General features: G+C 70.7%; 59 protein-coding genes and 1 pseudogene (1 of these 60 cut by a window edge). 31 read left to right on the forward strand and 29 right to left on the reverse strand.

Going from position 1 to position 53,965, the window contains the following annotated elements:
* Positions 1-85: 85 nt before the first annotated feature.
* From ACFRFH_RS18235 to ACFRFH_RS18255, 5 genes are all read right to left on the reverse strand, one after another.
* Entirely contained in the window at positions 86-2,011 is a 1,926-nt protein-coding gene (locus tag ACFRFH_RS18235) for a cellulase family glycosylhydrolase (protein WP_382464411.1), read from the reverse strand.
* 25 nt (positions 2,012-2,036) lie between these two features.
* A complete protein-coding gene (locus ACFRFH_RS18240) occupies positions 2,037-2,876 on the reverse strand; it encodes a carbohydrate ABC transporter permease (protein WP_370054126.1) in 840 nt (279 codons plus the stop codon).
* The gene (locus ACFRFH_RS18245; protein WP_382464412.1) at positions 2,869-3,840 is read right to left on the reverse strand and encodes a carbohydrate ABC transporter permease; all 972 of its coding nucleotides are present in this window, start codon (positions 3,838-3,840) and stop codon (positions 2,869-2,871) included. Before ACFRFH_RS18245 ends, ACFRFH_RS18240 begins: the two co-directional genes overlap by 8 nt.
* A gap of 67 nt (positions 3,841-3,907) precedes the next feature.
* Positions 3,908-5,212: an ABC transporter substrate-binding protein gene (locus ACFRFH_RS18250; protein WP_382464413.1), complete on the reverse strand. Its 1,305-nt coding sequence runs from the start codon at positions 5,210-5,212 to the stop codon at positions 3,908-3,910.
* A gap of 153 nt (positions 5,213-5,365) precedes the next feature.
* Entirely contained in the window at positions 5,366-6,379 is a 1,014-nt protein-coding gene (locus ACFRFH_RS18255; protein ID WP_382464414.1) for a LacI family DNA-binding transcriptional regulator, read from the reverse strand.
* 218 nt (positions 6,380-6,597) lie between these two features.
* On the opposite strand from ACFRFH_RS18255, the gene ACFRFH_RS18260 reads away from it, so the two are divergent.
* Positions 6,598-8,004, forward strand: coding sequence for an NAD(P)/FAD-dependent oxidoreductase (locus tag ACFRFH_RS18260; RefSeq protein ID WP_382464415.1), 1,407 nt, complete (start codon positions 6,598-6,600; stop codon positions 8,002-8,004).
* A gap of 75 nt (positions 8,005-8,079) precedes the next feature.
* On the opposite strand, the gene ACFRFH_RS18265 is transcribed toward ACFRFH_RS18260, so the two are convergent.
* Positions 8,080-9,690 carry a PucR family transcriptional regulator gene (locus tag ACFRFH_RS18265; RefSeq protein WP_382464416.1) on the reverse strand — a complete coding sequence of 537 codons (1,611 nt, stop codon included), beginning with the start codon at positions 9,688-9,690 and terminating at the stop codon, positions 8,080-8,082.
* Between the two features lie 90 nt (positions 9,691-9,780).
* On the opposite strand from ACFRFH_RS18265, the gene ACFRFH_RS18270 reads away from it, so the two are divergent.
* The 5 genes from ACFRFH_RS18270 to ACFRFH_RS18290 all read left to right on the forward strand — a co-directional run bounded on the left by ACFRFH_RS18270 (position 9,781) and on the right by ACFRFH_RS18290 (position 15,845).
* The gene (locus ACFRFH_RS18270; protein ID WP_382464417.1) at positions 9,781-11,265 is read left to right on the forward strand and encodes a CoA-acylating methylmalonate-semialdehyde dehydrogenase; all 1,485 of its coding nucleotides are present in this window, start codon (positions 9,781-9,783) and stop codon (positions 11,263-11,265) included.
* Between the two features lie 16 nt (positions 11,266-11,281).
* Complete coding sequence (locus tag ACFRFH_RS18275) at positions 11,282-12,694, forward strand: aspartate aminotransferase family protein (RefSeq protein WP_382464418.1); 1,413 nt, start codon at positions 11,282-11,284, stop codon at positions 12,692-12,694.
* A 615-nt stretch (positions 12,695-13,309) separates the two neighbouring features.
* The gene (locus ACFRFH_RS18280) at positions 13,310-14,428 is read left to right on the forward strand and encodes an NYN domain-containing protein (protein WP_382464419.1); all 1,119 of its coding nucleotides are present in this window, start codon (positions 13,310-13,312) and stop codon (positions 14,426-14,428) included.
* The gene (locus tag ACFRFH_RS18285; RefSeq protein ID WP_382464420.1) at positions 14,425-14,859 is read left to right on the forward strand and encodes a hypothetical protein; all 435 of its coding nucleotides are present in this window, start codon (positions 14,425-14,427) and stop codon (positions 14,857-14,859) included. The genes ACFRFH_RS18280 and ACFRFH_RS18285 overlap by 4 nt, the downstream gene beginning before the upstream one ends.
* Before the next feature lie 50 nt (positions 14,860-14,909).
* Positions 14,910-15,845 carry a zinc-binding alcohol dehydrogenase family protein gene (locus ACFRFH_RS18290; RefSeq protein ID WP_382464421.1) on the forward strand — a complete coding sequence of 312 codons (936 nt, stop codon included), beginning with the start codon at positions 14,910-14,912 and terminating at the stop codon, positions 15,843-15,845.
* A gap of 41 nt (positions 15,846-15,886) precedes the next feature.
* Here the strand turns inward: ACFRFH_RS18290 and ACFRFH_RS18295 are convergent, their stop codons facing one another.
* Positions 15,887-17,272 carry a glutamate decarboxylase gene (locus tag ACFRFH_RS18295; protein ID WP_382464422.1) on the reverse strand — a complete coding sequence of 462 codons (1,386 nt, stop codon included), beginning with the start codon at positions 17,270-17,272 and terminating at the stop codon, positions 15,887-15,889.
* A 78-nt stretch (positions 17,273-17,350) separates the two neighbouring features.
* A complete protein-coding gene (locus tag ACFRFH_RS18300; protein ID WP_382464423.1) occupies positions 17,351-17,596 on the reverse strand; it encodes a hypothetical protein in 246 nt (81 codons plus the stop codon).
* A gap of 34 nt (positions 17,597-17,630) precedes the next feature.
* On the opposite strand from ACFRFH_RS18300, the gene ACFRFH_RS18305 reads away from it, so the two are divergent.
* Positions 17,631-18,419 carry a DNA polymerase beta superfamily protein gene (locus tag ACFRFH_RS18305; RefSeq protein WP_382464424.1) on the forward strand — a complete coding sequence of 263 codons (789 nt, stop codon included), beginning with the start codon at positions 17,631-17,633 and terminating at the stop codon, positions 18,417-18,419.
* A gap of 12 nt (positions 18,420-18,431) precedes the next feature.
* On the opposite strand, the gene ACFRFH_RS18310 is transcribed toward ACFRFH_RS18305, so the two are convergent.
* Positions 18,432-18,749 carry a hypothetical protein gene (locus ACFRFH_RS18310; RefSeq protein WP_382464425.1) on the reverse strand — a complete coding sequence of 106 codons (318 nt, stop codon included), beginning with the start codon at positions 18,747-18,749 and terminating at the stop codon, positions 18,432-18,434.
* Between the two features lies 1 nt (position 18,750).
* Positions 18,751-19,116: a hypothetical protein gene (locus ACFRFH_RS18315; protein WP_382464426.1), complete on the reverse strand. Its 366-nt coding sequence runs from the start codon at positions 19,114-19,116 to the stop codon at positions 18,751-18,753.
* 81 nt (positions 19,117-19,197) lie between these two features.
* Between ACFRFH_RS18315 and ACFRFH_RS18320 the strand changes: the two genes are divergently transcribed.
* Genes ACFRFH_RS18320 through ACFRFH_RS18330 form a run of 3 tightly spaced genes read left to right on the forward strand, consistent with a single transcriptional unit; the run spans position 19,198 to position 21,622 of the window.
* A complete protein-coding gene (locus tag ACFRFH_RS18320) occupies positions 19,198-19,443 on the forward strand; it encodes a hypothetical protein (RefSeq protein WP_382464427.1) in 246 nt (81 codons plus the stop codon).
* A 52-nt stretch (positions 19,444-19,495) separates the two neighbouring features.
* Positions 19,496-20,911: an MFS transporter gene (locus ACFRFH_RS18325; protein WP_382464428.1), complete on the forward strand. Its 1,416-nt coding sequence runs from the start codon at positions 19,496-19,498 to the stop codon at positions 20,909-20,911.
* 27 nt (positions 20,912-20,938) lie between these two features.
* Positions 20,939-21,622 carry an MgtC/SapB family protein gene (locus ACFRFH_RS18330; protein ID WP_382464429.1) on the forward strand — a complete coding sequence of 228 codons (684 nt, stop codon included), beginning with the start codon at positions 20,939-20,941 and terminating at the stop codon, positions 21,620-21,622.
* On the opposite strand, the gene ACFRFH_RS18335 is transcribed toward ACFRFH_RS18330, so the two are convergent.
* A complete protein-coding gene (locus ACFRFH_RS18335) occupies positions 21,619-22,284 on the reverse strand; it encodes a helix-turn-helix transcriptional regulator (protein ID WP_382464430.1) in 666 nt (221 codons plus the stop codon). The two genes, ACFRFH_RS18330 and ACFRFH_RS18335, sit on opposite strands and share 4 nt — an antisense overlap.
* 83 nt (positions 22,285-22,367) lie before the next feature.
* Here ACFRFH_RS18335 and folE point away from each other — a divergent pair, with 83 nt between their 5' ends.
* Together folE and tal are read left to right on the forward strand one after the other, a co-directional pair.
* Entirely contained in the window at positions 22,368-22,991 is a 624-nt protein-coding gene (folE, locus tag ACFRFH_RS18340) for a GTP cyclohydrolase I (RefSeq protein ID WP_382464431.1), read from the forward strand.
* A complete protein-coding gene (gene tal, locus ACFRFH_RS18345; protein ID WP_382464432.1) occupies positions 22,991-24,079 on the forward strand; it encodes a transaldolase in 1,089 nt (362 codons plus the stop codon). Before folE ends, tal begins: the two co-directional genes overlap by 1 nt.
* 70 nt (positions 24,080-24,149) lie before the next feature.
* Here the strand turns inward: tal and ACFRFH_RS18350 are convergent, their stop codons facing one another.
* The gene (locus tag ACFRFH_RS18350; protein ID WP_382464433.1) at positions 24,150-24,416 is read right to left on the reverse strand and encodes a hypothetical protein; all 267 of its coding nucleotides are present in this window, start codon (positions 24,414-24,416) and stop codon (positions 24,150-24,152) included.
* 171 nt (positions 24,417-24,587) lie between these two features.
* Here ACFRFH_RS18350 and ACFRFH_RS18355 point away from each other — a divergent pair, with 171 nt between their 5' ends.
* Complete coding sequence (locus ACFRFH_RS18355) at positions 24,588-25,082, forward strand: MarR family winged helix-turn-helix transcriptional regulator (protein WP_382464434.1); 495 nt, start codon at positions 24,588-24,590, stop codon at positions 25,080-25,082.
* Positions 25,083-25,085: 3 nt separating this feature from the next.
* Here the strand turns inward: ACFRFH_RS18355 and ACFRFH_RS18360 are convergent, their stop codons facing one another.
* From ACFRFH_RS18360 to ACFRFH_RS18370, 3 genes are read right to left on the reverse strand one after another with little or no spacing between them, the layout of a single operon-like run.
* Positions 25,086-25,838, reverse strand: a complete 753-nt coding sequence (locus ACFRFH_RS18360) for a phosphotransferase (RefSeq protein WP_382464435.1) — start codon at positions 25,836-25,838, stop codon at positions 25,086-25,088.
* A 30-nt stretch (positions 25,839-25,868) separates the two neighbouring features.
* Positions 25,869-26,654 carry a flavin reductase family protein gene (locus ACFRFH_RS18365; protein WP_382464436.1) on the reverse strand — a complete coding sequence of 262 codons (786 nt, stop codon included), beginning with the start codon at positions 26,652-26,654 and terminating at the stop codon, positions 25,869-25,871.
* Positions 26,641-27,699: an NAD(P)H-dependent flavin oxidoreductase gene (locus ACFRFH_RS18370; RefSeq protein WP_382464437.1), complete on the reverse strand. Its 1,059-nt coding sequence runs from the start codon at positions 27,697-27,699 to the stop codon at positions 26,641-26,643. The genes ACFRFH_RS18365 and ACFRFH_RS18370 overlap by 14 nt, the downstream gene beginning before the upstream one ends.
* A 231-nt stretch (positions 27,700-27,930) precedes the next feature.
* Here ACFRFH_RS18370 and ACFRFH_RS18375 point away from each other — a divergent pair, with 231 nt between their 5' ends.
* From ACFRFH_RS18375 to ACFRFH_RS18395, 5 genes are all read left to right on the forward strand, one after another.
* Complete coding sequence (locus tag ACFRFH_RS18375) at positions 27,931-28,599, forward strand: alpha/beta family hydrolase (protein WP_382464438.1); 669 nt, start codon at positions 27,931-27,933, stop codon at positions 28,597-28,599.
* A gap of 125 nt (positions 28,600-28,724) precedes the next feature.
* Positions 28,725-29,054, forward strand: a complete 330-nt coding sequence (locus tag ACFRFH_RS18380; protein WP_185276928.1) for a PadR family transcriptional regulator — start codon at positions 28,725-28,727, stop codon at positions 29,052-29,054.
* A 1-nt stretch (position 29,055) separates the two neighbouring features.
* On the forward strand, positions 29,056-29,430 hold the full coding sequence (locus ACFRFH_RS18385) for a DUF1048 domain-containing protein (protein WP_382464439.1): 375 nt from the start codon (positions 29,056-29,058) through the stop codon (positions 29,428-29,430).
* Positions 29,427-30,239, forward strand: a complete 813-nt coding sequence (locus tag ACFRFH_RS18390; protein WP_382464440.1) for an ABC transporter ATP-binding protein — start codon at positions 29,427-29,429, stop codon at positions 30,237-30,239. Before ACFRFH_RS18385 ends, ACFRFH_RS18390 begins: the two co-directional genes overlap by 4 nt.
* Positions 30,239-31,015: an ABC transporter permease gene (locus tag ACFRFH_RS18395; protein ID WP_185276925.1), complete on the forward strand. Its 777-nt coding sequence runs from the start codon at positions 30,239-30,241 to the stop codon at positions 31,013-31,015. The genes ACFRFH_RS18390 and ACFRFH_RS18395 overlap by 1 nt, the downstream gene beginning before the upstream one ends.
* 75 nt (positions 31,016-31,090) lie before the next feature.
* Here the strand turns inward: ACFRFH_RS18395 and ACFRFH_RS18400 are convergent, their stop codons facing one another.
* Positions 31,091-31,657: a GNAT family N-acetyltransferase gene (locus tag ACFRFH_RS18400; RefSeq protein WP_382464441.1), complete on the reverse strand. Its 567-nt coding sequence runs from the start codon at positions 31,655-31,657 to the stop codon at positions 31,091-31,093.
* Between the two features lie 226 nt (positions 31,658-31,883).
* Between ACFRFH_RS18400 and ACFRFH_RS18405 the strand changes: the two genes are divergently transcribed.
* A complete protein-coding gene (locus tag ACFRFH_RS18405) occupies positions 31,884-32,426 on the forward strand; it encodes a DapH/DapD/GlmU-related protein (RefSeq protein ID WP_382464442.1) in 543 nt (180 codons plus the stop codon).
* A 429-nt stretch (positions 32,427-32,855) separates the two neighbouring features.
* Complete coding sequence (locus ACFRFH_RS18410; RefSeq protein ID WP_382464443.1) at positions 32,856-33,095, forward strand: hypothetical protein; 240 nt, start codon at positions 32,856-32,858, stop codon at positions 33,093-33,095.
* A 142-nt stretch (positions 33,096-33,237) separates the two neighbouring features.
* Here the strand turns inward: ACFRFH_RS18410 and ACFRFH_RS18415 are convergent, their stop codons facing one another.
* The 4 genes from ACFRFH_RS18415 to ACFRFH_RS18430 form a co-directional block, all read right to left on the reverse strand.
* The gene (locus ACFRFH_RS18415; protein ID WP_382464444.1) at positions 33,238-33,660 is read right to left on the reverse strand and encodes a hypothetical protein; all 423 of its coding nucleotides are present in this window, start codon (positions 33,658-33,660) and stop codon (positions 33,238-33,240) included.
* Positions 33,661-33,704: 44 nt separating this feature from the next.
* The gene (locus ACFRFH_RS18420) at positions 33,705-34,100 is read right to left on the reverse strand and encodes a hypothetical protein (protein ID WP_382464445.1); all 396 of its coding nucleotides are present in this window, start codon (positions 34,098-34,100) and stop codon (positions 33,705-33,707) included.
* Between the two features lie 242 nt (positions 34,101-34,342).
* The gene (locus ACFRFH_RS18425; protein ID WP_382464446.1) at positions 34,343-34,747 is read right to left on the reverse strand and encodes a hypothetical protein; all 405 of its coding nucleotides are present in this window, start codon (positions 34,745-34,747) and stop codon (positions 34,343-34,345) included.
* A gap of 136 nt (positions 34,748-34,883) precedes the next feature.
* Entirely contained in the window at positions 34,884-35,525 is a 642-nt protein-coding gene (locus ACFRFH_RS18430) for a TetR/AcrR family transcriptional regulator (protein ID WP_382464447.1), read from the reverse strand.
* A gap of 54 nt (positions 35,526-35,579) precedes the next feature.
* Here ACFRFH_RS18430 and ACFRFH_RS18435 point away from each other — a divergent pair, with 54 nt between their 5' ends.
* Together ACFRFH_RS18435 and ACFRFH_RS18440 are read left to right on the forward strand one after the other, a co-directional pair.
* Positions 35,580-36,068: a nuclear transport factor 2 family protein gene (locus tag ACFRFH_RS18435; protein WP_382464448.1), complete on the forward strand. Its 489-nt coding sequence runs from the start codon at positions 35,580-35,582 to the stop codon at positions 36,066-36,068.
* Positions 36,065-36,961: an SDR family oxidoreductase gene (locus ACFRFH_RS18440; protein ID WP_382464449.1), complete on the forward strand. Its 897-nt coding sequence runs from the start codon at positions 36,065-36,067 to the stop codon at positions 36,959-36,961. Before ACFRFH_RS18435 ends, ACFRFH_RS18440 begins: the two co-directional genes overlap by 4 nt.
* 115 nt (positions 36,962-37,076) lie before the next feature.
* Here ACFRFH_RS18440 and ACFRFH_RS18445 read toward each other — a convergent pair whose 3' ends face one another.
* The gene (locus tag ACFRFH_RS18445) at positions 37,077-37,679 is read right to left on the reverse strand and encodes an LON peptidase substrate-binding domain-containing protein (protein WP_382464450.1); all 603 of its coding nucleotides are present in this window, start codon (positions 37,677-37,679) and stop codon (positions 37,077-37,079) included.
* 35 nt (positions 37,680-37,714) lie between these two features.
* Between ACFRFH_RS18445 and ACFRFH_RS18450 the strand changes: the two genes are divergently transcribed.
* Together ACFRFH_RS18450 and ACFRFH_RS18455 are read left to right on the forward strand one after the other, a co-directional pair.
* Complete coding sequence (locus ACFRFH_RS18450) at positions 37,715-38,212, forward strand: DUF427 domain-containing protein (RefSeq protein WP_382464451.1); 498 nt, start codon at positions 37,715-37,717, stop codon at positions 38,210-38,212.
* Between the two features lie 62 nt (positions 38,213-38,274).
* Entirely contained in the window at positions 38,275-39,087 is an 813-nt protein-coding gene (locus tag ACFRFH_RS18455; RefSeq protein WP_382464452.1) for a patatin-like phospholipase family protein, read from the forward strand.
* Between the two features lie 17 nt (positions 39,088-39,104).
* On the opposite strand, the gene ACFRFH_RS18460 is transcribed toward ACFRFH_RS18455, so the two are convergent.
* From ACFRFH_RS18460 to ACFRFH_RS18485, 6 genes are all read right to left on the reverse strand, one after another.
* Positions 39,105-40,004: an Abi family protein gene (locus ACFRFH_RS18460; protein ID WP_382464453.1), complete on the reverse strand. Its 900-nt coding sequence runs from the start codon at positions 40,002-40,004 to the stop codon at positions 39,105-39,107.
* Positions 40,005-40,196: 192 nt separating this feature from the next.
* Positions 40,197-40,580 carry a VOC family protein gene (locus ACFRFH_RS18465; RefSeq protein ID WP_382464454.1) on the reverse strand — a complete coding sequence of 128 codons (384 nt, stop codon included), beginning with the start codon at positions 40,578-40,580 and terminating at the stop codon, positions 40,197-40,199.
* 118 nt (positions 40,581-40,698) lie between these two features.
* A complete protein-coding gene (locus ACFRFH_RS18470) occupies positions 40,699-42,426 on the reverse strand; it encodes a DUF6798 domain-containing protein (RefSeq protein WP_382464455.1) in 1,728 nt (575 codons plus the stop codon).
* The gene (locus tag ACFRFH_RS18475; RefSeq protein WP_382464456.1) at positions 42,423-43,184 is read right to left on the reverse strand and encodes a glycosyltransferase family 2 protein; all 762 of its coding nucleotides are present in this window, start codon (positions 43,182-43,184) and stop codon (positions 42,423-42,425) included. Before ACFRFH_RS18475 ends, ACFRFH_RS18470 begins: the two co-directional genes overlap by 4 nt.
* 226 nt (positions 43,185-43,410) lie before the next feature.
* Entirely contained in the window at positions 43,411-44,484 is a 1,074-nt protein-coding gene (gene ychF / locus ACFRFH_RS18480; RefSeq protein WP_382464457.1) for a redox-regulated ATPase YchF, read from the reverse strand.
* A gap of 58 nt (positions 44,485-44,542) precedes the next feature.
* A complete protein-coding gene (locus tag ACFRFH_RS18485; RefSeq protein ID WP_382464458.1) occupies positions 44,543-45,286 on the reverse strand; it encodes a class I SAM-dependent methyltransferase in 744 nt (247 codons plus the stop codon).
* Positions 45,287-45,385: 99 nt separating this feature from the next.
* Between ACFRFH_RS18485 and ACFRFH_RS18490 the strand changes: the two genes are divergently transcribed.
* From ACFRFH_RS18490 to rmuC, 3 genes are all read left to right on the forward strand, one after another.
* Positions 45,386-45,967, forward strand: coding sequence for an exonuclease domain-containing protein (locus tag ACFRFH_RS18490; protein ID WP_382464459.1), 582 nt, complete (start codon positions 45,386-45,388; stop codon positions 45,965-45,967).
* Between the two features lie 142 nt (positions 45,968-46,109).
* Positions 46,110-47,570 carry a sugar porter family MFS transporter gene (locus ACFRFH_RS18495; RefSeq protein ID WP_382464460.1) on the forward strand — a complete coding sequence of 487 codons (1,461 nt, stop codon included), beginning with the start codon at positions 46,110-46,112 and terminating at the stop codon, positions 47,568-47,570.
* A 114-nt stretch (positions 47,571-47,684) separates the two neighbouring features.
* A complete protein-coding gene (gene rmuC, locus ACFRFH_RS18500; RefSeq protein ID WP_382464461.1) occupies positions 47,685-49,139 on the forward strand; it encodes a DNA recombination protein RmuC in 1,455 nt (484 codons plus the stop codon).
* Between the two features lie 143 nt (positions 49,140-49,282).
* Here the strand turns inward: rmuC and glpX are convergent, their stop codons facing one another.
* The gene (glpX, locus tag ACFRFH_RS18505; RefSeq protein ID WP_382458593.1) at positions 49,283-50,284 is read right to left on the reverse strand and encodes a class II fructose-bisphosphatase; all 1,002 of its coding nucleotides are present in this window, start codon (positions 50,282-50,284) and stop codon (positions 49,283-49,285) included.
* A 147-nt stretch (positions 50,285-50,431) separates the two neighbouring features.
* On the opposite strand from glpX, the gene fbaA reads away from it, so the two are divergent.
* Together fbaA and ACFRFH_RS18515 are read left to right on the forward strand one after the other, a co-directional pair.
* Positions 50,432-51,460 (forward strand): class II fructose-bisphosphate aldolase, encoded by a 1,029-nt coding sequence (gene fbaA, locus ACFRFH_RS18510; RefSeq protein ID WP_382464462.1) that lies wholly within the window; start codon positions 50,432-50,434, stop codon positions 51,458-51,460.
* A gap of 30 nt (positions 51,461-51,490) precedes the next feature.
* Positions 51,491-52,273, forward strand: coding sequence for a DUF6264 family protein (locus ACFRFH_RS18515; protein WP_382464463.1), 783 nt, complete (start codon positions 51,491-51,493; stop codon positions 52,271-52,273).
* Here the strand turns inward: ACFRFH_RS18515 and ACFRFH_RS18520 are convergent.
* Positions 52,270-53,130, reverse strand: coding sequence for an SDR family oxidoreductase (locus tag ACFRFH_RS18520; RefSeq protein WP_382464464.1), 861 nt, complete (start codon positions 53,128-53,130; stop codon positions 52,270-52,272). The two genes, ACFRFH_RS18515 and ACFRFH_RS18520, sit on opposite strands and share 4 nt — an antisense overlap.
* Before the next feature lie 92 nt (positions 53,131-53,222).
* On the opposite strand from ACFRFH_RS18520, the pseudogene ACFRFH_RS18525 reads away from it, so the two are divergent.
* Positions 53,223-53,585 (forward strand): annotated as a pseudogene (locus tag ACFRFH_RS18525) (winged helix-turn-helix transcriptional regulator); the annotation flags it as partial.
* Positions 53,586-53,630: 45 nt separating this feature from the next.
* Positions 53,631-53,965: the 5' end (the start) of a PP2C family protein-serine/threonine phosphatase gene (locus tag ACFRFH_RS18530; RefSeq protein ID WP_382464541.1), read on the forward strand. Its footprint extends 436 nt past the window's final position; 335 of the gene's 771 nt are visible here — the first part of the coding sequence; it begins with the start codon at positions 53,631-53,633; the stop codon falls past the right edge of the window.

Here is a 53,965-nt window from a genome sequence, read left to right on the forward strand (position 1 = left end):
CGCCCGCGTAACCTCCGCCGAAGGGCACGTAAACGCCCCTAAAACGCGGTTTTAGGGGCGTTTACGTGCCCTTCGGCGATGAGATTTACTCGAGGACGAGTTCGCGGACGGCGACGCCGTAGGGGGCGAGCGCCAGCTCGCCGCCGGGCTCGCCGGCGAGTGTGCGCAGCTCCCCCGCGACCTCCGGCCGCACCGTGACGGCCGTCGCGTGCTGCGATACGAACACCGCGAAGCGCCGTCCGTCGTCGTGCACGAGCGTGTCGACGAAGACCCGCGGGTCAGCCAGGCGCACGTCGCGCTCCACGTCGGCCACCGCCGCCAGCGCGTCGTACAGCCGCCAGGTCTCCTCGGGGTTGCTGCGCGCCCGCGCGGACGCGAAGTACTCCAGCGGGTACGTCGACAGCACCGCGCGGCCCGCGCCGTGCTCCTTCACCACGATCGCCGGACGGCCGTGGGCGTCCACCGCGACGACGGTCCCGGAGGTCGCCCGCACCGGCAGGAAGGTCCGGCCGTTCTCGTTCCCCGCCGCGGGGAAGGTCAGGACCGTCCCGGCGGGGAGCGACCCGAAGTCCGCGACGAACCGGATGGTCGCCGCCTCGTCGGTCACCGGCTCGGCGAGCCCGTACGCGCTCTGCGCGCGGACACCGAAGAGCGCCTCGGTGTTCGTCCACCACGGCCCGCGCTGCACGCCGCTGTCGCCGTGCGAGTACGACGCGTACACGGTCGCTCCGTCGCGCGCCAGCTCCTCCAGCTGCAACCACGAGGTCGCGCAGAGCTGCTTGACCGACGGCAGCAGGTAGAGGCCGTAGCCGACCGGGAGGCCGCCGTCCTCACGCTCGCGCACAACCGCGACCGGGATGTGCGCCTCGTGCGCCGTCAGGTAGGCCTGCTCGCCGGTCGCGACGATGTGCGCGCGCTCGGTCTCGTTGGTGAACGGGTAGTCGGCCTCCAGGTGCGACGGCACGACGATCGCGGCGTCCACCGGTGTGCGCCTCGCGTTCGGGAGGTCGATCGCGGCGAGGTCGGCGGCGAACCGGGCGAGCTCGCGCAGCGGCGGCTTGGGCGCGCCGTGCCGGTCGGTGATGCCGAAGTGCATCTCGAACGGGTGGTGCGAGTAGGGCCGCTGGTCGGCGAGGTCGTCGTAGTCGGTGTTGTTCCAGGCCATCCAGCCGGTGGCCCCGGCGAGCAGCGTCGTGTAGAGCAGCTGCCGGTAGTAGGAGGCCGCGCCCTCGTCGGAGACGAAGTCGCTGCTGAGGCCGAACTCCTCCATGATCACCGGGAGCCCGACCCCGGAGAGCTCCGCGATGTACGCCGCCTTGAGGTGCTGCCGGGTCTGGTCGGTCTCCATCCGGTAGACGTGCGGGCCGACGAAGTCGGTGAACCGCGCGAGGTCGCGCACCGAGAAGCCGTTGTCGTGCCCGGTCGTCTCGATGCCCCACGCCCCGTCGCCGACCGCGACCGGCTGCGTGCCGCCGCCCGCGCGGACGGCGTTCACCAGCAGGGAGGCCCAGGCGTCCACGATCGGCCGCGGCGCCTCCCCGCCGTAGATCGGCATCTCGTTGGTCAGCAGCCAGCCGGACACGGCCGGGTGCGCGGCGAACCGCGCGGTGAGCTCCCGCACGTACCAGGCCTGCCGGCCGACGAACCAGACGTCGCGGTAGAGGTCGCGCCCCTCCCGCCACACCGGGTCCCAGTTCTCGCCCGACATGTGCCCGACCAGGAAGGTCGGCACGGTCGTCATCCCGGTCTCGGTGTGCGCGTCCAGGAAGTCGGCGAAGTTGGCCAGGCACTGCTCGTCGAGCGTGTCCGGGGTCGGCTGGAAGTCCGGCCAGTAGAAGAACGACCGGGTCATGTTCAGGCCGTGGTCGGCCAGCACGCGCAGCTCCTGGCGGATGACCGCCGGATCGTAGCGCTTCCACATGAGCGGCCCGCCGGTGCGCGACCAGAAGTTCGCTCCGAGCCAGACCACAGGCGTTCCGTCGACGGCGAGGAGGGGCGAAGGGCGGTCCATGATTCCTTTCGAGGGGGTGCGCAGGCTACTTGACGGCGCCGGCGGTGAGGCCGGCGACGAAGCTCCGCTGCAGGATGAGGAACGCGACCACGATCGGGATCGACACGACGAGCGAGGCCGCCATGATCTGGTTCCAGTACACGTTCGTCTGCGTCGAGTAGAGCTGCAGGCCGACCGCGAGCGTCCGGTTCTCGTCCGTCGTCATCACGGAGGCGAACAGAACTTCGCCCCAGCTCGTCATGAACGAGTAGATCGCGACAGCGATCAGGCCGGGCTTGGCCGCGGGCAGCACGACGTGCCAGAGCGCGCCCATCGGGCCGGAGCCGTCGACCATCGCCGCCTCGTCCAGGTCGCGCGGGATGCCGTCGAAGTAGCCGGCGAGCATCCAGATCGCGAACGGCAGCGCGAAGGTCAGGTAGGTGATCACCAGCCCCCAGCGGGTGCCGACGAGCTGGATGCCCACCGCCTGGTTGATGTTCACGAAGATGAGGAACAGCGGCAGCAGGAACAGCACGCCGGGGAACATCTGCGTGGACAGCACGGTCGTGGTGAAGACGCCGCGACCCTTGAACCGGTAGCGCGACACCGCGTAGGCGGCGAACACGGCGATGATCAGGCTGAGGATGGTCGCGGCGCTGGCCACGATGACGCTGTTGATGAAGTACGACGCCAGCGGCACGGTCGACCACATGTCGATGAACGGCTGGAACGTGATGTTCGTCGGCCACCAGGTGAAGGCGCCCTGGACATCCGCCAGCGGCTTCACCGACGAGGTGATCATCACGTAGAGCGGCACCGCCGTGAACAGGGTCAGGAAGACGACGACGACCCAGCGGAAGACTTTGGACGAGACGGTCTCACGCATTGCGATTCCTCCGGTTGAGCACGATCAGGTAGATGCCGGACACGATGAGCAGGAAGATCAGCAGCAGCACGCTCATCGCGGCTCCCGAGCCGAAGTTCCAGGTCAGGAACGACGCGTTGTAGATGTGGAACGAGATCAGGTCGCCCGCCGCGGGTTGGGCGTTGCCGAACAAGACGTAGGGCGTGTTGAAGTCGTTGAACGTCCACAGGAACATCACCAGCAGCAGCACGGCGTTGACCGGCCGCAGCATCGGCAGGGTGATCGACCGCCACTGCCGGAACGGCTTCGCGCCGTCGACCGCGGACGCCTCGTAGACCTCGTCCGGGATGGACTGGAGGCCGGCCATCAGCATCAGGAACGCGAACGGCCAGAGCCGCCAGATCGCCACGATGACGATCGACCAGAACGCGTCGTCGCCGATCAGCCAGAACGGCTTCTGACCGGGCAGGCCGAGGTTGTCGAACAGGAAGTGGTTGACCGCCCCGGTGTCCTTCTGGAGCATGAACTTCCAGGTGATGATGCCGGCGTAGAGCGGCAGCGCGTACGGCACGAGGAAGAGGGTGCGGAAGAATCCGCGCCCGCGGAACCGGCCCTGCATCGCGACGGCCGCGGCCATCCCGAGCGCCCAGGAGAGCCCGACCACGAGGATCGTGAACCCGCAGGTGATCAGGAACGAAGTCAGCAGGCCGGCGCCGATCGACGTGTTGAAGTCGAGCGCGACCTGGTAGTTCTTCAGGCCGACGAACGGCGCCTCGCTCCAGTTGGCGATGAAGAACTTGGTGAGCTGCAGGAAGCTGATCCAGATCCCGGTGAGCATCGGGATGACGTGGATGAGCACCTCGAAGAGGATGGCCGGCGCCAGCAGCACCAGCGGAAGCCACCAGCCCTTGGGGCGCTTGCGGCGGGTCTTTGCCGGAGCCGGCGCCTCGGCGGGGCTGGTCCGGACGGATGTCGTCGTCGACATGGAACTCCTTCGGTGGGTGCGGCGGCCGGGCGCGAGTCGCTTCGCGCCCGGCCGTCGCGGTGGCGGACTAGCCGCCGATCGACTGCTTCACCTGGTCCTGAGCGGTGCTCAGTGCCGACTTGATGTCGGAGTCGGAGACGGTGCCTCCGGTGGCGATCTTGGCGAACATGTCGTTCATGGCCTTGCCGACGGTGTTCTCGAACTGGTCCTCGGCCGGCACCAGCGGCAGCGGCTTGGACATCTCGTTGTAGATCTTCGTGAACGTGGCGGCCTCGTCCGGGTTGTCCGTGAAGACGGCCTTGGCGCCCTTCAGCACCGGCAGGCTCGAGTACGGCTTGCCGAGTGTCGTCTGCGTCGACTCGCTCGTCATGTACTTGACGAACTCGAGGGCGGCGTCCTTGTTCTTGGTGTTCTTGAAGATCGACAGGTTGATGCCGGCGACGTGGCTGGCGACCGGCTTGCCGCCCTCGGGCGACGGGAACGGCACGACGCCGTACTGGTCGGACTTCATCCCGTTGGCGTTGATCGACGAGTCGGCGTTGTTCTGGCTGAGGATCATCGCGACCTTGCCGGTGGCGAAGTCGTTCACCGCCTGCACCCCGTTGTCGTACTGGGCGTTGGAGGTGTTGACCACCTTGTCGGTCTGCATCAGGTCGAGGTAGCGCTTGACGCCGTCGATGTTCGCCTGGGTGGTGAACGTCGGGTTGCCCTTGCTGTCGAACCAGGAGCCGCCGTTCTGCGCCGAGTTGATGAACGCGAAGTGGGCGTTCTCGGTGTAGCTGCCGGCTGCGAGCGAGAAGCCGTGCTGCGTGCCGGTGGTCAGCTTCTTGGCGGCCGTGACCAGCTCCTCCCAATTGGTGGGCGGCTGCACGCCGGCGTCGGCGAACATCTTCTTGTTGTAGTACAGGCCGTAGGCGAGACCGTAGAGCGGGACGCTCGTCACCGTCTTGCCCGCCGCGCCGCCGGTGTCGAGGGCGGTCTTCACGAACTTGTCGCTACCTCCGATCGCCTTCATCTCGCTGTCGCCGAACGGCAGGAACGCGCCGGTCGCCTGCAGTGAGGCGGCCCAGGTGTTCCCGATGTTCAGGACGTCGGGCCCCTGCCCGGAGGTGACGGCGGTCTGGATGCGCGTCTGCAGATCGTTCCAGCCGATCACCTCGAGCTTGACCTTCACCCCGGTCTTCTTGGTGAATTCGTCGAGCACCGGGGTCAGGACCTGCTTGTCGTTGTCGAGGCTGGTGCCCTGGTTGCTCGCCCAGTACGTGATGGTCGACCCGCTGGCCGACGATGTCGAACCACTGCTGCTGCAGCCCGCCGCCACGAGCGAGATCGTGGCCGCAAGCGCTGCGGCGGCGATGACGCGTTTCCTCATTGTGACTCCTTCGTCTCTTGATGGGCGCCCGCCGCTCCCGTCCCCGGGGAGCGCATCTGGCGCCACGGGCGACTATAACTGAACCGGTTCAGTTAATCCAGCGTTGACACCTCAGGTATCGAGGGTATACGGCGCGGTCTCCCCGTGTGCTGGTCACACGGAGGCCGGGACGCTGGTCGAGCGCACGACCAGCTCGGACGCGCGCGCGGTGCGCGTCGCCGTCTCGACGCCGGCGAGCTCGTCCAGCAGCATCCGGGTGGCGCGCCTGCCCTGCTCCTCCGGGAACCGGGCCAGCGCGGTCAGCGGCCGCGAGCCCAGGCGGCAGACCAGGGAGTCGTCCCAGCTCACCACGGCGACATCGTCGCGGCCCGCGCGACTGAGGGCGGCCTGCGCGCCGAGCGCGAGGAGGTCGTTGGAGGTGACCAGCGCGGACAGCCCCGGGTCGCCCGCATGCGCGGCGGCGATCCGCTCGCCGGCCTCCATCGAGTAGTCGGACGGCTCGGAGGTCGCCTGCATCCCGAGCTCGCCCGCGAACCGCGCGATCGCGTCGGCCCGCTCCCGCTCGTGCTCGAACTCGGCAGGGCCCTGCAGGTGCAGGATGCGGCGGTGGCCGAGCGCGTGCAGGTGGTCGACCACGATGCGCGCGTCGCCCCACGCGTCGTAGAGCAGCACCCGCCCCGGCGCGACGCTCTCGTCGTTGCCGTGCAGCACGAACGCCAGGCCGAGCTCGTCGAGGAGGGCCGGCCGCGGGTCGCCGACGGTGATGTCGAAGAGCATGACGCCGTCGACGCGCTGCTCAGCGCTCCAGCGGCGGTAGGCCGCGAGGTCCTGCCCGTTGGAGGTGCCGACCATGCGCAGCAGCAGCGACTGCCCGCTCTCGGCGAGCTCGGCCTCCACCCCGGCCAGCAGGCTCATGTAGTACGGCTCGGTGCCGAGCAGTCCCGGGTCGCGGCGCAGCACGATCCCGATCGCGTCGGACCGGGCCCGGGAGAGGGCGCGGGCGCTGGAGCTGGGATGCCAGCCGAGCTCGTCGGCGAGCTCGAGCACGCGGCGCCGTGTCTCGTCGCTCACGCCGGGCTGGCCGTTGAGCGCGTACGACACCGACGCCTTGGAGAGCCCCAGCCGGTCGGCGAGGCCGCCGATCGTCACCCGGGTCGCTGTCCCCACGTCGTGCTCCTCTCGCGGCCGCTCCGGCCGATCGGGGAAAGAGTACCTCGGACTGAAGCGGTTCAGCCCTCGTGTCGTCTGCGAGGATGCGCACATCCGCGCGCCGGACGGTCTGCCCGGAGTCGGGCCGGATTCGCGACGGACATCCGGTGCGCCACCCGGCAGAATGGGCGGCGACAGCACCTCACCAGCACCTCGACCATCAGGAGGGCATCGCCGTGGCGACCACCGTGTTCGAACGACAGGCACCGCCGGCGGCCGTGGTGAGCCACGCGCTCGCCCCGGCCCGGCAGGCCGTGTTCTGGATCGAGGACGCTCCAGGCGACCAGTACCCGCGGTTCCGCGGCGACGTCGAGTGCGACCTCGCCGTCGTCGGCGGCGGCTACACCGGCCTGTGGACGGCCCTCCTCGCCAAGCGGGAGAACCCGTCCGCGCGCGTCGTGCTGCTGGAGGGCCGCCGGATCGGGTGGGCCGCCTCCGGGCGCAACGGCGGTTTCTGCGAGGCGAGCCTCACGCACGGCGACGAGAACGGCCGCACCCGCTTCGGCCGGGAGTTCGACGAGTTGCAGCGGCTCGGGATGGCCAACCTGGACGAGATCGAGGCGACCGTCGCCGAGCTCGGCCTCGACGCGGAGTTCGAGCGCAACGGCGCGATCGACCTCGCGACCGAACCGCACCAGGTCGAGTGGCTGCGGGAGGCCGACGACGGCGAGCACGCGCGCTTCCTCGACGCGGAGGCCGTGCAGGCGCAGGTGCACTCCCCCACCTACCTCGGCGGCCTGCTCCGCACCCGCGACTCGGCGCTGGTCCACCCCGCCAAGCTCGCCCGCGCGCTTGCCCGGGCCTGCGAGGCCGCCGGGGTCGAGCTGTTCGAGCACTCGCCGGTGGAGGGCATCGGCGAGGGCACGACCCTGTACACGCCGGAGGGCGTCGTGCGATCGAAGCGGACGGCGCTCGCCACGAACGTGTTCCCGAGCCTGCTCAAGCGCAACCGGCTCGCGACCGTTCCGGTCTACGACTACGTGCTGATGACCGAGCCGCTCAGCGCCGACCAGCTCGCCTCGATCGGCTGGTCGGGCCGCCAGGGCCTCGGCGACTCGGCCAACCAGTTCCACTACTACCGGCTCACCCGGGACAACCGCATCCTGTTCGGCGGCTACGACGCCGTCTACCACTACGGCGGCCGGGTCCGCGAGCGGTATGAGGACCGGCCGGCGACCTTCCGGAGGCTGGCCGCGCACTTCTTCACCACCTTCCCGCAACTCGAAGGCCTCACCTTCACGCACCGCTGGGCCGGCGTGATCGACACCTGCAGCCGGTTCTGCGCCTTCTTCGGAACCGCCCGCGGCGGCACGGTCGCCTACGCGACCGGCTACACCGGGCTCGGCGTCGCCGCGACGCACTTCGGCGCGCAGGTGATGCTCGACCTGCTGGCCGGCCGGGAGACCGAGCGGACGAGCCTCGAGCTGGTGCGCAGCAGGCCGCTGCCGTTCCCGCCGGAGCCGGCGGCCTCCCTCGGCATCAATCTGACCCGGTGGTCGCTCGACCGCGCCGACCACCGCGAGGGACGCCGCAACGCGTTCCTCCGCACGCTCGATGCGGTCGGGTTGGGGTTCGACTCGTGAGCCGCGTGGCGAATTCGTGCCGAATGTCGCGAAAGCGGCGGTGATTCGCGACATTCGTGCCGAATGTGAGGCGCCTCAGCGCCGCACGCGCCGCGCGAGCACCGCGGCGTGCAGCGCCCCGATCGTCTCCCCGTCGTCCAGGTCGAGGCCAAGCAGGTCCTCGATGAGCGCGATCCGCTGGTAGAACACCGACCGGGACAGGTGGCTCGCCGCGGCGGCCCGCGTGCGGTTGCCCGGGTGGCTCAGGTAGGCGCGCAGCACCTCGATCAGGTCGCCGTCGTTGGCCAGGTCGTACTCGATCAGGGGCCGCAGCATCCGCTCGGCGTACTCCTGCAGCCGCGGATCGTCGCCGAAGGCCGTGACCAGCCGCAGCAGGGGACGGCTCTCGGCGCGCTGCACGACGGCGTGCCTGCCACGACCGCCGCCCCCGCGGCCGGTCAGCTCCACGGCCTCCTCCACCGACGCCAGCAGGCCCGGGATGCCGTGGGCGTCCGAGCCGACTCCGACGACGGCGGCGTCCCCTCCGGCGAGCGCGTCGGCGACGGCGTCCGCGCCCGGCCGCCCGTGCCGGGACGACACGGCGACCACGAGGAGCCCGGGGGCCGCGGGATGCGGTGCCGCGATGGCCTCCGACCCCGCTGCGCGTGCGGCCTCCAGCGCCCGCGCACCCGAAGAAGCATCCACCCGCCCCGACCGGGTGCGCACGGCGACCCCGGCGAGCACCCGCGCGGCGACCGGGAAGCCGGACGCCTCGAACCGCGCGGCCATGCCGCCGTCGCCGGCGAAACGGCGGCCCAGCAGCGCGCCGAGCAGCGCGTCGTGGCTGCGGCGCGTCCACTCCTGCTCGTCGCGGTCGGCCAGCCGGCTGAGCGCCAGCGCGACGGCCGCCTGCTCCAGCACGCTCGACCGGCCGGCGGGATGCGGCTCGCCCGGCAGCGCGACGAGGTGGCCCCAGCGCATGCCGCGCGCCTCCACGGGTGTCAGCGTCCAGCCGGGCTCGCCCGCGCCGCGATGCGCGGCTCGCGAGCGCTGCTCCCAGCGCTCGAGCTCGGCCTCGCCGTCGCCGACGTTCTCGGCGACGAGCACCTGGTGGCCGGTGTCCTCCAGCACCACGGGGCAGCCGAGCACCCGCGCGGCCTGCGCGACGATGAAGTCGGCGGGGCTGCCGCGCAGGCTCAGGCCGGTGAACAGCTCGCGGATCTCGTCCCTGGCTCGCAGCGCGACGGTCTGGTCGTCGATGATCCGCGCGTGCACCGCCTCGGTGACCGCGACGAAGCGCGCCTCGCGGTGCAGCACCACGAACGGCAGCCCCGCCGCGCGGAACTCCTCGAGCAGCGGCGCCGGCGCCTCCGGCGTGCGGTGGCCCAGCTCCAGCACGAGGCCGGCGATCTCGGCCTCCGCCAGGTCGCGACCGAGCGCCCGCAGCGCGCGGGCGTCGCGCGGCCAGCCGAGGCCGGTCGCCAGCAGCAGCTCGCCCCCGGAGACCAGCCGCGCCACGTCGGCCGTCTCGGCCACATGCACCCAGCGCACCAGCGTGTCGAGCGCGCCGTCGCCCGCCAGGACCTCCGGCAGCGCGTCGGCCATCGGGTCCATCCGCAGCACCTCGCGCACGGTCGGCAGGAGCATCCGCTCCGGTGCCGGACGAACTGTCTCGCTTTGCCCGAACGTCCGACGATCTGGCCTCATCGTTCGCTCCTCCGCTCTGTGATCATGGGGATTGCAAGCCTACTTCCCCGCCGGGCATTCCGTCCGGCGCAGCACCTCCAGGAGGATTCCGTGGCCCTGATCCGCCACTTCGTGAACGGCGAGGAGTCCGGCGACCCGGCCCGCCTCGGCCCCGTCTTCGACCCCGCCACCGGCGTCCGGCAGCACGACGTCGTGCTCGCCAGTGCCGCAGAGACGTCGGCGGCGATCGCCGCGGCCACGGCCGCCCTCCCGGGCTGGCGCGCCACCAGCCTCACCAAGCGCGCCGACGTGATGTTCCGGCTCCGCCACCTACTCACCGAGCGCCGCTCGGAGCTCGCCGCGATCGTGACGAGCGAGCACGGCAAGGTGCGCTCCGATGCCGCGGGCGAGATCGCGCGCGGGCTCGAGAACGTCGAGTTCGCGTCCGGCCTGATCGACAAGCTCAAGGGCGAGTACAGCGAGCAGGTCTCCACCGGCATCGACGTGCACAGCGTCAAGCAGCCGGTCGGCGTGGTCGCGTGCATCACCCCGTTCAACTTCCCGGTCATGGTGCCGCTGTGGATGGTCGCCAGCGCGATCGCCTGCGGCAACACCGTCGTCCTGAAGCCCAGCGAGAAGGACCCGTCGGCATCCGTCTTCCTGGCGAAGCTGTTCGCCGAGGCCGGTCTGCCCGCGGGCGTGCTCAACGTCGTGCACGGCGACAAGGAGGCCGTCGACACCCTGCTCGACTCCCCCGACGTCGCGGCGGTCTCGTTCGTCGGCTCCACTCCGATCGCCCGCTCGATCTACCAGCGCGCCGCCGCCAACGGCAAACGCGTCCAGGCCCTCGGCGGCGCGAAGAACCACATGGTCGTGCTGGAGGACGCCGACATCGAGGCCGCGGCCGACGCCGCCGTCTCGGCCGCCTACGGCTCGGCCGGCGAGCGGTGTATGGCGGTCAGCGTGCTCGTCGCGGTCGGCGAGGCCGGCGACCGGCTCGTCCCCGCCATCCAGCGCCGCCTCGGCGCGCTCGCGATCGGCCCCGGCACCGACCCGGCCAGCGAGATGGGTCCGCTCATCACGCGCGAGCACCGCGACAAGGTCGCCTCCTACGTGGCTGCGGCCGCCGCCGAGGGCGCCACCGTCGTCGTGGACGGCACCGCCCAGGAGTTCGACAACGACGGCTTCTTCGTCGGCGTCAGCCTGGTCGACCACGTCAAGCCGGGTACCGCGGTCTACGACGACGAGATCTTCGGGCCGGTGCTCTCCGTCGTGCGCGTCGACACCTTCGACGAGGCCGTCGCCCTCATCAACGCGAACCAGTACGGCAACGGCGTCGCCCTGTTCACCCGCGACGGCGGCGCCGCCCGGCAGTTCGAGTTCGACGTGGAGGTCGGCATGGTCGGCATCAACGTTCCGATCCCCGTTCCGATCGGCGCGTACTCGTTCGGCGGCTGGAAGAACTCGCTGTTCGGCGACTCGCACATCTACGGTCCGGAGTCGTTCCATTTCTACACGCGCAGCAAGGTCGTCACGACGCGCTGGCCCGACCCGGTGCACTCGAAGATCGAGCTCGCGTTCCCCGGCAACTCCTGATTTCGGAGGTACACGCATGACTGACACGATCGACACCGCACTCCGCACCGGCTTCACCGACCGCCGCGGAGTCGAGCACCCCTTCGGGGACGCCGACGCGGAGACCCAGGTCCGCAGCGACGACCGCAGCCACGTCTTCCACTCCTGGAGCGCCCAGGCGCAGATCGCCCCGCTGCCGATCGCCGCGGGCGAGGGCTCCACGTTCTGGGACTACCAGGGCAACGCGTACCTCGATTTCAGCTCGCAGCTGGTCAACCTCAACCTCGGCCACCAGCACCCCGACCTCGTCGCCGCCATCCAGCAGCAGGCCGGCCGCCTCGCCACCATCCAGCCGTCGATGGCGAACGACGTGCGCGGCGAGCTCGCCCGCCGCATCGCCCGCGTCGCGCCGGGGACGCTGAACCGGGTGTTCTTCACCAACGGCGGCGCGGACGCCAACGAGTACGCCGTCCGCATGGCCCGCCGGGTGACCGGTCGGCGCAAGGTGCTGTCCATGTACCGCTCGTACCACGGCGGCACCGCGACGGCGATCTCGCTGACCGGCGACCCGCGCCGCTGGGCGAACGAGCCGAGCGACCCGTCCGTCGCGCACTTCTTCGGCCCGTATCTCTACCGCTCGGCATTCCACTCCACCACCCCGGAGGAGGAGACGCAGCGCGCGCTGGAGCACCTGGAGAGCGTCATCGTCCTGGAGGGCGCCGCCACCGTCGCCGCGATCATCATCGAGACGATCGTCGGCACGAACGGTGTGCTGATGCCGCCGCCCGGCTACCTCGCCGGCGTCCGCGCACTGTGCGACAAATACGGCATCGTCTACATCGCCGACGAGGTGATGGTCGGCTTCGGCCGGGTCGGCGAGTGGTTCGCTGTCGACGCGTTCGACGTGGTCCCCGACCTGATCACCTTCGCGAAGGGCGTCAACTCCGGCTACGTCCCGCTCGGCGGCGTGGTCATCTCGGACGCGATCGCGGACTTCTTCGACGACGTCTCCTTCCAGGGCGGCCTCACCTACTCGGGCCACCCGCTGGCGTGCGCGGCGGGTGTCGCGACGTTCGACGTGTTCGAGCGCGACGGCATCCTGGAGCGCGTGCGCGACCTCGGCGAGCGCGTCGTGGAGCCCGAGATCACCGCCTGGCTCGACCGCCACCCGTCGCTGGGCGAGGTCCGCGGCCGGGGCCTGTTCTGGGCGCTGGAGCTGGTCCGCGACCGCGAGACGCGCGAGCCTCTGGTGCCGTTCAACGCGTCCGGAGCCGACGCGGCCCCGATGGCCGAGGTCGCCGCGGCGTGCAAGGCCGCAGGCGTCTGGCCCTTCACGCACTTCAACCGCATCCACATCGCCCCACCCCTGGTGATCGCCGAGGACGACCTCCGCCGCGGCCTCGCCGCCATCGACGCCGCCCTCACGGTCGCCGACCGCCACACCCGCTGACGCGCGGCCGCTTCGCTCACGCGGCGAACGGAGGACATCCCGCCCACCACCCCACCCACCGGCAGCTACCGGAGGAGATCGGCCCCGCCCTCACCCCGATCTCCTCCGTTACCGACATGGCGTCCGGGGCCGGACCACCCACCCCACCCCCTCCCTGCGCTAACGGAGGACTCCCACCCCACCCCGCCCCCGATCTCCTCCGTTACCTGCGATCGGGCGGCGTGGCGCGGCCGATCTCCTCCGTTGCCGACATGGCGTATGGGGCGGGACCACCCATCCCCCTCCCCGCAGCCAACGGAGGACTCCCGCCCCACCCCGGCCCCGATCTCCTCCGTTACCTGCGATCGGGCGGCGCGGAGCTGCCGATCTCCTCCGTTGGCAACACGGCGTCCGGGTCCGGACCACCCATCCCCCCTCCCCGCAGCCAACGGAGGACTCCTACCCCGCCCCGACCCCGATCTCCTCCGTTACCTGCGATCGGGCGGCGTGGCGCGGCCGATCTCCTCCGTTGGCGACACTGCGTCGGGGCGGAAGCGGGCGGCGTGGCGCGGCCGATGTCCTCCGTTGCCGACATGGCGACTGGGGCCGGACCGGGCGGCGGGATATCGTGGCAGCATGAGTGAACCTGGGGACGGCCGTGTCGCGGTCTACATCGACTTCGACAACATCGTCATCTCGCGGTACGACCAGGTGCATGGCCGCGGGTCGTTCATGCGCGATCGGCAGAAGTCCGGCACGCAGCCCAAGCCCGCCTTCGTCGCGAAGCTGGCCGAGGCGCGCGTCGACCTCGGGGCGGTCATCGACTTCGCGTCCTCGTTCGGCACCCTCGTGCTCACGCGGGCCTACGCCGACTGGTCCGCCGCCGTGAACGCCGAATACCGCGGCCAGCTCGTCGGCCGCGCCGTCGACCTGGTGCAGCTCTTCCCGGCCGCCGCCTACGCGAAGAACGGCGCCGACATCCGCCTGGCCGTCGACGCGGTGGAGGACCTGTTCCGGCTCCCCGAGCTCACCCACGTTGTGATCGTGGCGGGCGACTCCGACTACATCCCGCTGGCCCAGCGGATCAAGCGCCTCGGCCGGTACGTGATCGGGATCGGCGTCGCCGGCTCGACCGCGCGCTCGCTGGCGGCCGCGTGCGACGAGTTCGTCAGCTACGACGACCTCCCGGGCATCGCCCGCGACGAGGCGGCCGAGACGGACGCCGCTCTTGCGGAGACGGCGGACGAGGAGACCGTCACAGCACCGGAGGCCGCTCCCGCAGCCGCTGCCGCAGGCGGCACATCCCGTTCCCGCGGACGAGGCGCCCGCTCCGCAGCGACCTCCGGCGACGAGGAGGAGGCGGCGGCGGCCGAGGAGCCGGCCGAGCCCGCCAAGCGTCCCACCCGCAAGCGCAAGGCCACGACGCCCGACCCGGAGGTCGACGAGGATGAGACCGCGGAGGACCCCCAGGTCGTCGCCACGCGCCTCCTCGCGAGGGCGATGCAGCTCGGCCACGAGAAGGACGACTCGGAGTGGCTGCACTCGTCGACGGTGAAGGGCCAGATGAAACGCATGGACCCCTCCTTCAGCGAGAAGGCCCTCGGGTACCGGTCGTTCAGCGACTTCATCAAGTCCCGCAACGACCTGGTCGAGCTCGACGACAGCTCCACCGCCCAGGTGCTGCGCCTGGCCCCGGCCCGCTCGCGCCGGGTCCGGCACAGCGGCAGGGCCTCGGACACGGTGTCGGCGCAATGAGCACCGGCGACGCGGACCAGCCTAACGCCGACCGTCCCGGCGTCGTGACCGCTGTCGCCATCCTCTGCTGGCTGGTCGGGACGGTCGAGCTCATCCTCAGCGTGCTGCTGATCGTCCTCGCGGCGATCCGCGGCGTCCTCCCCGCGAGCGAGACGGGGAACATCCTGGTCTCCACGATCGGCTACCTGATCGTCGCGGTCGCCTACCTCGCGGTCGGGTTCGGCGTCTTCCGCGGCGTGGACTTCGCGCGGGTGATCGTGCTCCTCGCGAGCGTCGTGCACCTCGGCGTCGGGCTGTACACGGCGCTCACCACGCAACCGGTCGCGGGCATCCTGTCGATGGGGCTCGCGGTCGCGATCGCCCTCCCGCTGTGGATCGGGCGCGGAGCGACCTGGTTCGGCCACGGCCGGACGGGCGCGCCCGCGGCCTGAGCCGCACCCGCACTGAGCCCCCACCCAGCCTGACCGCGTTGACTGGCGGCATGGCACGAGTGTGGTTGGCAGAACAGTGGGGTTCCCCCGAGACGTGGACGTTCGCCGAGCGGGAGGTCCCGCGTCCGGGACCGGGCGAGGTCACGATCCGGGTGCGCGCCGCGGGCGTCAACCCGGCCGACTACAAGCATGTCGCCGGTCCCCGGCCCGGCCTCGACCTCCCGGTGCCGATCGGCTACGAGGTGGCGGGCGAGCTGGTCGAGCTCGGCCCGGGGACCGAACTGGCCTCGGGCGGCGGCGCGCGAGGTGACGCGGTCGTGGCGTTCCGCATCCAGGGCGGGTATTCGACCGAGGTCACGGTCTCGGCGGCCGATGTCTTCGCCAAGCCGGCGGCGCTGTCCGACGAGGAGGCCGCCAACCTGCTGCTGGCCGGCGCGACGGCGGCGCAGATGCTCGATGTCACGCACGTCGAAGCCGGGGACACGATCCTGGTGCACGGCGCGTCCGGCGCGGTCGGCGTGAGCGTGCTGCAGCAGGCCGCCGAGCTCGGCGCGCACGTCATCGGCACCGCGAGCGAGGCCGGCTTCGCCCGCGTGCGACGGTTCGGCGGCGTTCCCGTCGCCTACGGCCCGGGCCTCGCCGACCGGGTCAGGGACGCCGCGCAGGGTCCGATCGCCGCCGCGCTCGACACGGTCGGCACCGACGAGGCGGTGGCCGTCTCGCTCGAGCTGGTGGAGGACCGCGACCGCATCGTCACCATCGTCGCCGCCGGGCGCGCCGGGACGGAGGGCTTCCACTCGATCTTCGGCGCGCAGCCGGAGAGCGCCGCCTTCCGCGACGCGGTGCGGCCGAGGCTGCTGGCGCTCGCGGCGGAGGGGCGGCTGCAGGTCCCGATCGCGCGCACGTATCCGCTGGCCGAGGCCCCGGAGGCGCTGCGGTTCCTCGCCGAGGGGCATCCGGGAGGGAAGATCGCGCTGCTGCCGTGATCGCGCTGCTGCCATGATCCGCTGCGGGCTCGCCCGCGCGCTCAGTGGTGGAACGCCACCCGGTCCGGCCCCGGCATCGGCGCCTTCAGCTCGTCCAGCTCCTGCACGCTCGTCCGGATCGCGTCCACCAGCCCGCCCGCGAGGTCGCGGCTGAGCCCGTTCCTGACCACCGCGCGCTGCACCGTCACGTCGGTGAGCGCCTCCGGCATCGGGTAGGCGGGCACCAGCCAGCCGCGCGTACGCAGCCGCATCGACAGGTCGTAGAGCGTCCAGGGCGCATCGTGGCCGGCCTTCAGCTGCCACGCCGCGACCGGGATGTCGCTGCCGTCCGTCCAGATGTCGAAGCGCCCGAGCGCCTGCACCTGGTCGGCCAGGTAGCGGGCGACGTCCCGTGACGCGGTCTGCACGCGCTTGTAGCCGTCGAACCCGAGGCGCAGGAACTGGTAGTACTGCAGCAGCACCTGCGCGCCAGGCCGCGAGAAGTTGATCCCGAACGTCGGCATCTCCCCGCCGAGGTAGCTCACTGTGAAAATGAGCTCCTCGGGCAGCAGGTCGGCCTCCCGCCAGACCACCCAGCCGATCCCGGGATAGACGAGCCCGTACTTGTGCCCGGACGTGTTGATGGAGGCGACCCGTTCCAGGCGGAAGTCCCAGACGATGTCGGGCTGGATGAACGGCGCGACCATCGCCCCGGACGCGCCGTCGACGTGGATCGGGATGTCGAGCCCGGTCTTCTTCTGGATCGCGTCGAGCGCGTCGCTGATGGCCTTCACCGGCTCGTACATCCCGGTGTAGGTGACGCCCATGATGGCGACGACGCCGATGGTGTTCTCGTCCACGTACCGGTCGAGCCCGTCACCGTCGAGGGTCTTGTGGTCGAGCGAGATGGGCACGAACCGCGGCTCCACCTCGAAGTAGTTGCAGAACTTCTCCCAGCACACCTGAACGGCCGCGCTCATGACGAGGTTGGGCTTCTCGGTGGACTGCCCGGCCGCGCGCCGCCGCTGCTGCCAGCGCCGCTTGAGCGCGAGGCCGCCCAGCATGCACGCCTCCGACGACCCGATGGTGGAGGTCCCGATCGAGCGCTCGGGATCCGGCGCGGTCCACAGCCCGGCGAGCATCCGCCAGCACCGGGTCTCGATGGCCGCGGTCTGCGGGTACTCGTCCTTGTCGACGATGTTCTTGTCCACCGCCTCCGAGTACAGGCGCCCGGCCTGGTCCTCCATCCAGGTGCCGACGAAGGTCGCGAGGTTCAGCCGCGCGTTCCCGTCGAGCATCGCCTCGTCGTGCACCACCTGGAAGGCGGTGTCCGGCAGCGACTCCCCCTCCGGGAGCGTGAACCGCGCGAACTCGGTGGCCTCCCCGGCCCGCGAGAAGACGGGATTGAGACCGACGGGTTCCTCGGGGGACTCGTAACCGTGACGCATGCGGCGAGCCTATTCCTGGAGGCCGCACACCTCTCCCTGACGCGCGCGGCCGAGCCGCGTGCGTTCACCGCCGGTCGCCTATTCGACCTGCAACTGGGTCCGCGCCGGCGCCGGGCAGATCAGGAACGCGTGACCGTGGTCGCGTTCGATCTCGTGCTCGTCGATGCGGCGGCTGCACAGCGGGCACGTCGCGGCTTCCGTCCTCGGTGCCTCTTGGCCGTAGGGGCCGAGTGGAGGCGGACCGAGGACCGGGAGCAGCTTCGCGTCCAGCCATTCAGCAGCGCGCTCGGCGCGAGAGCCTTGACGGCCCTCCACCTTGTCCATGCTTCGATGGTAAGTCGGCCGATAGCATCGGTGGATGCGTGCCGTCCCCGACACCCTCGACCCCGCCGTCGTCGCCGAGATCGACCTGCGCCTCGAAAGGGTCATCACCGCGCACGGCGTGACCATTCCTCTCGCGATCGAGAGCGGCAGCAGGGCGTGGGGTTTCCCCTCGCCCGACAGCGACTACGACGCGCGGTTCCTGTTCCTGCGGCCGGTGGAGGACTATCTCCGGCTGACCCCGCTGCGGGATGTGGTGGAGACACCGCTGGACGCCGTGTTCGACGTGAACGGCTGGGATGTGCGCAAAGCTCTCGGGCTGCTCGTGCGCGGTAACGCGACCGTGGTCGAGTGGCTGCGGTCCCCCATCGTCTACGGCGGCGACCCGGCGTTCCGCGAGGGGATGCTGGAGCTCGCCGGCCGCATCCTCGACCGCGAGCGCCTGCTCGACCACTACCTCCACATCGGCGCCCGGCACGCGGCGGCGCCGGACGGCAAGCTGAAGCGGTTCTTCTACGCGCTGCGCCCGGCCGCGACGCTGCGCTGGCTGCGCGTCCACCCCGACCGGGCCGTGGCCCCGATGGACCTGCCGACGTTGATCGCCGAGAGCGACCCGGGCGCCGACGTCGCCGAGGCGGTCGCCGAGCTGATCGCGATCAAGGCCGTGACCCGCGAGCTGGGCGGCGGTGAGCCTCCCGCGGTGCTGCGCCGGTTCGTGGCGGACGAGCTCGCGGCCGCTGCGGACCGCGCTGTGGCGTCGCGCTCGGACCTCGTCGCGGCGTCCGCGGAGGCGGACGCCTACTTCCGCGCTCTCGTGCTCCGCTAGCGGAGGCGACGGCTAGACCGGGCCCCCGCCCTCCACCGAGTCCTCCGGCATGATCATCATGCCCCCGGTGCGCTGGCTGGTCTGCAGCAGCGCCTCCATCCAGTGCTCGTTGAGCGCGGGAGGCCGGGAGCCGTTGAACACGAACGCCAGCGGGATCTCGCGGCTGATCCAGAGGCTCATCCGGCCGCCGCCCTGCTCGACCGGGATCTCCCAGTTGAGCAGGAAGCTCTCGTGCCGGCGCAGCTTGGTGACGAGGGCGATCTTCACATGCGAGAGGGTCCTGTCGTCGAACTCGTACTCGCGGCCGACCCCGTAGATCAGTTTGCCCATGTCAGTCGGCCTGCTTCTTCCCGCGCGCCTCGCGGAAGCTGCCCTCGGGGACTTCCTGGCGGATCTCGGCGCGGAGCTCGTCCTCCAGCATCAGGCCGGCGTTGCCGTTGGCCTTCTCGGTGAGGATGCCCAGCCACTCCCGGTTGAGCTCGGGGAGGGTGGGGTGGGTGAAGACGAACTGGATGCTGATCGACGGGTCGAGCCAGATCGAGCGCAGCGTCGGCTCCGTGCCTCCCGTGCGGTCGGCCCAGAGGAGCAGGAAGCCTTCGCGGCGGCGCAGCTTCGTGGCGATCACCGCCTGGAGATGAGCGAGCACCCGGTCGTCGAAGGTGAAGCCGTCGGCCCCGTCGTAGATCAGCGTTCCCATTGGTGTCCTCTCCGGTTCTCACTTTCGCTGTCCGCCCGCGCGCCGTCAAGACGTCACGCCGGTGCGGCGTAACGTCTGCACATGGACGCTCTCACGCGAACCATCAAAGCGGCGCTCCTCTACGAGGACGGCTGCACCCTGGACAGCGTCGTGGTCGTGCCCCTGATCGGCGGCTGTCCGCCGGGCGAGATCCGTGTCGCCACCCTGTTCGCCGGCGCCCTCGCCTACGACGTCTACGAGCTGGACGACGACGAGGAGTACTCCTCCATGCCCGCCTATCCGTATCGTTCGACGATCCCGCTGACCACGGGCGACCTCGCCGACTGACGGGCGGGACGGGGACTCCGGAGGCTGCCGGCGCGCCGCGTAGGGTGGACGGGTGACCGACGCGCCGCCCGACAACGCCCGCACGGGCTGGGCGGTGGCCTCACTCAGCCTCGGCACCCTGCTCAACCCGCTGAACTCCTCGATGATCGCCGTGGCACTGGTGCCGCTGCAACGCGACTTCCAGGTGAGCGTGACGACCGTGACGTGGGTGATCACGTCCTTCTATCTGGCCTCCGCCGCCGGGCAGCCGCTGATGGGGCGGTTCGCCGACCGGTTCGGGCCGCGGCGGCTGTTCCTGTTCGGGATGCTCGTGGTCGTGCTGGCGTGCGCGCTCACGCCGTTCTCGTCGTCGCTGGCCGCCGTCTGCGCGGGCCGGGTCGCGCTCGCGGTCGGGACCGCGACGGCCTTCCCCTCGGCGATCGCGATGCTGCGGACGGTTTCGGCGCACACCCGCGTCGGGACGCCCCGGCTGCTCGGCCGCATCCAGATCGCCAACACGTCGGGCGCCGCGATCGGCCCGGTGCTGGGCGGCGCGCTGGTCACGTTCCTCGGCTGGCAGGCGATCTTCTGGGTCAACGTGCCGCTCGCCGTCGTGGCCTTCCTAGGGGTCCGGTTCTTCGCGCCACGGGACGCGCAGCGCGAGCGGGTGCCGCTGCGCCGGGTGGTGGCGGAGTCGGACGTGCCGGGCATCCTCCTCTTCATCGCGACGCTGACCGCGCTGCTGGTGTTCCTGCTCGACCTCCGGCCGCAGCCGCTGTGGTGGCTGCTGCCGCTCGTGCCGATCGCCGGCGCGCTGTTCGTCTGGCGCGAGCTGCGCACCGCGCACCCGTTCCTCGACCTGCGGCTGCTCGGCGCCAACCACCGGCTGCTGATGGTCTACCTGTGCTTCGCGGTGTTCAACACGGTCTACTATTCGGCGTTCTTCGGCCTCCCCCAGTACCTCCAGGAGCACGGCGGCTACTCGGCGGGCGTGACCGGGCTGCTGATGTTCCCGCTGGCGGCGGTGACGATCGCGGTCACCCCGCTGGCCGCGCGGGCGATCGAAGGCGTCGGGCTGCGGCCGACGCTGCTCACGGGCGCCGCGGCGCTGATCGTCGGGGCGGTCCTGCTCGGGTTCGCGGCCGCGACGACGGCGCCGTGGGTGGTGCTGTTGATCACCGCGGCGCTCGGCATCCCGTACTGCGTGGTGAGCATCGGCATGAACCAGGCCCTCTACGCCGCCGCCCGCCCGCAGGACGCGGGCGTGGCGGCGGGCATCTTCCAGACCTCCCGCTACGTGGGCGCGATCGTGGCGACGACGGTGCTCGGGCTGCTGTTCAGCACGGGGACGACCCCGGCGAGCTGGCTGGCGGCGGTGGGGGTGGCGAGCGCGCTGGCGGTGGTGCACCTGTGCCTGCTGGTGTTCGTGCGGCGCCGGTCGCAGCCGGGCGGGGCGCCGGGGGGTGCCACGGAGGCCGCACCCTCCTAGACTCCGCGCCATGAGCGGGAGCATGCGATGAGCGGCTGGGTGCCGTCCCTCGCGCTCATCCCCCAGCTTGTCGCGCTGCTGCTGGCGTTCGTGCTGTCGGCCGTCATCGGCGTCGAGCGCGAACGCCAGTTCAAGAGCGCCGGGCTGCGCACACACATCCTGGTGGGGCTCGGCTCCGCGTTGTTCACGCTGGTGTCGGCCTTCGGCTTCACGTCGTTCGGGTTGCCTGCAACCGACCCGGGACGGATCGCGGCGCAGGTCGTGACCGGCATCGGCTTCGTCGGCGCCGGCGTGATCTTCGTGAACCGCGGCAACGTGGTCGGCCTCACCACCGCGGCGTCCATCTGGATGACCGCGGCCGTCGGCATGGCGTGCGGCGCCGGGCTCCCCCTGCTCGCGATCGCCGGGACGGCCCTGCACCTCATCGCCCTCGGGTCGCTGCCGACCGCCGAGCGGCTGATCAGGCAGCGCTCGGAGAGCCGGCTCGTGGTGCGTGTCGATCGGTCGGGCGAACCACTCGCCGTCGTGCTGGACCGGCTGACCGCGGACGGCCTCCAGGCCCGCGTGGACGGGCTCCGCCGCCTCCCGGATCAGGACCTCGAGCTCGCCGTCTACATCCGCGGCAAGCAGGACGAGGCCGACCGCCTCCTCACCGATCTGGGCCGGATCGACGGCGTGGTGAGCGTCAAAGCGGGGCCGTTGCGCGGTTAGCGCTCCGCCCGGGCGTCCGCTGCCCCGACCCGCACGCAGCAGCCGCCGGCCAGCGGCTCCAGCCAGGCCTGCCGGCCGTCGCTCGCCCCGGCGCTCAGCGCGGACACGAACGCGGCGTTCGCCGAGCAGATCACGTCGGTGTGGCGGCTCGACAGCCGGTGGAACGGGCAGTTGGCGAGCACGTAGCCGCCCGCGTCGTCGTCCACGGGGTCGTAACCGAGCCCGTCGAGCGTCTCGGCCACCGGGCGCGACGGGTCGCTGCGCGCGGCGCCCTGCTCGGCGGCGACGGCCAGCAGGCACTCGCGGACGGGAAGCCCGGTGCCGTCCGACCGCTCCACCGCGACCGCCAGCAGCTCGCCGGCCAGGTCGTAGCGCCGCGGCGGGACGCTGGCGACGAGCTCATCGTGCGCAAGCGAGTAGAACTTCGCGGGACGGCCGGAGCCGGGGCCGCGCTTGTCGCCGCGGTGCCGGAACTCGGCGACGAGCACGCCCGCGTCCACGAGCTTCTCCAGGTGGAACGCCGCCGTCGCCCGGCTCAGGCCGGTGCGCTCGGCCAGCTCGTCGCGGCCGAGCGGGCTCCCCTCCGCGGTCAGGATGCGGACCAGTTCGCGGCGCGCGGGCTCGGCGAGCGCCGCGACCGCCGCCACGTCGTCATCGGTCATGCGGCCCATCCTAGCTCTAAAACTGCGATTATTGACAATAGAATTTCGCGGACGTACGCTCACAGCAGGAACGAGGAGGCACGATGACGCTGACCACAGAATCCCACGGCGAGGACACCCTGGTGCATTCGGTAGCCGAACCGCTGGCCGGTCCGTGGGCCGCCGCCATCGACCGTCCACGCGCGGAGGCCGCGATCGCCGAGCTCCTGCGCGCCCTCGGTCGCGACACCGCCGACCCCCAGCTCGCCGACACACCGCGGCGCGTCGCTGCCGCCTTCGCCGAGCTGCTCGACGCGCCGCCGCTGCGCGCGACCACGTTCCCCAACGACGAGGGCTACGACGAGCTCGTGCTGGTGCGCGACATCCCGTTCGTGTCGCTCTGCGCCCACCACCTCCTGCCGTTCCGCGGCGTCGCGCACGTCGGCTACCTCCCGGGCGATCGGCTGCTGGGGCTGTCCAAGCTGGCGCGCGCGGTCGAGCACTTCTCCCACGACCTCCAGTTGCAGGAGCGGCTGACCGTGCAGATCGCGGACTACCTGGACGACGAGCTGGAGCCCCGCGGCGTCGGCGTCGTCCTGGAGGCCGAGCACCTGTGCATGGCGGTCCGCGGCGTCCGCGCGCCGGGCGCGACCACGCGTACCTCCCGGTTCACCGGCGAGCTCGCCGGGATCGGCCCGCGGCGCTTCCTCGACGGAGTGGCCGACTGATGACCGCGACCGCCGACCTCCGCCGCGCCGGGGTGAGCATCTGGCTGGATGACCTCTCGCGCGGCGATCTCGTCTCCGGGAGGCTCGCCGAGCTGATCCGCGAGCGCGATGTGACCGGCGTGACGACGAACCCGACCATCTTCGCGAAGGCCGTGGAGGACGACCCGGACGCGTACGCCGGACGGCTCGCGGAGCTGCGCGCGAACGGCGCCGAGCCGCGGGAGGCCGCGCTCGCGCTCATCGCCGCGGACGTACGGGAGGCCTGCGACGTCCTCCGCTCCGTGCACGAGGCCACCGGCGGAGCGGACGGGTTCGTCTCGATCGAGGTCACGCCCGACGCCGCCCACGACACGGCGGCGACGCTCGCCGAGGTCCGGATGCTGCGCGCACTCGTCGACCGGCCGAACGTGCTGGTCAAGATCCCCTCCACCGACGCGGGCGTGCGCGCTCTGGAGGAGGCGACGGCGGAGGGCGCCTCCATCAACATGACGCTGCTGTTCGGGCTGGAGCGGTACGGCCAGGTGATGGCCGCCTACCGAGCGGGACTCGTCCGGGCCGCGGCAACGGGAATCGATCTCGGCGGCATCCGCTCGGTCGCGTCGTTCTTCGTCTCACGCGTCGACGTGGAGGTCGACAAGCGTTTGAGCGCGATCGGCGGCCCCGTGGCGGACGGGCTCCGCGGGCTCGCCGCCGTCGCCAACGCCCGCCTGGCCTATGCCGCGTTCGAGGAGTCCCTGGTGGGGCCGGAGTGGCAGGCGCTGGCAGCGCGCGGAGCCCACCCGCAGCGACCGCTCTGGGCCTCCACCGGCGTGAAGGACCCGGCGATGCGGGACACCCGCTACCTCGAGGAGCTGGTCGCGCCGGGCGTGGTGGACACCATCCCGGCGAAAACGCTGGAGGCCCTGCACGACCATGGGGTGGTGCGCACCGACACCATCCGGGGCAGCTACGCCGAGTCGCGCGCGGTGCTGGACGACCTGGAGCGCGCGGGCGTTCGCCTCGCGGATGTCACCGCGGAGCTCGAACGCGCCGGCATCGACGCGTTCGGTGCATCCTGGGCGCGCCTGGTCGCCGCGATCGCGGAATGAGTCGACCAGCGCGCGAAGTCAGGGTGACGGAGCACCCCGTGGAAGGTGACGGGGCGCTCCGTCGGGAGGGCTAGCCCTCCTCGTCGGGTGCAGCGGCCGCGTGGGCCTCCTCGTGCTGCGCCTTCGGATAGTTCCCACTCCGTTGGTGGGTGCTGCGCACGAGGGGCGGCCTGCCCCCGCGCTCGGAGCCGACGTAGGCTCCGACGACTTCCGAGTCGGGGCCGAGGTGCCCCTCCCCTTCGGTGTACTGACCGTGAACGACGCGCTCTTCGGCCGTCTCGGGCTCGGCCTGGGTGTACCGGCCTTCGATCACGTCGCGGTCCTGTGGTTCGACCATGACGATCGCCTCCTTGGTTGCGATAGCGCAATTATCCCGCGATTTCGCCCCGTTCGGTAGTGGTCGCGAAGCACTCGGAGCGTGTTCGCACCTCCGGTTCAGGACACGCGCGGCCCCGCCTCCGAGGTCACACTGATGCGCGAGCCCGGCGATGCACGGTACAACTGGAGGGTGGACCACGAAGAACAGCACCCGGGCGATGTCGACGCCGCCCTCCAGGCGGCCGACGTGATGATGCGGGTCGCCGCCCGCTCGGTGTCCGAGGTCGAGGACATCGTCACCTCGCCGCAGCTCCGGGTGCTCGTGATGGTCGCCACCCGCGGACCGCAGACCCTCGGCGGCGTGGCCGCCGAGCTCGGCGTGCACGCGTCCAACGCCACCCGCACCTGCGAGAAGCTCGTCCGGCTGGGACTGGTCGAGCGGACCGAGGACCCGAACGACCGCCGCTTCGTCCGGGTGGCCCTCACGCCGGAGGGCCGCGCCCTCGTCGAACGCGTCATCGGCCACCGGCGCTCGGCCCTCGCCGAGGTGCTCGCGGTGATGGAGCCGGACGAGCGCAACGCGGCCGCCGCGTCGTTCCGGGCCTTCGCGAACGCGGCGGGCGACCTCCCGAGCGCGGACGGCCGCTTCACGCTGCTGCTCCCCGGGGCCGCGGCAGGCATCTAGGCCTCACGCCGTCGCGAGTGCGTCGTTCCAGACCTGGCTGTTCTCTTCGAGGAAGCGGGCGATGCCCCGCCAGTGCTCTCCGTGGGAGTCCACGTACATCGACCCCCAGGGCTCTCGTCCGTCGCGGTGCGCGCTTTCGAGGAGGTCGTGCATCGCCCAGGCGCGCCGAGGGAGGATCTCCGGCAACCCGGCGCGCAGCGCGGCATCGGCCCGGTAGCCGTCCAGGAAGGCGCGCAGATCCTCCGCTGCCGACAGCGCGTCCGTCGTCGGATCGTTGAGCGTGAAGGCCTGGGCAGAATAGGCGAGGTCCCACAGGCGGGTGCTCGCGGCCGCGCCGTCCCAGTCGATGAAGACCCAGCGCTCACCGACGAGCAGGTTCCACGGTGTCAGGTCGCCATGGCAGACCAGGTCGGGGTCGGCCACCGGGATGAGCGCGGGTCCGAGCCCCAACGCGTCGGCGTCGAGGCCCTCGCTGGCGTCATGGATCGCCCTCACCATCGCGCCGACCCTCCCGAGCTGCGCGCGGGATAGCGTCGGGGAGTCCATCGCGAGCGGTCCGGGGACGAACTCCGTCATCATGCGGCCCTGCGCGTCGCGCCCCATCGGCTCGGGGAGGTCGGTTTCGCGCTCACGCAGAATGCGCATGTATTCGAGCACCCCCGGAGAGTGCTCGGTCCAGGGCTTGCGGACGGTCTTGCCGACCCTGACCACGCCTTCGCTCGCATTTCCGCCCGACAACGGGATCTCCTGCTGCATTGCGTCAGCCTAACGAGCGGGACGCCCCTCTCAGTCCGGCGGATCGGCGTCGCAGCGCGGGCACGGGCCGTCGTCGTCGCCGTCGCGCATCGCTCCGCACTCGGGGCAGACCGAGGCCAGCCAGCAGGCGGAGTCGCCGCCGGCCTCCCACAGCTCCCAGGCGTCCACGTCGAAGCCGGAGCCGGATTCGGCGTCCTCGTCGGCGGGCGTAGCGCCCCCGCGCGCTCCCAGGGGCTCCCCGATCCCGAAATAGTGCCGGAAGCTGTACACGATCGGCTCCCACGCCAGCGGGTCGATGTGGTCGCCGTCCGCGATGATCCGCCGGTCGGCGTGCACGCGCACGACCTCCGCCTCGGCGATCGCGTACTCCCCCGTGACACCCGGCGTGATGCGGCGCACCTCCGCCTCGAGCTGGAGCAGGCACTCGGCCACCCGCGGCGGGCCGACCAGGTCGGACGCCTGCGGCGTGAGGCCGGCGGCGGCGAACTTGTCGGCGTGGTGCGTGTACCGTCCCGCCTTCGCGGCGGGGACCTCCGCGCGTCCGGTCAACTCCGCGATGCGCTCCACCGCGGGCCAGAGCGGCGGCGACGGGAAGCTGACGGTCAGCTGCGGCCGCTCCTGCAGGTTCGCGAGCGTCTGCCCCTCGGTCTCGAGACCGAGCGCGAGCATCTGGCCGAGCGCCCAGTACGACGAGGCGGGCGCGAGGTTCGGGCTGCCGTCGCCGTTCAGCGAGGAGAGCAGGATGACCGGAGTGCCCGCGTAGAGGATGGGCGGCCGCACGACGCGGTGCGTGCGTGAGTGCTCAGCGCGCGTCATCCGGCACCCCCGCGGCGAGCTCGGCGAGCACGTCGGACGCGTCGTCGAACCGGGAGAGCCCGGCGCTCTGCCCCATCCACAGCGACAGCAGTTCGGGCTGCCCCGCGGCCGAAGCCGCCCGGCGGAACACGCCGGTGAGGATGTTCTGCAGCGGGAAGGTCGCTCCGGCTCCACTCCTCTCGATCGCCCGGACGGCGTGGTTCGGGAGGCCGCGCGCGAGCCGGCCGCTCATGGCCCGCGTCAGCACGGTGTCGCTGGCGAGCGCCCCGCGGATGCGTTCGCGGTGGATGACGGGGGCCGCGGACTGCGCCGTCGCCAGGAAGACGGTCCCCGCCTGCACGCCCGACGCGCCCAGCGCGAAGGCCGCCGCGACGCCGCGCCGGTCGGCGATGCCGCCGGCCGCGATGACGGGCACGCTCACCGCGTCCGCCACCTGCGGGATCAGCGCCAGCCCGCCGACCAGGCTGCGCTCGGACTCGAGCAGGAAGGACGGCCTGTGCCCCGCGGCCTCGGAGCCGGACGCGACGATCGCGTCGACGCCTCCCGCCTCCAGCACGCGCGCCTCGGCGACGGTCGTCGCCGCGCCGATCACCAGGATGCCGCGCGCGTGCGCCGCCTCGATGACGTCCGGCGCGGGCACGCCGAACACGAAGCTCAGGGCGGCCGGGCGCGCGTCGAGCGCGGCCTCCAGCTGCTCGTCGAAGTCGGGGAGCGGCGCGACCGGCCACTCGGGAGGCAGCACGCCGGCCTGCGCGAAGAGCTGGGCCATCCCGGCGACGGCCCGATCGAACTCGTCGCGGACGAGCGCATCCTGCTCGCCCGCCTCCCGGTGCGGAAGCCACAGGTTGAGGGCGACGGGTCTGCCGGTGGCCTCCCGCAGCTCGGCGGCGACCGAGCGGATGCGCGCGCCGTCGTAGCCGTACAGCCCGTACGAGCCGAGGCCTCCCGCCTCGCTCACGGCCACGGTCAGGGCGACGGACGACAGCCCGCCGAACGGGCCGAGGACGATCGGCGCGTCGATCCCCAGCATGGTGCTCAGACTCATCCGCAGGACTCCAGCCTCAGAAGCGATGATGCCGTCGAATACAATTGCGTATCCGCAAGTGTTGGCATGACACCGATTATATCGGCGCGCGATCCCGCGGGAGGGGGCAGCGACGCGCCCAGTGGGTCTCATGCGGAGGTGAGCGCGCGGCGCCGATCGGAGGATGCGGCGAGTGCACGACATCCGCTAGCGGCGACACCCACTAGCCCCCAACCCACTACCCTCAGGGGCGTGGATGTGGACGTTCCGACCGCTGCCGGCCCCGGCCGGCTGGTCGTCGCGCCCGCCGAGCATCCCCGCGCCCTGCTCTGGCTCGGCCACGGCGCGGGCGGCGGCATCGGCGCCGCCGACCTGACCGCGCTCGCCGCCGAGCTGCCCGCGCTCGGCATCACTATCGCGCGCTACGAGCAGCCGTGGCGGGTCGCCGGCAAGAAGGTCGCCTCCCGGCCGCCCGCGCTCGACGCCGCGTGGCGGGAGACCGCGCCCGTGGTGGCGGAGCTCGCCGGCGGCGTCCCCGTGATCGTCGGCGGCCGCAGCGCGGGAGCCCGCGTGGCGTGCCGCACCGCCACCGAGACGGGCGCCGTCGCGGTGGTGTGCCTGGCGTTCCCGCTGCATCCCCCGGGTCGCCCGGACGTCACGCGCCTGGAGGAACTCCTCACGCCGACGGTGCCCGTGCTGGTCCTCCAGGGCGACCGGGACACGTTCGGCGGGGCCGACCTTCTACACAGTGAGGTGGCGGCGGCGCCTGGCGACCATGCGAACGTGCGGATCATGACCGTCGCGGGCGCCGATCATGGGATGAAGACACTGAAGGCCTCCCCACTCACGGCGCGCGACGTGCTCGAGCTGGTGGTGGCGACGACCGCGGCCTTCGTGGACGACGTGCTCGCTGCGCGCTGAGCGCCATCGTTCCACGACAATTCTCCCTGCCAGAAAAAGATCACTATTCAGTGTTGCTATCTACTGGTACTCGGCGTTACTATCTAGTGGTAGTCAACAGCACTGAGTAGTTGGAAGGGGGCGTCATGGGCAAGCAGACGACCGAGATGCTCAAGGGCACGCTCGAGGGCATCGTCCTCGCCATCCTGTCGGGCCGGGCCGCATACGGGTACGAGATCACCTCGTGGCTGCGCGACCAGGGCTTCGAGGACATCGCCGAGGGCACCGTGTACGCCCTCCTGGTCAGGGTGGAGCAGCGCGGCCTCGTGGATGTCGAGAAGGTCCCGTCGGAGAAGGGGCCGCCCCGCAAGGTGTACTCGCTCAACGCAGCGGGACGCGAATACCTGGACGAGTTCTGGAGGACGTGGAGCTTCCTCGCAGAGCGACTGGAACAGCTCCGAGACGGAGGAAACTGAAATGGCACCGAAGTGGATCGAGCTGGTCACCGGATCGCTCGAGCAGAAGAAGCAGTACCGGCAGATCAAGGGCCGGCTGGACGCCCTCCCCGAGCCGTACAACGGCGTCGCGAAGGCGCTCAACCGCTACCTCATGTACAACGGCGGGATCGTCGACGGCGACACCATCCTCACGATGATGACCGACTTCGTCGAGCTGTGGGAGCGCGCGGCGACCGACGGCACCCCGGTCCGCGACATCGTCGGGGACGACCCGGTCGAGTTCGCCGAGGCCTTCGCCGCGGCCTACGTCGGCACCCGCTGGATCGACAAGGAGCGCGCCCGCCTCACCGAGGCGGTCGACGCGGCCGAACGCGAGCAGGAGAAGAACTCATGAGCCCCACGACCACCGGCCCCGCCATCCAGGTGCGCGGCCTCCAGAAGTCCTACAAGGACCTGCACGTCCTGCGCGGCGTCGACTTCGACGTGCAGCCCGGCAGCATCTTCGCCCTCCTCGGCTCCAACGGGGCGGGCAAGACCACAGCGGTGAAGATCCTCTCCACCCTCTTGAAGAGCGACGAGGGCACCGCCACCGTCAACGGGTTCGACGTGGCGCGCAACCCGGACGAGGTGCGCGACTCGATCAGCCTGACCGGCCAGTTCGCTGCGGTGGACGAGGTCCTCAGCGGCCGGGAGAACCTCATCCTGGTCGCCCGCCTCCGCCACCTGAAGAACCCGGCCGGGATCGCCGACGAGCTGCTGGCGCGCTTCGCGCTCACCGACGCGGGCGGCCGCAAGGTCGGCACCTACTCGGGCGGCATGCGCCGCCGGCTCGACATCGCGATGAGCCTCATCGGCCAGCCGCCGGTGGTGTTCCTCGACGAGCCGACCACCGGCCTCGACCCGCAGGCCCGCATCGAGGTCTGGGAGACGGTCAAGCGCCTCGCCGGCCGCGGCACCACCGTCCTCCTCACCACGCAGTACCTGGACGAGGCCGAGCAGCTCGCCGACCGCATCGCGATCCTCCACGAGGGCCGCATCATCGCGAACGGCACCCTCGCCGAACTCAAAGCGCTCCTCCCCCCGGCGAAGGTCGAGTACGTGGAGAAGCAGCCCAGCCTGGAGGACGTGTTCCTCGCCATCGTCGGACCCTCGGCCCCGGCATCCGCCGAGACCCCGGCTCCCGAACCCTCGAAGGAGTCCTGATGTCCACCGCGAACTTCGTCGCAGACACCACCGTCCTCACCGGACGGTCCATGAAGCACATCACGCGCAGCCTGGACACGATCATCACCGTCACCATCGTGCCGATCGCCCTCATGCTGCTGTTCGTGTTCGTCCTCGGCGGGGCCATCAACACCGGCCCCGACTCCGGCTCGTACGTGAACTACCTGCTCCCCGGGATCATGCTGATCACGATCGCGTCGGGCATCTCGTACACCTCGTACCGGCTGTTCATGGACCTCCAGGGCGGCATCTTCGAACGGTTCCAGTCCATGCCGATCGCCCGGTCGAGCGTGCTCTGGGCGCATGTGCTCACATCGCTCGTCGCCAACATGATCTCGGTCGTGCTGGTGGTCCTGGTGGCGCTGCTGATCGGCTTCCGCACCGGCGCGAGCGTGCTCGCCTGGCTGGGGGTCGCGGGCATCCTGGTGCTGTTCACGCTGGCCCTGACCTGGGTGGCCGTGATCGCCGGGCTGTCGGCGAAGAGCGTGGACGGCGCGGGCGCCTTCGCCTACCCGCTGATCTTCCTCCCGTTCATCAGCTCGGCGTTCGTCCCCACCAACACCATGCCGGCCCCGGTCGCCTGGTTCGCCGAGCATCAGCCGGTGACGCCGATCGTGGACACCATCCGGGCCCTGTTCGCGGAGCAGCCGGTCACCGGGGACATCTGGATCGCCCTCGCCTGGTGCGTCGGCATCCTGGTGGTCGCGTACGGTTTCGCCACCGCGATCTACCGGCGGCGGATCAGCCGGGGGTGAGTCCTCCGCCCTCCCCTCGGTGGTGGAACGGCCGCCGGCCCGGTTCGGGTCGGCGGCTGTTCTGCGTGTGGGGGCTCAGCCGAGCTCGCGCCGCATCACCCACCGCACCGACCCGCCGGAGTGCGCGTCCGTCTCCTGCAGCCGCGTGAACCCGTGCTTCTCGAACAGGTCGACCGTGCCGACGTAGCCGCTGATCACATCCACCCGCTCGCCGCGGGTCTCCACCGGGTAGCCCTCCACCAGCCGCGCCCCCGCCGCCCGCGCGTGCTCCACCGCCCCGTCGAGGAGGTCGTGCATCAGCCCGCGCCTGCGGAACCCGCCGCGCACCACGAAGCAGACGATCGACCACGGGTCGAGCTCCTCGTCGAGGTGCGGGATGGTGCGGGAGTTCAGCAGCCGCCGGTAGGTGGACTTGGGCGCGACCGAGCACCATCCCGCGACCTCCCCGTCGGCGTAGACGAGGACGCCGGGGCCCGGCTCGGTCTCGCACTCGTGGTGCATGTACTCGACGCGCTCCGGCATCGCCAGGCGCGCATCGCGGTAGGACATGCACACGCAGCCGCCGGCGCCGGCCTTCCGCGGCACCATGAACGTCGCGAAATCGTCCCAGCGTCCCGTCGCGGGGAGCACCTCGATGGCCATGCCCGAAGCGTACCGCTCACCACCGACGCCGCTCCCTGCCGCGATTCGTGCCGCGATCCCCTCGCGCGATTCGTGCCGAATGTCGCGATAGCGGCGCCCATTCCCGCGATTCGTGCCGAATGTCGCACGACTTCCGATACGGCGATTCGTGCCGAATGTCGCGATTGCGGCGCCCGAACCCGCGATTCGTGGCGAATGTCGCGGGGCGCTGCGGGAGGATCGTGGGGTGTCCAGCGACCTTCTGATGCGCATCCACTCGCCCGAGTTCCAGGCCATGTCGGAGCGCGTGCTGCGCGCGACGGAGCTGACCTCCCGGCTGAACGTGCTGCCGTTCGACGACGAGGACGGCAAGGCGGCGCTCTTCGAGGAGATCCTCGGCCGCCCGCTGCCGGAGCGGGCGACGATCTACCCGCCCTTCTTCACCGACCACGGCCTGAACCTGGAACTGTCGGAGCGGGTGTTCATCAACCAGAACTGCACGTTCCTGGACTACGCCGGCATCCGTCTCGCCCCGCGCGTCATGGTCGCCCCGCGGGTCACCTTCATCACGGTCGGCCACCCGGTCGACGTGGAGGACCGCCGCAGCTGGCTGACCGGCGGCCCGATCGACGTCGCCGAGAACGTGTGGATCGGGGCGGGCGCGACCATCCTCCCGGGCGTCAGCATCGGCCCGGACGCTGTCATCGCGGCCGGCGCCGTCGTCGCGGAGGACGTGCCGGCGGGGACGCTCGTGGCCGGGCCGAAGGCGACGGTGCTGCGGGAGTTCTGAGCCCGGCCGTTTTCGCGCCCGCGACCTATCCCCGCGGGCGGTTCGTCGGCGTAGGGTGCGGCACCATGAACAGCATCCCTAGTTCGCCGGGCGGCACTCCCCGGCGCCCCGACCGCGCCGAGTTGGCGGACTTCGCCGACCGCCTCCGCGGCCAGCTCGGCGGTCTCCCCGGCTTCGGCCAGTACCCCGGAACGATCGCCACCGTCGACGCCGGCCACCTCGCCCACACCCTCGGCACGGGCGCCGACCTCGCCCTCCCGTCGGTCGTCGCGACCGGCGACGTCCTCTTCGCGCCCGACCTCAACCCGGCGTTCTACTACTCGTGGGACGTGCACCCGAGCCAGCCGTTGGACTGGTTCCGTGTCTCGGTGCGCTTCACGCCGTCCGATTTCGGGATCACGGAGACGCGGTCGTACGACCTCGCGGGGGGTGGCGCCATTCTTCCTCGAGCTGGGCGCGGTGCTGATGGTGGAGGCATCGGCGAACGCGGGCGTCGGGCCGGCCTCCTGGACGCTGGATACGCCGCAGGCGCGGACCCTGCATGTGGGCGTCGGACCCATCGGGCCGGACGAGACGGTGCATGTGGACCTGGTGCGCGGCAGCACGAACGGCAGCTGGATCTGGTTGCACACGGTGATCGGGGATGCGCGGCTGACGACGGAGCCGTAGCTGACCCGGGAAGGAGACGCGTCCCAAATCTCCTTCCGGACGGCATTCGGAAGGACAGGTGTGCCGTGTCGCCCTCGAATCTCCTTCGAGCGGCGCCGGACTCCGCACCTGCAGAGCCCGGGCTGGGGCATCCTCGCGGAGCCTAGGCCGACCAGCGAGCCGCCTCTTCGCTTGTGATCTCGCCGCTCTCCACAAGCGCCGCGACCGCTGTCGCGGCACGGTCAGTCCCGAATCGATCCGTGAACGACGTGACGAGCCCTCGGAAATAGTTCGCCTTCCACGCGGCCGGGTCGTCTTCGTACCACCGAACGACCTCCATCCAGTCCCAGTAGGAGCGGAAGAGATAGCCATGGGCATCCGCGCTTTCGCTGACGTAGTTCCAGTTCACGCCGACCAGGTCGGCCAAACGCATCAAGCCCTGAAAAGCGACTTCGTCGGTCCACGTCTGGTGATCGAGTTGCTCATGGGACCATTCCGCGGCCTCCCGAGCTGACTCGTCACTGGAGAGCACGGCATCGAAATGCCGACGGATCTGAGCGAATAGCGGGTCCCCGGTGTCTGCCATCGGAGGAATGTTATTCGAGAAGGCCCGGATCGACCACCAGCTCCTCACCGCGACACCGGAACTCCCAGCGCTCGAAGCGCATCTGCGTCGGACAACCGCAGAAGCGCCCACTCCAGCTCGGCGGTCTCGGTGCGAAGCGTGTGGATGACGGTGTCGGTCGCGCCGATCACGTCGGCGACACGGGCCGTGCGGCGTGATCCCCCGACCGTCTCGACGATCGGGATAGTCGCAGTCCCCAGACTCAGTCGACTTGCGCTGACACTCCAGTATCCGATCAGCCACTCGCTGCCGAGGCCCGCCTGAGTACCGGAGACGACGCGCAGACCACCCTGGAACACTCGGCGTTCCGTCGCCTTGGCTCGTTTGCGTCCGGCCACGCCGTCGTAAACCACACGGCCGAGAAAAGTGCTGAAAAGGTCAGCGATGATCTGCCCGATCACGACGGCACCATCAGTACAGGCGACGTGTTCTGCAACACGTCCGTAGGCGACATGGGCACAATCGTATGTCGCCCAGGACCGTCGGCGCCGGATCTCCGGGTCAGAAGGAAGACACGGCGCAAACTCCTTCCCGACGCCGTTCGGAAGGAGTCGGGCGGCGTGTCGCGCGCTGATCTCCTTCGGGAGGGGGCCGAGGTCAGCTTCAGGTCGTTCCCGACGACATTCGGAAGGCCTCGGCGAGTTCACGCATCGCGAGCGGACGCGTTCGCACCCACCAGGCCGATCGCCCGGTCGGCCAGCTGCGTGAGCACCGACCATTCGAGTTCTGCCTCGTCGGTTCTCACCCGGAAGATCGTGGTGTCAGCACCGGCCAGTGTCTCGCGCAGCTTCGCTCGTCGCCGTGAAGACGTATCCACTTCCCGCAGGTCGATCGTCAGACCCTCGAGCTGCACACGACCAGGCGACAGGGTTCCGACGCCTAAGCGCCAATCGGCACTCAATCCGTGATGACGTCCAGAAATCACTCGGAATCCGGTGTCGAACCTCCCGGACTTCGCTCGGCGACCCTTCGCCCTGCGGATGAACCAATACGCAATCGCGCCGCCGATCAGCAACCCGATCGCGTCAACGATGAACCCACCAAGCATCCCGCGAATGTAGCAGCAGTCGCGCGTCCGGATGCGCCTCGGCGTTCAAGCCCGCCGGCGAGTCGTGGCCAGGTGTCGAATGTGTGAAGGATTTCGGTCAACAACTCACCACTCGGCGCCCGGACTAGACGCTCCGCTAGGCGAGCGCGGACTCGAGCGCCCCGGCGATGAACCCGGCGAAGGCGTCGGGAGTCCAGCCTCGTGCCACCACCAGGTCGTCGAAGAAGCGGGAGTCGGTGTAGAGCCACATCACGTCGGCCGCGGCGGCGGGCGTGACATCGGGCCGCAAGAACCCGCGCTCCGCCACGGTGAGCGCATTGTGGAGCATGCGCGCATGTCGTTCGTCCTCGACCTCCGCAAGCAGGCCGCGCATCTCGTGGTCGCCGGACGCCGCGGCATCCCGGATGAGCCGCATGATGGGGGCGAGCTCGGGTGCGATCTCCCTGGTGAACTCCCCGAATCGGCGGAACAGTGCGGCGGCGTTCGGCGCCGTCGCCTGGGCGGCATCGGACCGCGTCTCGGCGGGAACGTCCGCCGATCCCAGTAACCGCGAGCCGACGATCGCGCGCACGAGACCGGGCTTGCCGCCGAACGCCTTGTAAACGGTCTCGACGGCCACACCGGCGTCGTCCGCGATGGCGGCGACGGTCGTTGCGGCGTACCCCGACTGCAGGAACAGCCGCTCCGCACTGCTCAGGATGCCACGGCGTCGATCCTCGGCCATGCTGCGGCGCCGGCTCGCGTCGTAGCGTCGGCGGCTCTTGTCCCCGGTTTCCATGCGGCGTACACTCCTATTCAGATACAGTCTACTTCATCGAAAATGGAGGCTGTCATGAGCACAGACGATGAGCGTAGAGATGGGACGCCAGCAACGGTCATCGACCGCTTGGTGCGGGCCACGAACGCTCACGACCTCGACGCCCTCGTTGGCTGCTTCGCCGCCGCCTACCGCAACTCGACGCCGGCACACCCGAATCGTTCGTTCGCCGGCTCCGCTCAGGTGCGGGACAACTGGCAGCAGATCTTCGCCGGCGTGCCCGACATCCAGGTCGCGGTCGAAGCGCAGACCGTCGACGGCCTCACGGTCTGGACCGAATGGCGGATGACGGGGACGCGCCGCGACGGCACACCGCACGAAATGGCCGGAACGATCATCTTCGAGGTCGACGGCGACAGCATCGCATCCGCGCGTTTCTACGTGGAGCCTGTCGAGCGTGCGAGCGGCACGGTCGGCGACGCCGTGCGGCGGCAGGTGCGGGATGCGCCCACGGGCACACCTCCCGGGGCCGTGGCGCCGACGGCAGAGGTCGTGTCGCCGTGATCCTCATCGCCGGCGGCACCGGGCGGCTGGGAACTGCCGTCCGCGAGGAGCTGGAACCCGGCCAGGTCCGGGTGCTGACGCGAAACGACGTCACCGCGGGGAGGATCCGAGAGGGCGGATCAGAGGCGGTGATCGGTGACCTCGCCGACGCGGAGACGGTCTCGCGCGCGGTCGAGGGCTGCCGTGCGGTGGTCCTCGCCGCATCCGGATTCGGGCCGATGGGGCGGTCGACGCCTGCCGGAGTCGACCGAGACGGGAACATCGCTCTCATCCACGCAGCGCGCACCGCGGGTGTCGAGCACGTCGTCCTGATATCGATGCACGGTGCGGCTCCGGACGCACGGCTTCCGCTTCTCCGCATGAAGTGGGCGGCCGAGGAGGCGCTGCGGGCCTCCGGTGCGGGATGGACGATCGTGCGCCCCACCGCGTTCCTGGAGACGTACCTCGACGCGGTCGGGGCCGATCTCCCGCGCAACGGATCGACGCTCGTGTTCGGACCGGGCACAGTCCCGGTGAACTTCGTGTCCGTCGAGGATGTGGCCGCCCTGGTCGGAGAAGCCCTGCGCAATCCGCACCTGCTCGGGGAGACCGTCGAGTGGGGCGGCGAGGATCTGACCCTCGGACAACTCTCCGATGCTCTGCAATCGGCGACCGGCGTGGCCGGCCCGACCAAGCGGATACCGATTCCGGCGCTCCGCATGATGGCGCTCGCTTCCCGGCCGTTTTCGCCGTTCCTCGCACGCGTCGCGTCCGCAGCGGTGATCATGAACACGACCGACATGACGTTCGACGCCGCCCCGCACCGCGCCCGCTACCCCGGGCTCCCGCACACCACCCTCGCACAGGCCGCCACGAGCTGGGCGGATGTCCACCAGGGTTCGGTGGCACGCTGAGCCGGGGCCCGGGTAGACCTCCCGGTCAGAAGGAGACGCGGTCGCAAACTCCTTCCCGACGCCGTTCGGAAGGAGTCGGGCGGCGTGTTCCGCGCTGACTTCCTTCGGGAGGGCCTCACCCGGCGGACCAGAGCTCCTCGGCGTCGAGGGTCAGGTCGACCACCTGACGCAGGAGACCTCCCATCGACGTCGACCTCAACAGTGTGTACCTGTCGTACTCGCCCAGCGGGGCGATCGCCGCCAGTTGCCACACGGCTGCGACGGGATCGTCCGACAGCTCGATGTCGGCATCCGCCTGCGGCTCCGCGACGCGGGCGATCACGCGGCGGACAACCGCTTCGGCCTCGGCCCGCATGGGTGCGAGCGCCTCGGACCATTCCAGATCCGGCAGCATCGAGAGTTCGGCCCGGGGATACGGGTCCTCGTCGACCCAGCGCTCGACCGTGAACCTCCGGGTCCCCACGCCGACGATCAGCAGGTCGTCGGCGCCCGCGGCAGCGCTCACCAGACGCGCCATCGTCCCGACCGAGGCGCGCTGGTCGCCACCCCCCGCTTCGGGTCCACGCTCGATGAGGACGACGCCGAACTCGAACCCCGGTTCGTCCTCGTCGAGCAATCGCCCGACCAGCGTGAGATACCGCGGCTCGAACACCCGCAGCGGGATGGCCACGCTGGGGAACAGCACTGATCCGAGCGGGAACATCGGCGAGGCGGCCATACTCCAGTGAAGCACCGCGGGCATAGAGTGAAAAGGTGTCCCGCCCGCGCCCCGAGATCCCAGGAACGGGGCAGGAGTCCGTGTGGGACTACCCGCGGCCCCCGCGCATCGAGCGCGTCGCCGCGCCTGTCACGATCCGTCTAGGCGGGCAGCTCATCGTCGAATCCCGAGACGTCGTCCGGGTGCTCGAGACCAGCCATCCGCCGGTCTACTACGTCCCGATCGCGGACTTCGCGACCGGCGCGCTGGTCGACGCCGACGGTTCGTCGTTCTGCGAGTTCAAGGGCACCGCACGATATCTCGACGTGCGCGGCGGAGGCGAGGTGCGGTCCGCTTGCGCGTGGAACTACCCACATCCGTCGCCCGGGTTCGAGCCGCTCCGAGACCGCGTCGCTGTCTACGCGCAGCAGATGGACGAGTGCACTGTCGACGGCGAGGTCGTCACGCCGCAGCCCGGAGGCTTCTACGGCGGCTGGATCACGAGTGCCGTCGTCGGGCCCTTCAAGGGGTCGCCCGGGTCACTGGGCTGGTGAACGCCGGCGATACCCGCACAGGGGTCTCTCACCTGCTCGCTGGTAGGGTCGCGCGCATCGGAATGACGGAGAACGACGTGAGCGATGATCGCACCCTGGGTCTCACCCTGGGCGGTGGAGGCGCGTTCGGCGCTGCGCATGTGGGGGTTCTTCAGGTGCTCGCGGAGCGCGGCATCCGCCCGGGGATCATCACCGGCACGAGTTCCGGCGCCCTGGTCGGCGCAGCATATGCCGCGGGCTTCGAGGCACCGGCGATCGAGCGCGCCGCGCGGAGGTTCCGCTGGAGCGCGATCGCGCGGTGGTCGTTCACTCCGCGCTGGGGACTGCTCGACACGCATGCGGTCAGGCATTCTCTCCACCGCCACCTGGGCTCGGATCCGCTCATCGAGCACCTCCCTCGCCGGTTCGCCGCCGTCGCCACCGACCTCCGAACCCGCCAGGCCGTCACGATAGACGAAGGACCGCTGAGCGTCGCCCTGCGGTCGACGATCGCGGTGCCAGGGCTCCTCCCTCCGGTGCGACGCGACGGGAGGCTGCTGGCCGACGGCGGCATCGTCGACAACGTGCCGGTCCAGGCCACCCGCGCTCTCGGCGCGACCCGCGTCATCGTGGTGCGCCTGCACGCGAAATGGGAGAACGTTCGGATGATGCGGATGGTCACACGCACCGCCGACCTCAAGCGCGACCCCTCGGTCGTGCTCATCCAGCCCGAGATGGGCGGGATGGCGCAGTGGGGGATGTCCGATGTGCCGCGTCTCATCGCCGAGGGGCGGCGAGTGGCGACCGCGGCACTGGATGAAGCCGAGTCGCGCGGGACGATCGCAGGTGCGCACGAGCCCAAGCGGGTCACTCCACCACTTTCCGTGGCCGAATAACGTCCCCGTTTGAAACGTCATCTCGTGCTTCCCGTGTGGTCTCTGGGACCCTCGGGCGCCGTCACGCCTCCCCAGAAACTGGGTTCGCTGACGAACTTCTCGACCAACCACGGAAGCAACGGTTCGGCAGCGACGCCGCGAAACGTCATGTCATCGAGCGACGCGACCACGTCAATCACGGAGCGATGGCTGAACTGACCAGCGAGCCTCTTGGCCTTAGTCCGAACATTGTTCGGCGTGGGCCCGGCATCGATGACCGAGTGGTTCCACAGTCGGCTGTGGTGCGCACAGCGATTGCGGAGATACACCAGGGCCTTTACACGGTATGCGAAGCCGGCTTTGGCGACCCCGATGCTCGTGGCCACAACGTCAGCCAAAGATCCGCTTCCACCACGCTCGATCGCCTTGGAGAGTGTCCCGAACGACCAGGCCTCCACAGCTGACCACACCGGCAACCTGCTGTAGTCGGTGCGGTCGCCTCCGTCCCGATATCGCAGAATGTGGCGGTCCTTACTCCGGTCGATGTCCCGCAGGCACGATGTGACAGTTGGCTCACGCCCGGCGATGTCAGTGTAGAAGTCCTCTTCGAGATAACGGACGTATGCGCCGTGCTGGTCAGCGATGACTCGGGCCAGGTACGAACGGAGCATCAACTCCACCTGCGCCAACGGCCGGACGAGAGCGGTGCGCAACTCTTCGTCGGCGTCATAAACAGCGCGAATCTCGTCGAACGTGGTCCCGGGTCGGAAGTCGTCATCGCCGCGGTGCGGGGCCTTCTGGAAGTACCTCGCGTAGCCAGAAAACCGGTAGTAGTTCGACGCGGCCAGGAAGCGAGCGCAGGCTGAATCGTCGTCGATGATGAGACCACGGCCGACCATGAGGGCGACCTGCTCGTCCCAAGACAGGCTCGGTTTCACTCGGCACCTCGAAAAAGAAAAGGCCCCTCCCATTTGAGCTTCTTCGAGAGGCTTGGGAGGGGGTCGATTGCCTCTACATTAGCCGACACGGCCCCAAGCCGCCATTCGCCCGCGCGCGAATTGAGTTGAACCTGAACTCCACCACGTCACGTTGCCGAAAAGCATAAGCGGCTGCGCTGGATGGCGTGAGGACTACTCCGGCTGATACACAGCGAGGATGTTGCCGTCCGGGTCCTTGAACCACGCCGATCTGCCGACACCGGCAGTTGTGGCGATATGGCCGACTGTCTTGAGCGTGGGAAAGTCGTATTCCTCGAAGACGACGCCGCGCGAAGCCAGTTCCTGCACGTCGCTGTCGATGTCTTTCGACCAGAACCGCACCTGAGTGTGGTCGGCCTTGTTTCCTCCGGGTCGTCCGTAGACGAGCACGGTGGAGCCGTCGGGCGACTCGAACACGAGATGGTTCGGGATCGTCTCCGGCGAAAGCGTCAGCCCCACCCGCTGCTCGTAGAATTCTTGGCTCCGAGCCAGGTCGGTGCTGGAAAGCACTGCCGAGATCCTCGTTGTGGTCAGCATTGCAACCTCCTTGTTGCCCGCCGTCAGGGTACGCCGGGCAGGACGTCCTTGGCCCTGCACCGATTCGATGCGATCCCTGAGGTGTCGCCGCGCCCTCCGGGGAACGGGTCGGACAGCGTCAGGCCGACCGGCCGAAGAGGAGGACGCCCGAGGTGCCGACCGGCTGCACCAGGAGGTGCCACCCCCGGGCCTTCAGCCCTTCCGCCGTCTCGGAGAGCGACGGGTTGAGGGTGATGAAGTCGGAGTGGAACTCGTCGGCGAGACCGATGAGGCGGCCGGCGGAGAGCTCGTTGTAGAGCAGGACGCCGGTCTGGCACTGCTCGAGTCCGCCGAGCTGTCCGATCCGCCTCTTCCATTCGCGCCAGGGAGCCCCACCGTAGGGGACGTCCTTGCAGTCCGCCACGACGGCCCGTTGGGTGACGAGCTTGGTCCACTCGTCGCGCGGCGAGGAGACGATCACCGCTCCCGCCGGGACGGCCGCGCGGACCTCTTCGCCCCACTGGACGAGGGTCTGGCTGCTGATGAACCGGAAGTCCGGCGTCCTGAACGTGAGCGCCCCGGTGCCCGCGGCGGTGAACACGAAGAGCAGCCCCAGGAGGAAGCTCGACAGACCGACGAGGAACGGGCGGCTCAGGCGGCCACGGAAGCGGAAGGCGAGCAGAGCGCACACGGCGATGGTCCCGGCGATCGCCAGGAACGCCGGAGTGAAGGTCGCGGGGATGCGGTTGAACGGGCTCGCGAGGAGGCCTGCCAGGGCGAGCCACCACGCGACGAGACGGACGAATCCCCAGACGCTCCACTCGGGTTTCAGGACGGGCAGCAGTGCCCCCCAGATGGCGAACGGCAGCAGGACGACACCGAGGCGGTAGACGTTGACGGCCTGGGCGAGCTGGCCGAGCACCGGCACGCTCAGCGCGTCGGCCGCGAAGCCGAGCGTGTAACCGAGCGTCGCCAGGCCGACCGTCACCAGCCACGCGACGCGCGCCCGACGCGGAAGCAGGAAGCACGACAGGCCGGTGAGCACGATGAGACCGATCGCGGACGCCAGCTCGTGCCGATTCCAGAGGTGCGCGGCGCAGTGATACGGGATGACGGCGTCGCAGATCGCGACGAAGTCCGTCAGATTGGAGGCGACGGGTCGGAGCGCGAGCCCGAAGACGACGAAGGCCAGGGTGACGCCGATCGCGCCGACGAGGCGCCAGTCGACGCGCCGGGCGCGGATGACGTCGACCACGGTGAACGCGACGAGCACGATCGCGATGACCGCGCCCTCCTGGACGTGCACGATGGCGACCAGCACGGCTGCGACCGCGGCGAGCCACCGGCGGTTCGCGAGCAACGCTGCGAGGGCGAGGTAGATGAGGCTCGCGCTCGTCACGGCCGGGAGGGCCTGTGCGATGACGAGCGACCCCGTCCCGCCGATCTCCCACGGCGTCTGCGAGATGAGGAAGGTGAAGCCGACGGCGACCGGCCAGGCGGCGCGGCGGGCGACCAGCCCGGCCATGAGGGCTGTCGCTGCACCGAACGCGAGCAGCCCGACGGCCCAGAACAGCGTGTAAGCCGTGGACAGGTGACCGGACGCCTGACCGGCCCAGGTGACGATGTCGAAGAACCAGTGGGGCTGAGGGGAGGTCTCCATGAACCAGTCGTTCGCGAAGGCCCCCGGGATCGCCCAGCTCAGCCCCTCCGGCGACAGGACGAAGTGGTCGCCCCACCCCGCGAAGTAGCCGGGCCCCTGATTGCCCCACACTTCCAGGGCTCCGAGCAGGACGGCCATGCTCAGGGCGATGCCGACGGGTCCGCGAGCGTAGCGGCCCGCGGTGGCCGCCCAGGTGCGCGCGTTCAAGCGACGGCCTCCGGCCCGGGCTCGAGCTGGCGGTTCATGGCCCGGCGCGTCCTGCGCAGGCGCAGCAGCCCGATCCCCATGTCCCAGGCATCCGAGAACCGCACGGTGGACGGTTTGGGCGCGTGGTCGACCGACAGCACCACGGGGACCTCGGCGATCGGGAGTCCCTGGAGTTCGGCCGCGAAGATGAGCTGGGTCGTGAACAGGAAGCCCGGCTCGTCGAGGAACGGCGCGTACCGGCGGAGCCACTCACCGTCGGCGATGATCGTCCCCTGCGAGTCCCCGACCCGCGAGCCGAGGAGGGCGCGCCGGAACACCCGGTACCCGAACGTGTAGAGGTGCCGGTGCGCCTGGCGGTTGATCCGGGACCCGGGGTGGGCTTTGGACCCGATGACGATCGGCGGGCGTGGGTCGAGCTCCCGCGCCCCCTCCACGTCGGTGAAGTCGAAGGGGAGGTCGTCCGCCGTGAGCAGGACGAGGTCGCCGCGGGACAGCTCGATGCCGCGCCTCAGCGCGTTGCCCATGCCCTTCTCGGACTGCGCCAGCTGGAAGGTGACGTGCGCGCTGTCCCGCGCCAGTTCCTGCGCCAGGGCCCAGGTGAGATCGGTGGAGCCGTTCTCGACCAGGATGATCTCGGCGTGACCGTGCGTCAGATAGTCGAGCCAGCGTTCGATCGTCCGCGCCAGCACCATCGAACTGTTGTGGATGGGGATCACGATCGACAGACCGACGTGGCGGTTCCGCGAACGGTCGTTCATAGGCAGAGGACTCCAAGCAACCCGGCTACTCCGAATTGGTCGAAAAGTAAAGATGCGAGCAGCCTGGGAAAGCATATACGGACGAAACCGCCCGTCGATTCCGCCACGGCCTACGCGTTCCGCACCCAGAAAAGGAGAAGCGTCGCGAAACTCCTTCCCGACGCCGTTCGGAAGGAGTCGGGCGGCGTGTCGCGGGCTGATCTCCTGTGGGCGGGAGGCCGGTCAACTACACGTTGAAGCGGAACTCCACGACGTCCCCGTCCTGCATCACATACTCTTTCCCCTCCATGCGCGCCTTCCCGCGCGCCCGCGCCTCCGCGACGCTGCCGGCGTCGACGAGGTCGTCGAAGGAGATGACTTCGGCCTTGATGAAGCCTTTCTCGAAGTCGGTGTGGATGACGCCGGCCGCCTGGGGGGCCTTCCAGCCCTTGTGGATGGTCCAGGCGCGGGACTCCTTCGGGCCGGCCGTGAGGTAGGTCTGCAGGCCCAGGGTGTCGAAGCCGATGCGGGCGAGCTGGTCGAGGCCGCTTTCCGTCTGGCCGGTGGAGGCGAGCAGCTCGGCGGCGTCGGCGGCGTCGAGGTCGATGAGCTCGGACTCCAGCTTCGCGTCGAGGAACACCGCCTGGGCGGGAGCGACCAGGTCGGCGAGCGCGGCGCGGCGGGCGTCGTCGGTGAGCACGTCCTCGTCCACGTTGAACACGTAGATGAACGGCTTCGCGGTGAGCAGCCCGAGCTCGCGGATCGGCTCCAGGTCGATGGTGGAGGCCGACAGCGGCTTGCCGTCGTTCAGGAACGCCGCCGCCTCGCGGGCCGTCTCGAGCACGACCGGCTCCAGCTTGCGGCCCTTGACCTCCTTCTCGTACCGCTGCTCCGCCTTCTCGAGGGTCTGCAGGTCGGCGAGGATGAGCTCGGTGTTGATGGTCTCCATGTCCCCGGCGGCGTCCACCTTGCCGGCGACGTGCACGACATCCGGGTCGGAGAAGCCGCGCACCACCTGCGCGATGGCGTCGGCCTCGCGGATGTTGGCGAGGAACTTGTTGCCGAGGCCCTCGCCCTCGCTCGCGCCCTTCACGATGCCGGCGATGTCGAGGAACGACACCGGGGCCGGGAGGATGCGCTCGCTGCCGAACAGCTCGGCCAGCGTGTCGAGGCGCGGGTCGGGGAGGTTCACGACCCCCACGTTCGGCTCGATGGTCGCGAACGGGTAGTTCGCCGCGAGGGCGTCGTTCTTGGTCAGCGCGTTGAAGAGGGTCGACTTGCCGACGTTCGGGAGTCCGACGATACCGATAGTGAGAGCCACGGTCGTCCATTCTACGGGCGGGAACGGTGGCCGGCCGCCGATCTCCGCCCCGCCGGCCTCAGCCCAGCGTCGCCCGGTAGCACCGCGTGACGTACGGCAGCTCGATCCGCTCCGCCCCCGCCAGCTCCGGATGCCCGGCGTGGAGGCGGCGCAGCGACGCGATCACCGCCGCCTGGGCGTCCGGGTCCTTCGTGATGAAGTAGCTGCGCGAGCGCGCCAGGTCCAGGAGGCCGTCCAGCGTCAGCGCCTGCACCCAGTGCACGTCGTGCCGCTCCAGCTCGCCGAACGGCGGGCCTACCGCCGGCTCCTCCTCCTCGCCGAAGGTCGCCTCCCCCGCGCCCATCAGCTCGCCCAGCTCGCGCACCCAGGCGACGCTCTCGTCGCGGTCGTTCCAGACCAGCCCGATCCTGCCGCCGGGCCGCAGCACGCGCGCGACCTCCGGGACGGCGCGCACGCGGTCCACCCAGTGCCACGCCTGCGCGGCGACGACCATTCCTGCGCCCGCGTCGGGGACGGGGATGCTCTCGCCCGCCCCGATCCGCGTCTCCGCCTCCGGGATGCGCTCCGCCAGCACGCCGAGCATCTGCGGCGACGGGTCGACCGCGATCACGTCGAAGCCGGCGTCGACGAGTGCGCGGGTCAGCTTGCCGGTGCCGGCGCCGAGGTCCACGACCGGGCCGGTCACCCCCTCCGTGAGCCAGGCGACCGCGTCGGCCGGATAGTCCGGCCGGGCCAGGTCGTACAGTTCGGCCGCCCGGTCGAACGCACGCGCGTGCGCCTCCCGCTCCCGTCGCTCCCGCATACCCGCGACCCTACGCCGTCGGCCCCACCCCGATAGCACTTCCGGCCTCCGCGGCGTGGGCGACCGGGCGACGTCGGTGGGCCGTGCGAGAGTTCGGGCGTGCCACTGGACTTCACCGCCATCGACTTCGAGACTGCGAACTCCTCTGCGGCGTCCGCCTGTTCGGTCGGGCTGGTGAAGGTGCGCGACGGCCGCGTGGTCGACCGCGCGAGCTGGTTCATCCGGCCGCCGCTCGGGCACGACGTCTTCCAGGAGTGGAACGTCCGCATCCACGGCATCCGGCCGGAGGACGTCGCCGGCGCCGCGGGCTGGGTCGACCAGCTCGCCGACCTGGTGGAGTTCGCGGAGGACGACCACCTGGTCGCACACAACGCCGGCTTCGACATGGGCGTCATCCGCGCCGCGTGCGCCGCCACCCTCGTCGCCTGCCCGGAATACCGCTACCTGTGCAGCCTCCAGGTCGCCCGGCGCACCTACCACCTGGAGTCGTACCGCCTGCCGGTCGCGGCGATGGCGGCCGGGTTCGAGGACTTCCACCACCACGACGCCCTCGCCGACGCGGAGGCGTGCGCGGCGATCGTCGTGCACGCGGCGCGCCGCCACGACGCGGCGACGATCGACGACCTCGCAGCGCTGACCGGCGCCCGCGTCGGGCGCATCGGCCTGGCCGCCGCGGCATAGCGCCCACCGGCTCAGCGCCGCGCTCCGGGCGGGTCGCGAACACACTGCGATGAGGTATAAACACCTCAGTAATGAAAGCATTGCAACTTCTCACGTCACGTTCTATTGTCCAGACATAGCAACAAGACGCGAAGGAGCGACGATGACCGCATCCCCTCACCCGGAGGCCGCCGACCCGGCCCTCCTCACCACCGCCTCCGCAGGCTCGACACCACCGCACCCCGACCGCGCGGACGATCCCCGCGCGCGCCGCTTCCTCCGGCGGATCGCCGTGCTCGCCACCTTCGGCGGCCTCCTCTTCGGCTACGACACCGGCGTCATCAGCGGCGCCCTGCCGTTCATGCAGTTCGACCAGCGGCCGCTCACCCCGCTCGAGGAGGGCACCATCGTGTCGTCGCTCCTCTTCGGCGCGGCGCTCGGCTCGTTCCTCGGTGGCCGCATCGCCGACCGCCGCGGACGCCGCGGGCTGATCGGCGCGCTCGCGGTCGTGTTCTTCATCGCGGCCCTCGCCTGCGCCTTCGCGCCGACGATCGGCGTCATGATCGCCGCCCGCTTCGTGCTCGGCCTCGCGGTCGGCGGCGCGTCCGTCGTGGTCCCGATGTACCTCGCGGAGCTCTCCCCCGCCGCCCGCCGCGGCCGCATCGTCACGCAGAACGAGCTGATGATCGTCTCCGGCCAGCTCGCCGCGTTCGTCGTCAACGCCGTGCTCGCCTCCGTCGTCCCCGAGCACGCCGCCGTGTGGCGCTGGATGCTCGTCGTCGCCTCGCTGCCCGCCGTGGTGCTGTTCTTCGGGATGCTCGTCGTGCCGGAGAGCCCGCGCTGGCTCATCCTGCACGGCCGCTTCGCCGAAGGCCTCGCTGTGCTGCGCCGCATCCGCGCCGAGCAGCAGGCCGAGCGGGAGGCCGAGGAGATCCGCCGCCACGAGGAGCGCGCCGTGCGGACGCCCCTGCTCACGGAGCTCGCCGTGCCGTGGGTGCGCCGGGTCTTCGTCATCGGGCTCGGGATCGCGATGGTCCAGCAGCTCACCGGAGTGAACTCGATCATGTACTACGGCGTCCAGATCCTCCAGAAGTCCGGCTTCGACCAGCAGGGCGCGCTCATCGGTCAGATCGCCAACGGCGTCATCTCGGTGCTCGCCACCTTCGTCGGCATCGCGCTGCTCGGCAAGGTGGGCCGGCGCCCGCTGCTGATCGTCGGCCTGATCGGCACGACGACGTCGCTGCTGCTGGTCGGCGGCGCCTCCGCGCTGCTCGCCGGCTCGCCCGCGCTGCCGTTCGTGGTGCTGTCGCTCACGGTGACGTTCCTCGCGTTCCAGCAGGGCGCGGTCTCGCCGGTGACCTGGCTGATGCTCGCGGAGATCTTCCCCGCACGCATTCGCGGCGCGGCGTTCGGGCTGGCCGCGCTCATCCTGTGGCTGACGAACTTCCTGGTCGGCTTCCTGTTCCCGCAGCTCGTGGACGCGCTCGGGATCTCGCCCACGTTCTTCCTGTTCGCCGTCGTGGGCGTCGGCGCGGTCGTCTTCGTCGCGCGCAGCCTGCCCGAGACGCGCGGGCGCAGCCTGGAGACGCTGGAGGCCGAGCTGCGCGAGCGGTTCACCCGCTGAGCCGACACGCAACGGGCGGGCTCTCGGGCCGGCACGCGGGCGGGGCGGGAACGATTTCCCGCCCCGCCCTCCGTCGTCGCGGCGGTTGTCGGCGGCCCCTGCGACACTGAGCGCATGGACTTCCCCGCACTGCTCCTCGGCCTCCTGCTCGGTCTCCTCGTCGGCGCGGCGGGAGCCGGCTACGCCGTCGCCCGGCTGCTCCGGAGCCGCGAGGCCGCGGCGCCCACGGTGGAGGACCCGGCGATCGTCGCCGCCCGCCACGAGCGGGAGCTGCTCGAGGTGCGCGCCGAAGAGGCGGGCAGGCAGGCCGACCTCCGCGCGGAGCTCGCCGCGGCCGACACCCGCGTCGACAGCCTGCAGGAGCAGCTCCGCGGGGCGCACGAGCAGCTCAAGGAGACCACGGAGCGGCACCGCGCCGAAGCCGTCGCCCAGACCGAGCGCGAGCGCGCCGAGAGCAAAGTGCTCCAGGCGCTGGCGCCGGTGCGCGAAAGCCTCAGCGACATGCAGCGCAAGGTGATCGAGCTGGAGACCCAGCGCAACCAGCAGCACGGCCAGCTCGCCCAGCAGCTCCGGTCGGCGGCGGAGTCGGAGGAGCGGCTGCGCAGCACCGCCGAGTCGCTGGCGTCCGCCCTGCGCTCCAACAGCACCCGCGGCGTCTGGGGCGAGACCCAGCTCCGCAGCGTCGTGGAGGCCGCCGGCCTGATCGAGCGGGTGGACTTCGACGTGCAGTCCAGCATCCACTCGGAGTCCGGCGCCGGCCGTCCCGACATGATCATCCGGCTCCCCGGCGGCAAGAGCATCGCGCTCGACGCCAAGGTGCCGTTCAACGCCTACCTCGAGGCCAGCCAGATCCCCGCGACGGCGACCGGCGCCGAGGGCGCGCAGCGCGAGGCCCTCCTCAAGCAGCACGTCAAGGCCGTCCGCGACCACATCACCACGCTGGGCAGCAAGGCCTACTGGACGGGCCTGGAGTCCTCCCCCGAAATGGTCATCGCGTTCATCCCGAGCGAGTCGCTGGTCTCGTCGGCGATGGAGGCGGACCCGTCGATCATGGAGTTCGCCTTCGGCAAGCGTGTGGCACTGGCCTCCCCCGTGACGCTGTGGTCGGTGCTGAAGACGGTGGCGTTCAGCTGGCAGCAGGACGTGCTCACGCAGGACGCCAAGCAGCTCTTCGACCTGAGCCGCACGCTCTACACCCGGCTCGGCACCACGGCCGGGCACATCGAGAAGCTCGGCCGCTCGATCGAGCGCACGGTCAAGGACTACAACGGCTTCGTCGGCTCCTTCGAGCGCCAGGTGTTCCCGACGGCCCGCAAGCTCGCCGCGATCGACGAGTCCAAGGTCATCGGCGTCATGGCGGGCATCGAGGAGGCTCCGCGCGAGCTCACCGCGTTCGAGCTCGTCGACGAGCTGGAGGCGCAGGCCGAAGCCCGCATCCGCGTGGAGGCCGCCGACGACGACGCCCGCGACATGCACGGCATCGACAAGCTCGCCATCGAGGAGCGGGCGCGCGCCGCCGCCTCCGACGCCGCTGCCGCCGCCTCCGACGAGGCCTCCGGCGCCGCCTGACCGCGACGATTCGTCACGAATCGCGCGAATGGCGGCGCGAAAGCCGCGATTCGGCACGAATCCACGCGCGACGATTCGTCACGAATCGCGCGAATGGGGGCGCGTAAGCCGCCATTCGTCACGAATCGCGCGAGACGCGCCCCTTACAGCTCGTCCGCCGACAACCACTTCTCGGCGAGGTGGTCCGCGACCACGCGGCGGATGGTGCCCGACTTGGAGCGCAGCACGATCGACTCGGTGCGGATGATCGGGCCCTTGCGGCGCACGCCCTCCACCAGGCCGCCGTCGGTGACGCCGGTCGCGACGAAGAAGGTGTTGTCGCCCTTGACCAGGTCGTCGGCGCCGTAGATGCGGTCCATGTCGAGGCCCGCCGCGATCCCGCCGGCGCGCTCGGCGTCGTCCTTCGGCGCCAGCCGGCCCTGCATGAACCCGCCGATCGCCTTGATCGCGCACGCGGTCGTGATGCCCTCCGGGCTGCCGCCGATGCCGACGCACAGGTCGATGCGCGACTCGTAGCGGGCCGCGTTGATCCCGCCGGCCACGTCGCCGTCGAGCATCAGGCGGGTCCCGGCGCCGGCGGCACGGATCTCCTCGATCAGGCCCTCGTGGCGCGGTCGGTCCAGCACGGCCACGCGGATCTCCCCCACCGGCTTGCCCTTGGCCTTCGCCAGCTCGCGGATGTTGTCCCCGATCGACTGCGACAGGTCCACGACGCCGCGGCCCTCCGGACCGGTGACGATCTTGTCCATGTAGAAGACGCTGGAGGCATCCAGCATCGTGCCGCGGTCCGACACCGCGATCACCGACAGCGCGTTCTGGCGGCCGGCGGCGGTCAGCGACGTGCCGTCGATCGGGTCGACCGCGATGTCGCAGGCCGGTCCCCGCCCGTTGCCGACGTGCTCGCCGTTGAACAGCATCGGGGCGTTGTCCTTCTCGCCCTCGCCGATCACGATCAGCCCGTCGAAGTTCACCGTGCCGAGGAACTTGCGCATCGCGTCCACGGCCGCGCCGTCCGCCGCGTTCTTGTCGCCGCGGCCGATCCACGGGGTGGCCCGGATCGCCGCCGCCTCGGTCGCCCGCACCAGTTCCATCGCCAGGTTCCGGTCGGGGTGAAGGAAGAGGGACGCGGTGTCGGTGCTGGTCATGATGGGTCCTCCCGGACGAATCGAAACGACGGTGTCAGCCGCCACACGACGGCGAAGCCCAGTGTATCGAGGGGAGGTCGCCGGAGGCACCGGACCCGCGTCGGTATGATGAGTCCCGTTCGACACCCCGATTCCCAAGGAGCCGCAATGCCCATCGCCACGCCGGACCAGTACGCAGAGATGCTCGACAAGGCGAAGGCGGGCGGCTTCGCGTATCCCGCGTTCAACGTCTCGTCGTCGCAGACGATCAACTCCGTGCTCCAGGGCCTCACCGAGGCGGGCAGCGACGGCATCATCCAGGTGACCACCGGCGGCGCCGACTACTTCGCCGGCCAGACGGTCAAGGCCCGCGCCACCGGCGCCCTCGCGTTCGCGCGGTTCGCCACCGAGGTCGCCAAGAACTACCCGATCACCGTCGCGCTGCACACCGACCACTGCCCGAAGGGCGCGCTCGACGACTTCGTGCTGCCGCTCATCGCCGCCTCCGAGGAGGAGGTCCGCGCGGGCCGCAACCCGATCTTCCAGTCCCACATGTGGGACGGCTCGGCGGTCCCGCTGAACGAGAACCTCGAGATCGCGCAGGAGATGATCAAGCGCACCAAGGCCATCAACGCCATCCTCGAGGTCGAGATCGGCGTCGTCGGCGGCGAGGAGGACGGCGTGCAGCACGAGGGCTCCAACGAAGCCCTCTACACCACCCTCGCCGACGTCGAGAAGGCCGTGGAGGCCCTGGGCCTCGGCGAGAACGGCCGCTACATGGCCGCCCTCACCTTCGGCAACGTGCACGGCGTCTACAAGCCGGGCAACGTCAAGCTGCGCCCCGAGCTGCTCAAGGAGATCCAGGACGGCCTGGCCGCCAAGTACGGCACCGGCCCGAAGCCGCTCGACCTCGTCTTCCACGGCGGCTCCGGCTCGACCGACGCCGAGATCGCCGAGGCGGTCCGCAACGGCGTCGTGAAGATGAACATCGACACCGACACCCAGTACGCGTTCACCCGCTCCGTCGCCGGCTACATGTTCGACAACTACGACGGCGTGCTCAAGGTCGACGGCGAAGTGGGCAACAAGAAGGCCTACGACCCGCGCGCCTGGGGCAAGGTCGCCGAGACCGGGATGGCCGCCCGCGTCGTGGAGGCCACGCAGCAGCTCGGCAGCGCCGGCCACTCCGGCAAGTAGTCCCGCACACCGCACACGTAGGCTGGGGGGATGAGCGAGCACGAACCGGAGAAGGCGCCGGACGAACGTCCGCGCCCGCAATACGGCGAGCTCGCCCCTCCCGGCTGGGTGTGGAAGCCCCCGCAGGACGCCGACCGGCTGGACACCACGCACCACAGCCCGGCGGCGTCGGAGGTCGAGCAGCCTCCCGCGGCGCCGCCCCAGTCCGGACCGTATGGGCAGCACGACGGCGGTCAGCACGAGGGCGACCAGCACGACGGCGCACCGCACGGCTACGGCCAGCACGGCTACGGCCGCCCGTACCCGTCCAGCCCACAGCTGAGCGCCGACGCGCCGCGCTGGAACGTCACGACCACGATCGTGCTGCTCGTCGTCGGCTTCTTCGGGATGTCGTACACGATCGGGACTCTGCAGAGCCTGCCCGCGACGATGCAGCTCCTGCACTCGTCGCTCAACCTCGGCACATTCGTGCAGGACCCGTCCGTCGCGCCGCTGATCACCGGCGGCACGATCGCGATGGCCGGCATCTGGGCGATCTCGCTCGGCCTCTCGGTGTGGCTGCTCGTGCAGAAGCGGCTGGCGTTCTACGTCCCGCTCATCGCCGGGATCGTGGCGTTCATCACCCTCTTCGTCATCCTGGGCCTGATCTTCTCGACCGACCCGGTGCTGCTCAACTACTACAACGGGATCGCGCCCGCGACGCCGGGCCCGACAACCCCGGGCCCGACCACGCCGGGCCCGACGTCCCCGGCGCCGAGCTCGCCGCCTCCGGCGAGCCCGACCGCCACTCCCGGGGCGTCGACCTCCGCCTAGGCTGCGCGCGACTCCGCGAGTCCTGCGGCGAGCGGCGTCGTCGGCCGGCCGATCAGCTCGCTGAGCGTCCCGGTCGCGTCGGCCAGGGCGCCGTCGCGGATGTTGCCGTCGAGCGCGACCACGAAGCCGGCCGTCCCCTCGTCCAGGCCCGCCTCGCGCAGCGCGGCGCCGTGCTCCTCCGGCGTCACCGACCGGTACGCGACCGGACGGCCGAGCAGCTCGCCGATGGCCGCGGCCAGGTCGTCGAACGTCCACGCGACATCGCCGGCCAGCTCGTAGACCGCGCCGTCGTGCCCGTCGGTCGTCAGCACGACGGCCGCGGCCTCCGCGTAGTCCTTGCGGGAGGCGCTGGCGACGCGTCCGGTCGCCGCACTGCCGACGAGCTCGCCGGTCGCGGAGGCGACGTCGAGCTGGCCGGTGTAGTTCTCGGTGTACCAGTTGTTGCGGAGCACGGTCACCGGGAGTCCGGAGGCCGCGAGCAGGCGCTCGGTCTCGGCGTGCTCCGGCGCGAGCACCAGGTCGGTGTCGTCGGCGTGCGGCGCGCTCGTGTAGACGATCCGTCCGACGCCCGCGCGCACGGCCGCGTCGATGGCGTTGCGGTGCTGCGGGATGCGCTGGCCGACCTCCGAGCCCGAGACGAGCAGGAGGGCGTCGGCCCCAGCGAATGCCGCGTCCAGCGTCTCCGGCTTCTCGAAGTCGATCACGGCGGTCTGCACGCCGCGCGCGGCCAACGGGGCGAGCCGCTCTGCGCTGCGCCCGAGGGCGCGGATGTCGGCGGCGGGCACCCCGCGGTCGAGGAGGGCGTCCACGGTGAGGCGTCCGAGGTGTCCGGTGGCTCCGGTGACGACGATGGTCATAGTCTTTCCTTTCGGTCGGTCGTCGTTCGCAACCGCCGTCGTGCCAGGAAACTTCCCTGTCGGAGGTACCCACTTTTCGGTAAGTTACTGACGTGGACACCAGATTCGAGTCGTTCGAGGCCCTCGGCTTCACCGACGGCGTGCTCCCCTCGGAGTGCCCGTCGCGCATCGTGCTCAACCACGTCACCAGCACCTGGGGCGTGCTCGTGCTGGTCGCGCTCGCGCGCAGCGACCTGCGCTGGGGCGAGCTGCGCCGCACCGTGCAGGGCATCAGCGAGAAGATGCTCGCCCAGACCCTGCGCACCCTGGAGCGGGATGGTTTCGTCCTCCGCACCGCCCAGCCCACCGTCCCGCCGCGCGTCGACTACAGCCTCACCACCCGCGGCCGCGAGGTCACCGAGCACCTGCTCCCGCTGATGGGCTGGATCGCCGACAACGCCGACGACATCCTGTCCGGCGCCCCGCCCGCGCCGCTCGGCTTCGAGACCGGCCAGGCCTCGGTGAGCGGGGACTTCCGCGACGGCAACGAGGACTCCCTCTACGCCTCGGCCTGGTCGGCATTCGTGGCCGACGGCGTGGGAGGCCACGCGGCCGGCGAGATCGCGTCGGCCACGGTCGCGATCCGCCTGGCGTCGATGCTCGACGCCACCGAGGGCCGCGTCCCCGGCGAGGCGCGGCTGCGCGAGCTGGTCGCGATCGCGAACTCCGACCTCGCACTGCGGGTTCGCCTCGACCCCGCGCTGGCGGGCATGGCCACGACCCTCGTCGGGCTGTTCGCGGACGGCGAGCGGATCACGGTCGCACACACCGGCGACTCCCGCGCCTACCGCCTGCG

It is taken from the genome of Leifsonia sp. NPDC056824 (genome assembly GCF_042789575.1).
Classification (GTDB): domain Bacteria; phylum Actinomycetota; class Actinomycetes; order Actinomycetales; family Microbacteriaceae; genus Leifsonia.

Excerpts from the sequence above, each read along its gene's own strand:
- ACFRFH_RS18235 (WP_382464411.1), bottom strand. The coding sequence starts at position 2,011 with ATGGACCGCCCTTCGCCCCTCCTCGCCGTCGACGGAACGCCTGTGGTC.
- ACFRFH_RS18240 (WP_370054126.1), bottom strand. The coding sequence starts at position 2,876 with ATGCGTGAGACCGTCTCGTCCAAAGTCTTCCGCTGGGTCGTCGTCGTC.
- ACFRFH_RS18245 (WP_382464412.1), bottom strand. The coding sequence starts at position 3,840 with ATGTCGACGACGACATCCGTCCGGACCAGCCCCGCCGAGGCGCCGGCT.
- ACFRFH_RS18250 (WP_382464413.1), bottom strand. The coding sequence starts at position 5,212 with ATGAGGAAACGCGTCATCGCCGCCGCAGCGCTTGCGGCCACGATCTCG.
- ACFRFH_RS18265 (WP_382464416.1), bottom strand. The coding sequence starts at position 9,690 with ATGAGGCCAGATCGTCGGACGTTCGGGCAAAGCGAGACAGTTCGTCCG.
- ACFRFH_RS18275 (WP_382464418.1), top strand. The coding sequence starts at position 11,282 with ATGACTGACACGATCGACACCGCACTCCGCACCGGCTTCACCGACCGC.
- ACFRFH_RS18280 (WP_382464419.1), top strand. The coding sequence starts at position 13,310 with ATGAGTGAACCTGGGGACGGCCGTGTCGCGGTCTACATCGACTTCGAC.
- ACFRFH_RS18285 (WP_382464420.1), top strand. The coding sequence starts at position 14,425 with ATGAGCACCGGCGACGCGGACCAGCCTAACGCCGACCGTCCCGGCGTC.
- ACFRFH_RS18290 (WP_382464421.1), top strand. The coding sequence starts at position 14,910 with ATGGCACGAGTGTGGTTGGCAGAACAGTGGGGTTCCCCCGAGACGTGG.
- ACFRFH_RS18295 (WP_382464422.1), bottom strand. The coding sequence starts at position 17,272 with ATGCGTCACGGTTACGAGTCCCCCGAGGAACCCGTCGGTCTCAATCCC.
- ACFRFH_RS18300 (WP_382464423.1), bottom strand. The coding sequence starts at position 17,596 with ATGGACAAGGTGGAGGGCCGTCAAGGCTCTCGCGCCGAGCGCGCTGCT.
- ACFRFH_RS18305 (WP_382464424.1), top strand. The coding sequence starts at position 17,631 with ATGCGTGCCGTCCCCGACACCCTCGACCCCGCCGTCGTCGCCGAGATC.
- ACFRFH_RS18310 (WP_382464425.1), bottom strand. The coding sequence starts at position 18,749 with ATGGGCAAACTGATCTACGGGGTCGGCCGCGAGTACGAGTTCGACGAC.
- ACFRFH_RS18315 (WP_382464426.1), bottom strand. The coding sequence starts at position 19,116 with ATGGGAACGCTGATCTACGACGGGGCCGACGGCTTCACCTTCGACGAC.
- ACFRFH_RS18320 (WP_382464427.1), top strand. The coding sequence starts at position 19,198 with ATGGACGCTCTCACGCGAACCATCAAAGCGGCGCTCCTCTACGAGGAC.
- ACFRFH_RS18330 (WP_382464429.1), top strand. The coding sequence starts at position 20,939 with ATGAGCGGCTGGGTGCCGTCCCTCGCGCTCATCCCCCAGCTTGTCGCG.
- ACFRFH_RS18335 (WP_382464430.1), bottom strand. The coding sequence starts at position 22,284 with ATGACCGATGACGACGTGGCGGCGGTCGCGGCGCTCGCCGAGCCCGCG.
- folE (WP_382464431.1), top strand. The coding sequence starts at position 22,368 with ATGACGCTGACCACAGAATCCCACGGCGAGGACACCCTGGTGCATTCG.
- tal (WP_382464432.1), top strand. The coding sequence starts at position 22,991 with ATGACCGCGACCGCCGACCTCCGCCGCGCCGGGGTGAGCATCTGGCTG.
- ACFRFH_RS18350 (WP_382464433.1), bottom strand. The coding sequence starts at position 24,416 with ATGGTCGAACCACAGGACCGCGACGTGATCGAAGGCCGGTACACCCAG.
- ACFRFH_RS18360 (WP_382464435.1), bottom strand. The coding sequence starts at position 25,838 with ATGCAGCAGGAGATCCCGTTGTCGGGCGGAAATGCGAGCGAAGGCGTG.
- ACFRFH_RS18365 (WP_382464436.1), bottom strand. The coding sequence starts at position 26,654 with ATGACGCGCGCTGAGCACTCACGCACGCACCGCGTCGTGCGGCCGCCC.
- ACFRFH_RS18370 (WP_382464437.1), bottom strand. The coding sequence starts at position 27,699 with ATGAGTCTGAGCACCATGCTGGGGATCGACGCGCCGATCGTCCTCGGC.
- ACFRFH_RS18380 (WP_185276928.1), top strand. The coding sequence starts at position 28,725 with ATGGGCAAGCAGACGACCGAGATGCTCAAGGGCACGCTCGAGGGCATC.
- ACFRFH_RS18385 (WP_382464439.1), top strand. The coding sequence starts at position 29,056 with ATGGCACCGAAGTGGATCGAGCTGGTCACCGGATCGCTCGAGCAGAAG.
- ACFRFH_RS18390 (WP_382464440.1), top strand. The coding sequence starts at position 29,427 with ATGAGCCCCACGACCACCGGCCCCGCCATCCAGGTGCGCGGCCTCCAG.
- ACFRFH_RS18395 (WP_185276925.1), top strand. The coding sequence starts at position 30,239 with ATGTCCACCGCGAACTTCGTCGCAGACACCACCGTCCTCACCGGACGG.
- ACFRFH_RS18400 (WP_382464441.1), bottom strand. The coding sequence starts at position 31,657 with ATGGCCATCGAGGTGCTCCCCGCGACGGGACGCTGGGACGATTTCGCG.
- ACFRFH_RS18415 (WP_382464444.1), bottom strand. The coding sequence starts at position 33,660 with ATGGCAGACACCGGGGACCCGCTATTCGCTCAGATCCGTCGGCATTTC.
- ACFRFH_RS18425 (WP_382464446.1), bottom strand. The coding sequence starts at position 34,747 with ATGCTTGGTGGGTTCATCGTTGACGCGATCGGGTTGCTGATCGGCGGC.
- ACFRFH_RS18430 (WP_382464447.1), bottom strand. The coding sequence starts at position 35,525 with ATGGAAACCGGGGACAAGAGCCGCCGACGCTACGACGCGAGCCGGCGC.
- ACFRFH_RS18435 (WP_382464448.1), top strand. The coding sequence starts at position 35,580 with ATGAGCACAGACGATGAGCGTAGAGATGGGACGCCAGCAACGGTCATC.
- ACFRFH_RS18445 (WP_382464450.1), bottom strand. The coding sequence starts at position 37,679 with ATGGCCGCCTCGCCGATGTTCCCGCTCGGATCAGTGCTGTTCCCCAGC.
- ACFRFH_RS18455 (WP_382464452.1), top strand. The coding sequence starts at position 38,275 with ATGACGGAGAACGACGTGAGCGATGATCGCACCCTGGGTCTCACCCTG.
- ACFRFH_RS18465 (WP_382464454.1), bottom strand. The coding sequence starts at position 40,580 with ATGCTGACCACAACGAGGATCTCGGCAGTGCTTTCCAGCACCGACCTG.
- ACFRFH_RS18475 (WP_382464456.1), bottom strand. The coding sequence starts at position 43,184 with ATGAACGACCGTTCGCGGAACCGCCACGTCGGTCTGTCGATCGTGATC.
- ACFRFH_RS18485 (WP_382464458.1), bottom strand. The coding sequence starts at position 45,286 with ATGCGGGAGCGACGGGAGCGGGAGGCGCACGCGCGTGCGTTCGACCGG.
- ACFRFH_RS18495 (WP_382464460.1), top strand. The coding sequence starts at position 46,110 with ATGACCGCATCCCCTCACCCGGAGGCCGCCGACCCGGCCCTCCTCACC.
- rmuC (WP_382464461.1), top strand. The coding sequence starts at position 47,685 with ATGGACTTCCCCGCACTGCTCCTCGGCCTCCTGCTCGGTCTCCTCGTC.
- glpX (WP_382458593.1), bottom strand. The coding sequence starts at position 50,284 with ATGACCAGCACCGACACCGCGTCCCTCTTCCTTCACCCCGACCGGAAC.
- fbaA (WP_382464462.1), top strand. The coding sequence starts at position 50,432 with ATGCCCATCGCCACGCCGGACCAGTACGCAGAGATGCTCGACAAGGCG.
- ACFRFH_RS18515 (WP_382464463.1), top strand. The coding sequence starts at position 51,491 with ATGAGCGAGCACGAACCGGAGAAGGCGCCGGACGAACGTCCGCGCCCG.
- ACFRFH_RS18520 (WP_382464464.1), bottom strand. The coding sequence starts at position 53,130 with ATGACCATCGTCGTCACCGGAGCCACCGGACACCTCGGACGCCTCACC.